The organism is Paenibacillus xylanilyticus, assembly GCF_047246825.1.
In the GTDB taxonomy this organism is placed as follows: Bacteria; Bacillota; Bacilli; order Paenibacillales; family Paenibacillaceae; genus Paenibacillus; species Paenibacillus xylanilyticus_B.
Genome location: NZ_JBFOLB010000001.1, coordinates 2,832,249 through 2,889,919 on the forward strand (window position 1 = coordinate 2,832,249; position 57,671 = coordinate 2,889,919).

The 57,671-nt window shown below is 49.9% G+C and carries 50 protein-coding genes (2 of these 50 cut by a window edge); 18 read left to right on the plus strand and 32 right to left on the minus strand.

Annotated features, from left to right (window positions below):
• From AB3N00_RS12705 to AB3N00_RS12730, 6 genes are all read right to left on the minus strand, one after another.
• Window positions 1-1,276: the 5' portion of an ABC transporter substrate-binding protein gene (locus AB3N00_RS12705; protein ID WP_413034832.1), read on the minus strand. 368 nt of this gene lie to the left of the window's left edge; the window shows 1,276 of its 1,644 coding nt (coding positions 1-1,276); it begins with the start codon at window positions 1,274-1,276; its stop codon lies beyond the left edge, outside the window.
• 291 nt (window positions 1,277-1,567) lie between these two features.
• On the minus strand, window positions 1,568-2,047 hold the full coding sequence (nikR, locus tag AB3N00_RS12710) for a nickel-responsive transcriptional regulator NikR (RefSeq protein WP_413034833.1): 480 nt from the start codon (window positions 2,045-2,047) through the stop codon (window positions 1,568-1,570).
• A gap of 123 nt (window positions 2,048-2,170) precedes the next feature.
• Window positions 2,171-3,076 (minus strand): hypothetical protein, encoded by a 906-nt coding sequence (locus tag AB3N00_RS12715; RefSeq protein WP_413034834.1) that lies wholly within the window; start codon window positions 3,074-3,076, stop codon window positions 2,171-2,173.
• Window positions 3,077-3,374: 298 nt separating this feature from the next.
• Complete coding sequence (locus AB3N00_RS12720; RefSeq protein WP_413034835.1) at window positions 3,375-5,399, minus strand: hypothetical protein; 2,025 nt, start codon at window positions 5,397-5,399, stop codon at window positions 3,375-3,377.
• Window positions 5,374-6,276 carry an ABC transporter ATP-binding protein gene (locus AB3N00_RS12725; RefSeq protein WP_413034836.1) on the minus strand — a complete coding sequence of 301 codons (903 nt, stop codon included), beginning with the start codon at window positions 6,274-6,276 and terminating at the stop codon, window positions 5,374-5,376. The genes AB3N00_RS12720 and AB3N00_RS12725 overlap by 26 nt, the downstream gene beginning before the upstream one ends.
• A complete protein-coding gene (locus AB3N00_RS12730; protein WP_175398052.1) occupies window positions 6,269-6,658 on the minus strand; it encodes a GntR family transcriptional regulator in 390 nt (129 codons plus the stop codon). Before AB3N00_RS12730 ends, AB3N00_RS12725 begins: the two co-directional genes overlap by 8 nt.
• Window positions 6,659-7,009: 351 nt before the next feature.
• Between AB3N00_RS12730 and AB3N00_RS12735 the strand changes: the two genes are divergently transcribed.
• Window positions 7,010-7,846 carry a futalosine hydrolase gene (locus AB3N00_RS12735; protein ID WP_413034837.1) on the plus strand — a complete coding sequence of 279 codons (837 nt, stop codon included), beginning with the start codon at window positions 7,010-7,012 and terminating at the stop codon, window positions 7,844-7,846.
• Entirely contained in the window at window positions 7,843-8,676 is an 834-nt protein-coding gene (locus AB3N00_RS12740) for a 1,4-dihydroxy-6-naphthoate synthase (RefSeq protein WP_413034838.1), read from the plus strand. Before AB3N00_RS12735 ends, AB3N00_RS12740 begins: the two co-directional genes overlap by 4 nt.
• A 566-nt stretch (window positions 8,677-9,242) precedes the next feature.
• Here the strand turns inward: AB3N00_RS12740 and AB3N00_RS12745 are convergent.
• Window positions 9,243-9,863: a pyroglutamyl-peptidase I gene (locus tag AB3N00_RS12745; RefSeq protein ID WP_413034839.1), complete on the minus strand. Its 621-nt coding sequence runs from the start codon at window positions 9,861-9,863 to the stop codon at window positions 9,243-9,245.
• Window positions 9,864-9,955: 92 nt separating this feature from the next.
• Window positions 9,956-10,960, minus strand: a complete 1,005-nt coding sequence (locus AB3N00_RS12750) for a Gfo/Idh/MocA family protein (RefSeq protein WP_413034840.1) — start codon at window positions 10,958-10,960, stop codon at window positions 9,956-9,958.
• Window positions 10,961-11,230: 270 nt separating this feature from the next.
• Here AB3N00_RS12750 and AB3N00_RS12755 point away from each other — a divergent pair, with 270 nt between their 5' ends.
• The 6 genes from AB3N00_RS12755 (at window position 11,231) to AB3N00_RS12780 (ending at window position 17,676) form a co-directional block, all read left to right on the plus strand.
• Entirely contained in the window at window positions 11,231-11,998 is a 768-nt protein-coding gene (locus AB3N00_RS12755; RefSeq protein ID WP_413034841.1) for an ATP-binding cassette domain-containing protein, read from the plus strand.
• Window positions 11,980-12,729, plus strand: a complete 750-nt coding sequence (locus AB3N00_RS12760; protein ID WP_175398047.1) for an ABC transporter permease — start codon at window positions 11,980-11,982, stop codon at window positions 12,727-12,729. The genes AB3N00_RS12755 and AB3N00_RS12760 overlap by 19 nt, the downstream gene beginning before the upstream one ends.
• A gap of 36 nt (window positions 12,730-12,765) precedes the next feature.
• Entirely contained in the window at window positions 12,766-14,451 is a 1,686-nt protein-coding gene (locus AB3N00_RS12765) for a helix-turn-helix domain-containing protein (protein ID WP_413034842.1), read from the plus strand.
• 192 nt (window positions 14,452-14,643) lie between these two features.
• The gene (locus AB3N00_RS12770) at window positions 14,644-15,627 is read left to right on the plus strand and encodes a FecCD family ABC transporter permease (RefSeq protein WP_413035270.1); all 984 of its coding nucleotides are present in this window, start codon (window positions 14,644-14,646) and stop codon (window positions 15,625-15,627) included.
• Window positions 15,628-15,629: 2 nt separating this feature from the next.
• A complete protein-coding gene (locus AB3N00_RS12775) occupies window positions 15,630-16,646 on the plus strand; it encodes a FecCD family ABC transporter permease (protein ID WP_413034843.1) in 1,017 nt (338 codons plus the stop codon).
• A 76-nt stretch (window positions 16,647-16,722) separates the two neighbouring features.
• Window positions 16,723-17,676, plus strand: a complete 954-nt coding sequence (locus tag AB3N00_RS12780) for an iron-hydroxamate ABC transporter substrate-binding protein (RefSeq protein WP_413034844.1) — start codon at window positions 16,723-16,725, stop codon at window positions 17,674-17,676.
• A gap of 142 nt (window positions 17,677-17,818) precedes the next feature.
• Here the strand turns inward: AB3N00_RS12780 and AB3N00_RS12785 are convergent, their stop codons facing one another.
• The 4 genes from AB3N00_RS12785 to AB3N00_RS12800 are packed head-to-tail and all read right to left on the minus strand — an operon-like array spanning window position 17,819 to window position 20,625.
• A complete protein-coding gene (locus AB3N00_RS12785) occupies window positions 17,819-18,241 on the minus strand; it encodes a macro domain-containing protein (protein WP_413034845.1) in 423 nt (140 codons plus the stop codon).
• 31 nt (window positions 18,242-18,272) lie between these two features.
• On the minus strand, window positions 18,273-19,181 hold the full coding sequence (locus AB3N00_RS12790) for a TIGR02452 family protein (protein WP_413034846.1): 909 nt from the start codon (window positions 19,179-19,181) through the stop codon (window positions 18,273-18,275).
• A gap of 1 nt (window position 19,182) precedes the next feature.
• Window positions 19,183-19,659, minus strand: a complete 477-nt coding sequence (locus AB3N00_RS12795; protein ID WP_413034847.1) for an NADAR family protein — start codon at window positions 19,657-19,659, stop codon at window positions 19,183-19,185.
• Window positions 19,660-19,695: 36 nt separating this feature from the next.
• The gene (locus AB3N00_RS12800; protein WP_413034848.1) at window positions 19,696-20,625 is read right to left on the minus strand and encodes an NUDIX hydrolase; all 930 of its coding nucleotides are present in this window, start codon (window positions 20,623-20,625) and stop codon (window positions 19,696-19,698) included.
• Window positions 20,626-20,817: 192 nt separating this feature from the next.
• Between AB3N00_RS12800 and AB3N00_RS12805 the strand changes: the two genes are divergently transcribed.
• The 4 genes from AB3N00_RS12805 to AB3N00_RS12820 all read left to right on the plus strand — a co-directional run bounded on the left by AB3N00_RS12805 (window position 20,818) and on the right by AB3N00_RS12820 (window position 26,286).
• Window positions 20,818-21,969: a DUF418 domain-containing protein gene (locus AB3N00_RS12805; protein WP_413034849.1), complete on the plus strand. Its 1,152-nt coding sequence runs from the start codon at window positions 20,818-20,820 to the stop codon at window positions 21,967-21,969.
• Between the two features lie 230 nt (window positions 21,970-22,199).
• Window positions 22,200-22,634, plus strand: a complete 435-nt coding sequence (locus AB3N00_RS12810) for a MarR family winged helix-turn-helix transcriptional regulator (RefSeq protein ID WP_413034850.1) — start codon at window positions 22,200-22,202, stop codon at window positions 22,632-22,634.
• Between the two features lie 60 nt (window positions 22,635-22,694).
• Window positions 22,695-24,476, plus strand: coding sequence for an ABC transporter ATP-binding protein (locus AB3N00_RS12815; RefSeq protein ID WP_413034851.1), 1,782 nt, complete (start codon window positions 22,695-22,697; stop codon window positions 24,474-24,476).
• The gene (locus AB3N00_RS12820) at window positions 24,460-26,286 is read left to right on the plus strand and encodes an ABC transporter ATP-binding protein (protein ID WP_413034852.1); all 1,827 of its coding nucleotides are present in this window, start codon (window positions 24,460-24,462) and stop codon (window positions 26,284-26,286) included. Before AB3N00_RS12815 ends, AB3N00_RS12820 begins: the two co-directional genes overlap by 17 nt.
• 91 nt (window positions 26,287-26,377) lie before the next feature.
• Here the strand turns inward: AB3N00_RS12820 and AB3N00_RS12825 are convergent, their stop codons facing one another.
• A complete protein-coding gene (locus tag AB3N00_RS12825) occupies window positions 26,378-27,955 on the minus strand; it encodes an ATP-binding protein (protein ID WP_413034853.1) in 1,578 nt (525 codons plus the stop codon).
• 250 nt (window positions 27,956-28,205) lie between these two features.
• Here AB3N00_RS12825 and AB3N00_RS12830 point away from each other — a divergent pair, with 250 nt between their 5' ends.
• The gene (locus tag AB3N00_RS12830) at window positions 28,206-28,541 is read left to right on the plus strand and encodes a hypothetical protein (protein WP_413034854.1); all 336 of its coding nucleotides are present in this window, start codon (window positions 28,206-28,208) and stop codon (window positions 28,539-28,541) included.
• Window positions 28,542-28,608: 67 nt separating this feature from the next.
• Here AB3N00_RS12830 and mglC read toward each other — a convergent pair whose 3' ends face one another.
• From mglC to AB3N00_RS12860, 6 genes are all read right to left on the minus strand, one after another.
• Window positions 28,609-29,628, minus strand: a complete 1,020-nt coding sequence (gene mglC, locus AB3N00_RS12835; RefSeq protein ID WP_413034855.1) for a galactose/methyl galactoside ABC transporter permease MglC — start codon at window positions 29,626-29,628, stop codon at window positions 28,609-28,611.
• Between the two features lie 14 nt (window positions 29,629-29,642).
• Window positions 29,643-31,148 (minus strand): sugar ABC transporter ATP-binding protein, encoded by a 1,506-nt coding sequence (locus AB3N00_RS12840; protein ID WP_413034856.1) that lies wholly within the window; start codon window positions 31,146-31,148, stop codon window positions 29,643-29,645.
• 72 nt (window positions 31,149-31,220) lie between these two features.
• Window positions 31,221-32,282 (minus strand): galactose ABC transporter substrate-binding protein, encoded by a 1,062-nt coding sequence (locus AB3N00_RS12845; RefSeq protein WP_413034857.1) that lies wholly within the window; start codon window positions 32,280-32,282, stop codon window positions 31,221-31,223.
• Window positions 32,283-32,415: 133 nt separating this feature from the next.
• Window positions 32,416-33,582 (minus strand): substrate-binding domain-containing protein, encoded by a 1,167-nt coding sequence (locus AB3N00_RS12850; protein ID WP_413034858.1) that lies wholly within the window; start codon window positions 33,580-33,582, stop codon window positions 32,416-32,418.
• Entirely contained in the window at window positions 33,563-35,386 is a 1,824-nt protein-coding gene (locus AB3N00_RS12855; protein WP_413034859.1) for a cache domain-containing sensor histidine kinase, read from the minus strand. The genes AB3N00_RS12850 and AB3N00_RS12855 overlap by 20 nt, the downstream gene beginning before the upstream one ends.
• Entirely contained in the window at window positions 35,383-37,107 is a 1,725-nt protein-coding gene (locus tag AB3N00_RS12860; RefSeq protein WP_413034860.1) for a response regulator transcription factor, read from the minus strand. The genes AB3N00_RS12855 and AB3N00_RS12860 overlap by 4 nt, the downstream gene beginning before the upstream one ends.
• 440 nt (window positions 37,108-37,547) lie before the next feature.
• Between AB3N00_RS12860 and AB3N00_RS12865 the strand changes: the two genes are divergently transcribed.
• The gene (locus AB3N00_RS12865) at window positions 37,548-37,862 is read left to right on the plus strand and encodes a hypothetical protein (protein WP_413034861.1); all 315 of its coding nucleotides are present in this window, start codon (window positions 37,548-37,550) and stop codon (window positions 37,860-37,862) included.
• An 83-nt stretch (window positions 37,863-37,945) separates the two neighbouring features.
• Here AB3N00_RS12865 and AB3N00_RS12870 read toward each other — a convergent pair whose 3' ends face one another.
• On the minus strand, window positions 37,946-38,869 hold the full coding sequence (locus tag AB3N00_RS12870) for a tyrosine-type recombinase/integrase (protein ID WP_413034862.1): 924 nt from the start codon (window positions 38,867-38,869) through the stop codon (window positions 37,946-37,948).
• A 169-nt stretch (window positions 38,870-39,038) separates the two neighbouring features.
• On the opposite strand from AB3N00_RS12870, the gene AB3N00_RS12875 reads away from it, so the two are divergent.
• Both AB3N00_RS12875 and AB3N00_RS12880 read left to right on the plus strand, forming a co-directional pair.
• Window positions 39,039-39,239, plus strand: a complete 201-nt coding sequence (locus AB3N00_RS12875) for a cold-shock protein (protein ID WP_175398023.1) — start codon at window positions 39,039-39,041, stop codon at window positions 39,237-39,239.
• A 107-nt stretch (window positions 39,240-39,346) separates the two neighbouring features.
• A complete protein-coding gene (locus tag AB3N00_RS12880; RefSeq protein ID WP_175398022.1) occupies window positions 39,347-39,619 on the plus strand; it encodes an HU family DNA-binding protein in 273 nt (90 codons plus the stop codon).
• Window positions 39,620-39,891: 272 nt separating this feature from the next.
• On the opposite strand, the gene AB3N00_RS12885 is transcribed toward AB3N00_RS12880, so the two are convergent.
• From AB3N00_RS12885 to AB3N00_RS12935, 11 genes are all read right to left on the minus strand, one after another.
• A complete protein-coding gene (locus AB3N00_RS12885; protein ID WP_413034863.1) occupies window positions 39,892-40,692 on the minus strand; it encodes an ABC transporter ATP-binding protein in 801 nt (266 codons plus the stop codon).
• A gap of 25 nt (window positions 40,693-40,717) precedes the next feature.
• Window positions 40,718-41,731 (minus strand): ABC transporter ATP-binding protein, encoded by a 1,014-nt coding sequence (locus AB3N00_RS12890; RefSeq protein ID WP_413034864.1) that lies wholly within the window; start codon window positions 41,729-41,731, stop codon window positions 40,718-40,720.
• Window positions 41,732-41,735: 4 nt separating this feature from the next.
• The gene (locus tag AB3N00_RS12895) at window positions 41,736-42,572 is read right to left on the minus strand and encodes an ABC transporter permease (protein ID WP_175398019.1); all 837 of its coding nucleotides are present in this window, start codon (window positions 42,570-42,572) and stop codon (window positions 41,736-41,738) included.
• Window position 42,573: 1 nt separating this feature from the next.
• Window positions 42,574-43,584 carry an ABC transporter permease gene (locus AB3N00_RS12900; RefSeq protein ID WP_413034865.1) on the minus strand — a complete coding sequence of 337 codons (1,011 nt, stop codon included), beginning with the start codon at window positions 43,582-43,584 and terminating at the stop codon, window positions 42,574-42,576.
• A 71-nt stretch (window positions 43,585-43,655) separates the two neighbouring features.
• Window positions 43,656-45,467: an ABC transporter substrate-binding protein gene (locus AB3N00_RS12905; protein ID WP_413034866.1), complete on the minus strand. Its 1,812-nt coding sequence runs from the start codon at window positions 45,465-45,467 to the stop codon at window positions 43,656-43,658.
• Window positions 45,468-45,682: 215 nt separating this feature from the next.
• Window positions 45,683-46,327, minus strand: coding sequence for a Vat family streptogramin A O-acetyltransferase (locus AB3N00_RS12910; protein WP_413034867.1), 645 nt, complete (start codon window positions 46,325-46,327; stop codon window positions 45,683-45,685).
• Between the two features lie 35 nt (window positions 46,328-46,362).
• A complete protein-coding gene (locus AB3N00_RS12915; protein ID WP_413034868.1) occupies window positions 46,363-48,051 on the minus strand; it encodes a methyl-accepting chemotaxis protein in 1,689 nt (562 codons plus the stop codon).
• Window positions 48,052-48,370: 319 nt separating this feature from the next.
• Window positions 48,371-49,987 carry a glycoside hydrolase family 43 protein gene (locus tag AB3N00_RS12920; protein WP_413034869.1) on the minus strand — a complete coding sequence of 539 codons (1,617 nt, stop codon included), beginning with the start codon at window positions 49,985-49,987 and terminating at the stop codon, window positions 48,371-48,373.
• Between the two features lie 49 nt (window positions 49,988-50,036).
• Window positions 50,037-52,013 (minus strand): YjhG/YagF family D-xylonate dehydratase, encoded by a 1,977-nt coding sequence (locus AB3N00_RS12925; RefSeq protein WP_413034870.1) that lies wholly within the window; start codon window positions 52,011-52,013, stop codon window positions 50,037-50,039.
• Window positions 52,014-52,030: 17 nt separating this feature from the next.
• A complete protein-coding gene (gene gucD, locus AB3N00_RS12930; RefSeq protein ID WP_413034871.1) occupies window positions 52,031-53,497 on the minus strand; it encodes an alpha-ketoglutaric semialdehyde dehydrogenase GucD in 1,467 nt (488 codons plus the stop codon).
• Window positions 53,498-53,518: 21 nt separating this feature from the next.
• On the minus strand, window positions 53,519-54,394 hold the full coding sequence (locus AB3N00_RS12935; RefSeq protein WP_413034872.1) for a fumarylacetoacetate hydrolase family protein: 876 nt from the start codon (window positions 54,392-54,394) through the stop codon (window positions 53,519-53,521).
• A gap of 370 nt (window positions 54,395-54,764) precedes the next feature.
• Between AB3N00_RS12935 and AB3N00_RS12940 the strand changes: the two genes are divergently transcribed.
• A complete protein-coding gene (locus tag AB3N00_RS12940) occupies window positions 54,765-55,679 on the plus strand; it encodes a helix-turn-helix domain-containing protein (RefSeq protein ID WP_413034873.1) in 915 nt (304 codons plus the stop codon).
• 83 nt (window positions 55,680-55,762) lie between these two features.
• Here the strand turns inward: AB3N00_RS12940 and AB3N00_RS12945 are convergent, their stop codons facing one another.
• Window positions 55,763-57,184, minus strand: a complete 1,422-nt coding sequence (locus tag AB3N00_RS12945; RefSeq protein ID WP_413034874.1) for a family 43 glycosylhydrolase — start codon at window positions 57,182-57,184, stop codon at window positions 55,763-55,765.
• A 179-nt stretch (window positions 57,185-57,363) separates the two neighbouring features.
• On the opposite strand from AB3N00_RS12945, the gene AB3N00_RS12950 reads away from it, so the two are divergent.
• Window positions 57,364-57,671 carry the 5' end (the start) of a helix-turn-helix transcriptional regulator gene (locus AB3N00_RS12950; protein WP_413034875.1) on the plus strand. Its footprint extends 499 nt past the window's final position, so the window shows 308 of its 807 coding nt (coding positions 1-308); its start codon is at window positions 57,364-57,366; its stop codon lies beyond the right edge, outside the window.

The following is a 57,671-nucleotide window of genomic DNA, read 5'->3' on the forward strand; positions in this document are numbered from 1 at the left end:
CGGCATTGGCGTAAGCCTGCTTTTTCGTTTCTTCACGGCTCTTTCCTTCCACATTGATTTTGATTCCAGCCTGAGCAGCCATATCTGCTGCAGCAAGCGCTACAGACTGTCTGGTCAGGTCTCCTGCAAAGTAGAGCAGATTGAACTCGGCTTCTACACCGTTTTTCTCCACTACCCCATCACCGTCTGGATCTGTCCAGCCGCCATCCGCCAGAATCCGCTTCGCTTCTTGAACATCCCCATCTGCGAATACAGCATCCGGATTGCCCCAAGGCAGATCATCACTTACGGAATAAGCCGGACGACCATACCCCTCAAGCACCCCTTCGACCAATGCATTGCGGTCAATAGCCACATTCACCGCCTGGCGGATGGCAAGATCGGACGTCACATCATTCCCTGCCGGAAAGCCGTCTGCAGAAGTCCCGCCCGCAGGCTGCATGGGAAACATGATGCCCCGGTTATCCACGGTTTTGACCGATTCCAGTGTCATGCCGTCCACCTGCTGCTTGCTGAATGTGGCCGGAATGGCGGCAATATCCACGGATCCGGCTTGTGCCGCTGCGAAGGCTGCATCTTCATCCAGGTAGAGGAATGTCAGTTTGCGGAATGCAGACTTTTGGCCGTAGTATTCCTCGTTGGCCTCCACAATGGCCTGCTGCCCCTTATCCCATTGAACCAGCTTGTATGGACCGGATCCGACAGGATGCTCGGCATAATCGGAGCCATATGCGTGTTCAGGTACAATCCCGAGTGTAGTCAAAACACTGATAAACGTGGACTGCGGCGTCTTCAATGTGAATACAACCGTTGTTGGATCAGGAGCCTGTACACCTGCCATATTGGTGAGATCAATCACCGATCCACTGCTGGCCGCCGTTTCAAACGTAAATTTTACATCCTCTGCAGTCAGCGGTTCCCCATCGGAGAACTTTACGTCATCCCGCAGCATAACAGTCCATGTGAGGCCATCTTCACTGACGGTATACTCTGTTGCCAGATCATTGACCAAACGCAGCTTGGCATCCCTTTTCAGTAAAGTACTCTGGAAGAGCGGTGAACCATACTGCCCCCAGCCTGTTGTTGGATCGAATCCGCCTTCAGGCTCCGTACCAACCGCAAGCACCAGCTCGTCACTTGAATGTGAAGCTGCTGTTTGCCCACTCTCCTTGACCGAAGATGCACCTTGTGCACATCCTGCCAGTCCAACCGCACATACAAGCAAAAGACTCAGCCCTGCTTGGCTTGAACGTTTTCTCCATGAAAATTGGCCCATCTACCCTTTTCCCCCTTTGGATATGCAGCAATTCTCCAGACTGGAAGCTGTTCAGTCCGTAATCGTGTTACTATTTTTAGCAATTGTAGCACAATTACAATTCACCGTGTTAACTAAGTTAACTTCAAATTCCATATATTTTCATTTCGGATAAAATTACGATGGATTTATGGCGTTTACTCTGTCATCTCAAACAACGAGGTCAGAAACATTGACAACACAAACAGACTGTTGGTTCTCAACCAACAGTCTGTTTTAAATGTATGGCAATACATGATGAAGAGCTGGATCTCATTCATGATGATGATGGCTGTGATTGTGATCGTGGCTGTTACTGCTCGCGAGTTTGTTGAGTTCATCCACATATGTCACGGACAATTCGGCATAGAGTACCCCTTTTTGCACCTGGATCTGTTGGTGCAGATGACGCAAGCGCCCCAGATTGCCCCTTACTGCGATAACCTCAAGACACTGATCGTGGTTCAGATGTACATGCATATTGGAGATAATGTCATGATGTGCCTGGTGCTGCAATTCCATCAGACGAATCGGCAGATCGCTGATATGGTGGTCATAAACCATGACAATGGTACCCGCCACATCCTGCTCGGATTGCAGACGAGAAGGCTCCAACAGCGTTTTGCGAACCAAATCACGAAAAGCCTCGGACCGGTTTTTGTAACCCCGCTCTTCAATATACTCATCAAACTGTTCAATCAGCGGGGTAGGAAATGCCACGCCGAATCGGGTCAAATCTTCCTTGTCTGCCATTCACAGCCTCCTGCATGTCGTTTATATCCGAGTGTATCATAGTCCCGGTTCATCTTCGACTGTACTCATGCAAAAAGTGGAATGGACTCATATATGTTTGTGAGGCACCGATCTGGACTTCATCTATTGCGGTCTCTTTGCGAGCTCCTTTTTCACTTTCAGGTAGGTATCGGCAACTTTTTGCTCCAGTGCATGAATATTTTGTTTGGAGCCGGCCCACTTCTCGGCAGCAGATGAGAGCTGATTCAATGAACTCAATACACGTGAGGGCTGGCCTTGTTTGATGTTCTGTTTGAACAGCTTCAATGCGTTCGCGTATCTCTCTTTGGATAGGCTTGCCTGTTTTTTGCCTGTTTGAATCTGTTTCTTGAACGGGTCAGCCGCCGCAAGCATGCTGCGCAGACGCTTATCCTCGGTACTTTTTCGTTTCCGGGCATCGGCAAGCTGCTGTTTCTTGATGCGAATATCTGCCTTCGCCAGCTGTACAGCCGGTTTTAATGTCTCCGTCTGCGCACGGAGCGCGGCCGTCCATTCCTTGTTTTTGGCGGCTCTTGCTGCAGCGAGCTGCTTGTTGACTGTGGTGTACAACGTAAACATTGGCTCATATCGGGTTTGGGTACGCTTTAACGTATCGGCCAGTGCAGCCAGTTTCGCCTCATCTGCTTTACGTATTTCCTGACGAAGCCTGGATAACTCAGCCGTATTCGCTGCATGAAGTGCCTTTGTTTTCTGTTCCCAGCTCTGCTCCTGCATCGTCCAATTCCCCACTTTCTGGTACGCCTGTTGCAGAGAAGCTTTCGTTTGAGTATCCGCTTTTTTCAGTAGGGCTTCCCACGACTTTTGCGCGGTTACACCAAGATCCGGTCCTGCCGCCTCGGCAGCTGGTGTGAACACATGGATTGATGCCATGCTAAGGACCAGGAGCAGCGAGACACAAAGGCGAGTGATAAACCACCTCGCAGTTCTCCTCCCAACATGACCGTGATTCGTGGCTTGGTCCATGCTGAACCGATCTTCCACCGTGTTCATTGTACATTCCTCCTCGTTTACCCAAAATGTAATGCAACTTCTTCGTTCTCCAGTTGATCCAAGGTGAAGCGGCCGGAACAAACACAAAAAAGCACCCGCAAAGTCAGACGATTGCCTGATTTTACGGGTGCTTCCCTTATTAACCGTTCCCTATATGATTCGCAGTTTTATCTTGTTTTAGCGCGAATCTCAACCTTTTCTAATATATTCCAACACACTCATTTCGTCAAGTCAGCCTCCAGGCTGGACATCATGTAACATCATGCAGCGGGAGAACCCTTCCCGCTTACATTGCAATCTACTGATCGGCCAAAATGGCCTTCATGTCTTCGGTCAAATCCTCTTCCTTCAGCATCATATAAATGTTCTCACCGCGGATGGCATTCAGCTTGATCTGATAAACGGTTGCTTTTTCTGTCCGCTCTCCTGATCGCTGACGTTCAAGCAGGTCGCTGATGATTTTTTTATTTTTAGTCGCAACCTGCTTGCTGCCACTTAAGTTTCCGTCAATATATTCCGGCTCAGCATATACCCACTGAGGATTACCCGGACTGTCTATTTCCTGTTTAACGATCTGGGCAGAAGCAATTTCGTCCGCGGTAATAAGCAGCTGATCGTATAATTTGTTTTCTTTTAACCATGCGATCACCCGATCATAGCTGGGTTTAATTTCAAAACTCCACATCTCTTTCGGTTGATACGGATCATGTGAAGCCGATTCCTGGTTCATTTCCGCGTATGCAAACGACTGCCACGGGGAACGCTGCTCCTCATAGGTCTGGTCCAGAATATCCTGCTTCAGCAGCTCCTTGAACTCACGGACCTGGTCAGGACTGCCAATGTATACTTTGCGATACGAACTGATGGTTGAACGGATACCAATACTGAGCAAATCCTCATCCAGTTTATACGTATCATAGGCCACCCTTTTATAATCCGGAGACTGTTTCAAAGCCATCAGTTCCTGTCTGAATTCAGCTTCGGGAATTTGGTATCTGCGCTTCATGACCTTGCCGTTATTCAATTTGTAGTTAATGTAAACATACTCATCATAATTATCATCCGGATAAACGGGGTCTGGCAAAGACAGATCGGAAGTGATTATTTTTTGATGAAGGGCAAGGACAGCTTCCATAAATTCAGGGTCATCCGAGTAAAATGGTTGATCATCCACCTTCTGATTCACACCGTTAACGTAAGTGTAATGATCCCCGCCAAGTTTAATGCTTTTGACATCATTCATCTCTGGCACTCTGGCAGCATATCCGTTCCAATCGGCAACAGGCACGTACAAAATCAACCCGGACAAGAGGCCATATAGAACCAGCTTGGGCAGTAATCTGCCGTTCCAGATCAGCCACGTTTTACGAATGATCATCTCGGCCACAATGTACCCGACAATACCACCGAGAACATATCCGAAGATGGTCCACCCGGTTGATCCTGGCGGTGCAATCATCGTGAAGTAGGCTCCGCCAATCAGTACCAGCGTAAACATCAAACCAAAGCGAAATATTGGTTTTACAAGGGTAAACGTAATGGCCTGGGTAGCGGATTCCACTTTGCGCTTGGCATATAAGACATAAGACAATGGGATGAATACAAGGGCCAAAGCTGCGTAGATTACGAGTTCCCTACCAATCACCGGATAACTGTTGATTGAAGCCATACGCAGAACAAGGGATATTTTCTCCGCGTAGCTGTTCATATCACCGTATGGATATCCAAGCAGATAATGCTGCAGGTGCAGCGTAAAGATAAACCAGAACACGACAGGCAGCAACAGGATTGCATATACCGTTAGTCCCTGCAGTACGGATTGGCCAATGCACATGCCCACAGCCACCGTCAGCATGAACATAAACAGCGAATAAATGCTCATGCTGAGACCCCACATCCAGATCTCACTGCCGCCAAAGATAAAAGCGAGTCCATCCTGAGCAGCCCATATCCAGCCGGTAATCGCCGTGGTAAGCCAGATCGGAATCAGGAACATTGCGAAGCCGGTCAACAGATTCACCGTTAACAGATGTTTGCGCTGCAGCGGCAAACCGTGGAACAAATCCGACGGCGCTCCGGATTGCATATAACGGAATAGAAAAATGCCCATCGCCACTGGGAAGGTGATTGCAAACAAAATGTGCGTTTCCCCATTGGACTGAAACAAGCTGGTAATAGTCTGCGGCACATCCCTGTGCTCCGTCGCAATATGGAGCGGCAGCGAAAACAGCAGCGTGATCAGGTACAGGATGCCGAGCCACCCGTGCTGCCTGAAATTTTGGAACAGGATGCCCCGGTTACAGAATAATCGGTTGAATGTCATACCCTGCATCCTCCATTTCATAAATAAATATTTCTTCCAGCGTCAGCGGCAGCACGTCCATCAGGTAAGGATTGAGGGAGCGAAACCGTTCCGTCACATCCTCACGGTTACCTTTGACAATGTACAGCGATACACTTCCCCGCATCTCTTCATGTAAAATGTTCAATTGTTCATCCACTGCCTTCGCATCGTCAGGATGGCGGAAAGCAACCTGAATTTTATGCGTATCGGCCTTCAGATCATCGAGATCCTTCTCTACAATAATGCGGCCTTTGTGCATAATGGCGACGTGATCACACAGGTCTTCGATTTCACGCAGATTATGCGACGAAATAATAATGGTCACCTGGCGCTCGGCGGCTTCCTGGAACAGCAGATTTTTGATCTGCTGCCGCATCACCGGATCAAGGCCGTCAATCGGCTCATCCATGAGCAGCACTTCCGGCATGCAGCTCAGCCCGAGCCACACAGCTGCCTGCCTGCGCATGCCTTTGGACATGCGATGCAGTTTGCGTTTTACGTCCAGTTTGAACACTGTCGCCAGCTGCGCGAACCGTTCCTCATTCCAGCGCGGATATACCGAACGATAAAAGGCAGCCATCTGGGTAATGGAAGATTGCGGGAAAAAGTAGGGCGAATCTGCCATGAAGATGGTACGACCCTTAAGGTCCATATTTTCGTAAATTTCAGCCCCATCGATGCGAACTGTTCCGCTGTCCTGGCAATAGATGCCTGCTATGATCTTGAGCAGCGATGTTTTGCCTGCCCCGTTGGAACCGAGCAAACCGTAGATTGATCCCTTATGTATGTGCATCGTTACGCCATCAACCGCTTTTTCATGTTCAAACGCTTTAATGACCTGATTCAGCTCAATCATTCGGCTCCCCCTTTTCTATACGGGCCATCGCTTCCTGGAACAAAAGCGTCAGATCCGCCTTGGTTAAACCGGAATACGAAGCTTCTGCAATCAGCTTCACCAGTGCCGCTCTAATCTCATCTCTCATGGCTGCATTCGGATGTTCCACAGACGATGATACGAAGCTCCCTTTTCCCTGCAAAGAGTAGATATAACCTTCACGTTCAAGCTCCCGATATGCCTTCTGAATCGTATTCGGGTTGACGGTCAGCTGTGCTGACAGTGTGCGCACGGAAGGAAGCTGCTCATCAGGTTGGAGAACACCGTACACGATCATTTCCTTGATTTTGTCCACTAGCTGTTCGTAGATCGCCTTACGGCTGCGTACATCTAATTCGAACATCCCGCACCTCCTCTCCAAAAAAATATGATGTAATACCCCGTAAGCTAAATAATGACTGACTGTATCTGAAGTGTTTGCTTCTAACACTAAGGTGTATTAACTGTACTATTATTATTAATACAGTTAGATTCGATTGTCAACGGTTAACTTTGACTTCTCGTTTGATCCGCGATAACTTTATATATATGAAGTGACATATACGACATGAAAGCAAGGCAGCCACGCCGGAAATGTCGGAAGATCATGCTCAAGTAAATCAGTGCAAAGGTTGTTCCGCACTTTCCCATTCCGTTATGATGGAGATGACCAAATACAGCGTTGAATCTAACACCTTATAAAGGGAGAACTCCGATGAATGAGCACAATCAAGCAGTAAACCATACAGGGCCAACGGGCCCAGCACCGGAAAAAGCGGCTCCACGTGTATTAATCGTGACCGCTGTGGATGCGGAAAAAGAAGCCGTACTTCGCGGTCTGGGTGACCACGCCGCGGGCATGTTTGACGTGATCGCCGGCGGGGTGGGCCCGTCAGCGGTTGCAGCAAGCACGGCAGCCACGCTGGCATTGGCCGCAGCGGCTGGCGTGCAGGCACTGGCGCAGGGTGCCACCGCGCCAGACGGACCGGATGCGGCACAGTCATCTGCCGCATCCCTTAGGCCGGGGCCCCTTGCCGGGACCGGGCTGACCCCAGCGTACTCGCTGGTGGTCAGTGCCGGCATCGGCGGCGGGTTCCCCGGCCGGGCGGACGTCGGCTCCCTCGTGGTGGCCGACGCCATGGTTGCCGCCGATCTGGGCTCGCAGACGCCAGACGGCTTCCTGAGCGTGGACGAGCTCGGATTCGGCTCGTCCCGTGTGGCGGCGGACGCGGAGCTTGCCGCCCGCCTGCGCCATGAGCTGCAGCGGGCTGGGCACGCTGTCAGCGGAGGTACGGCGGTCACCGTGTCCACGGCGACCGGAACGGCCGAGACGGCCGCGGAGCTGCTGCGCCGCGTGCCGGATGCCACCGCCGAAGGCATGGAAGGCTTCGGCGTGGCAACAGCGGCCAAGCAGTTCGGCGTGCCTGCGCTCGAACTGCGGGCCATATCGAACGCGGTCGGTCCACGCGACCGCGATGCCTGGCGCATCAAGGATGCGCTGGATGCGCTCCAGGCAGCAAGTTCCATTTTACGGGAGGTACTTACATCATGAAAATTGCATTTTCCCCTTGTCCTAACGATACGTTCATCTTTCACGCCTGGGTACACGGTCTGATTCCGGGTGCCCCTGAACTGGACGTCCGTTATGCGGATATTGACATTACCAACGGCCTGGCTGCCAATCCTGGCGGTCCAGATGTACTGAAAATTTCATATGCAGCGCTGCCTTATGTGCTGTCCGAATATGCTCTGCTGCCTTCCGGCGGTGCACTGGGAAGAGGCTGCGGTCCACTGGTTCTTACCGCTGACGGCACGACCGATCCTGCTTATCTGTCGGGGCGCCGGGTTGCCGTGCCAAGTGAACGTTCAACCGCTTATCTGCTGTTCCGTCTGTGGGCAGCTCAGAATGTCCCTGGTGGCGTAGGCGAAATCGTTGTTATGCCGTTCGACCAGATCATGCCTGCTGTCCGTGACGGCAAAATCGATGCCGGCCTTGTCATTCATGAAGCTCGATTCACATACCAGAACTACGGCCTGAAGCTGATGACCGACCTGGGCAGCTGGTGGGAAAGTGACACAGGTCTGCCGATCCCGCTTGGAGCAATCATTGCACGCCGCAATCTGGACGCTCATGCACTCGCTGGATGGGCACGTGCATCTGTAGAATACGCCTGGGCACATCCCGATGAATCCAGAGAGTACGTCATGGCGCATGCACAGGAAATGGACCCTGATGTGGCAGCTCAGCATATCGATCTGTATGTGAACGAGTTCAGTGCCCATCTGGGCGATGACGGATACGGTGCGATTACAGCACTGCTTGGACGAGCCATGAAAGAAGGCCTTGTTCCCGAATTCGACTTGAATCTGCTGCGGATCTGAGCCAACAACAGCAGTAATATTGGACGATTATAGTCGGTATGAAACGTGTTTGTATTTCGCTGAACCTGCCACATGCTTAGGCCGCTAACGAACCGGTCGCATCTTATTTGGAGCATTCGTTCGAAAAAGTCACACTAATGAACATCAGACACGTTATTCCACCAAAAACCTGTGATCAGGCGAATGGAACGAAGAAATAACATCTCTACGATTCGTTAGAATGCCGTTTCAGCAGAATCTCACCCCATAACACGTGCGAAGTTCGTTAAACCATAGTCTTCTATGGGCAATCTCCCGTTGGCTGCACGACTGTCACGGGCTAATTATCCAAAAGGGGCTGTACCATAGTCATTTACATGACTTTATGGGACAGCCCCTTTCATCTGTTTCGGTAGAGACACGAAAGATATATATAATTAATAATAAAACCAGAAAACGTTTTAGGTACCGCCATAATCAGATAGAAACACTCTCCAACTGACGTTCCATCCAACTCCACTTACTTACTTACTTACTTACTTATTTACTTACTTACTTACTTACTTACTTACAGACCAATCCTTAATTCATGCTTCTGCCACCACTGTACGAATCATAACCCGCAAGGCATCAAGCATTACACCTATCGGCAAGGAAGGCACCGAGGGTTGCAGCAACGACATCTCGGTTGAGGCCGGGAAGTGTACAAATCCCGCTCGGATCGGCAGCTGTTCCAGTCGAATCCGATCCAGCACACGATACATCGTATTGTTGCAGATATACGTTCCTGCTGTATTGGATACCGCTGCCGGAATGCCCGCTGCAATCATCTCATTCACCATCGCGCGAATGGGCAAGGTCGAGAACAGACCGTCCGGGCTGCCTTCGGTTATGGGCTCGTCTACAGGGCGCTGTCCCTGGTTATCCGCGTAGGATCCAGGCGGAATGTCTTTTACATTCACCGCAATGCGTTCAGGGGTAACCGCTGTCCGGCCTTTTGCCAGACCGCAGGCAATCACCACATCCGGGCGATATGCCTCCATCTCTGCAATCAGCAGATCCGCACATTCATCGAAATGTACCGGCAGCAGTACAGTTTTCAGCTCGGCACCTTCCACCCCTTCCTGGGCGAGAGCTGCCATCAGTTCTCCCGTAGGATTCACGGCATCCCCGCCAAAAGGTTCAAACCCCGAAATCAGAATTTTCATCCTTGTCCACTCCCATCCATCTGTTGCATATCTCCCATCGTTTCTCCCGTACAATTGCTGGCTTAAAGCAGTCCTGGGTTTGTTTTTTTCATTTATTCAAATTTATAACGCAAACCCCACTGACCACGAATGGTGTCCATCAGCTTCATAATCTCAAGGGACTCGTCCAGCGGTATAATCGAACTTTCCGTTTTCCCCTCCAAAATGCAGCGCCCGGCTTCTTCAGCTTCAAATGCATAACCGATGCATGTCCGGTCATCCGTAAATGTCTCAGCCTCGTCCTGACCGTTTACATGCAGATACGCTTCTTTCCCAGCGAGGAAAAGCGGCAAACGAATATACCCCTCTGTACCATAAACGACTGCTTCGTTACTCAAATTAAGCCGAACTGCCCCGTTCAATGACGCCGAACGCCCTTCCGAGTAGGACAGCAGTACAGAGAATTGTTCATCCACACCGGTCTCTCCGATGTTCGCTGTGCTCCACACATGCTGCGGCTGCTCCCCAAAGATCATGGAGGCGAATGAAACGGGATATACACCTGCATCCAGCAGAGCACCCCCGCCCAGATCCGGGTTAAGCAGCCTTCCTTCAGGCTCCCAGCCTATACGGAAACCAAAGTCTGCTTTGACAAGTCGCACTTCGCCAATTCGACCTTCCGCAATCCATTTCCGCGCCTGAACGATCGGAGGCAAGAAACGGGTCCACATGCCCTCCATCAGGAAAAGTTTGTGGCAACGTGCCGTTTCCACCAATTGCTCCAGTTGACGGCCATTCATCGTGAACGGCTTCTCGCACAGCACTGCTTTTCCCGCTTCCAGACAAGCCATTACGTTTTCCTTATGGAAAGGATGGGGTGTAGCGACGTAGATAATATCCACTTCCGGGTCCTGCAGCAATTCTTCATATGATCCGTATCCGCTTGCAAAACCATATTCAGCTGCGAATTTCTCCGCGCTTTCCTGCGTCCGTGAGCCGACCGCTGCCTTCACGGCATTTCCGGCATGTTCCAGATCTCTGGCAAACTGGGATGCGATCCATCCCGTGCCCATAATGCCCCACTTGACTTTGTCCTGTCCTCCAGTAACTCCCGTCATATTAAAGCCTCCCTAGTACCAAATTGGTAAAACCGACTTACTCCGCATTTTGCATAATTTGATGCAAATCGCTCATTGGATTTATGCAAAATGCTCTATTACTGCATTGCCAAATCTGACTCTCCTCTATATTACCAAAAAGAACCTCTGGCGTCAGACGATGGTTTCACCTTCTGCTTCTGCATGCCTGCTAAGCCCCGCTTTCATTTCAATTCTCCAGCATTTTTGCTAAGATTATCAGCAGATCACGGATGAAAGGACGGTCCCGCTGTGTCTAATCTGGTAACCATTCAGCATCTCACCAAATATATGGGTACAACCGAACGACGACTATTGTTTGAAAAAGTGAATGCCACCATCGCCGAAGGAGAGCGAATTGCCATACTGGGTGCATCCGGTCAAGGCAAAAGCACGCTCCTCCGCATCCTGTCCTTGCTGGATGTACCCGATGAAGGAGATATCCTGTGGAAAAGAACTTCTTACCTTGATTCGGACCCGAGAGCCTGGCGCATGCGCATGTCCTATGTCGCGCAGCAACCCGTCATGCTTGCAGGCAGTGTTGAAGATAATTTGAAAACCGTCCATCTCTTGCACCGGACACCCTATGATCAGAAACTGGCTCTTCTTCTGCTTGCCGGAATGGGTCTGGAAGGACTGGATATACATAAGCGGGCCAGTGATTTGTCAGGCGGAGAGAAGCAGCGCATATCGCTGATCCGTTCCATGATGCTTCGTCCCAAGGTACTGCTCCTGGATGAAGTCACGGCTTCTCTGGACCGGACCAATGCCCGGCTTGTGGAACAGCAATTGACGGAATGGAGCAAGCAGGAAGGCATTTCGCTGGTCTGGGTCACCCATGATCAGGAACAGGCGCGCTCGTTTAGCACAACGACATGGTTCATGGGCAATCAGACCCTGCTGGAACGGGAGTCCACATCCCTCTTTTTTGCCCACCCGAATACGGAATTGGCCCGGCAATTTATTCTGCACCCTGCCCCTGAGGCAGATAAGGAGAACCCATGTCCATCCTCGCACTGAGTTTCACCATCATATTTATTATGCTGACCATGCTGGTTTCCGTTTGGCAGAAGCTTGGTCTGGAAAGAGATATTGCTATAGGTACGATTCGTTCCGCAGTACAGCTTCTGCTGGTGGGTTATGTCCTTCAGTTTATTTTCAACTCGGATCATCCTGCTCTGATTATTGTTATTGTAGCTTTTATGATTACTGTGGCATCGATCAACGCGGGCAAGCGCGGCAAGGGACTTCGCCGAATCTCTCTCTATATTGCAGCTGCCATTACGGTGACCGAGCTATTGATGATGGGGCTGCTGTTAGGTCTTCACATCGTGGAGCCGACCCCGCAATACATCATTCCTTTGAGCGGCATGACGATCGGAAATGCGATGGTTGTCTCGGGGCTGTTTTTGAATCAGATGAAACGTGAGGTCGAGGCTTCCAAAGGCGAAATTGAGACACTGTTAGCCCTAGGCGCTACGCCAAGGCGTGCATTTCAGGATGTATTAAAACGCTCTGTAAAATCAAGCATGATTCCGACCATTGACGGTATGAAAACCGTTGGGCTTGTGCAGCTTCCAGGCATGATGACCGGCATGATTATCGCAGGAGCCGACCCGGTCGAAGCTGTCCGTTATCAGATTTTGATTGTGTTTGCCTTCACCAGCTCAGCTGCCATTACCAGCATCATCTTGAGCTTACTGACATATCGGCAGTGGTTTACTTCGGATATGCGGTTACGCTCAATGTAGAAGGAATTAACCTGACCAAGAAAGGGGGCACTCGGGGTGATAAGCCATTCAAACGCTGTTGATTCTTCGGATCATGGCCAGGAAGTGAGCCAACGTCAGGGTTTGGAGCTTTTTCTGGAAGATACCCTGCTCGAACTTCACCAAGCAGACCTGATTAGGTTCGACGATAAGGAATGGTATTGGAGCAAACCCGACATTGCCCACCATACCTTCATCTATATGCACAAATTTACGGGTAAACTGATGATGAACGGGACCGAGCACCCGGTCAACCGCAAATCTGCCTTCCTCTGCACGCCTGGCACTGCCCTGGAATTATCCAGTGACGCAGGAAACGAGACCGAGCTGTATATCATCAGTTATGATCTGTTCCGTGCTGCAGAGAAAACTGACGAGCGGCGCATCTATGAACGCGAACTGAACTTCCCGGTAACAGGCTGGATACAAGGCCCTTATTACGGCATACAACGTATTGCAGCGCAGTTGACTGCTGAAACCGGACAGCCTGCTCATAAAAAGAAACTGCTGATGACCGAGCTGCTGACCATGCTCTGGCCTCAGGAAGTGCAGACGGGTACTGAAGGACAAGGGGATGCGAACCAGTGGCTCCAACTCACGATGCAATATATGCGTGACAACTATATGCATGAGATCAAACTGGAGAAACTGGCTGAACTGGCAGGCATGCATCCATCGTATTATTCACAGCTCTTCAAGAGTCGGATGCACAAAAATCCGATTGAATATTTAACCCATTTGCGCATGAATCGGGCCAAGGAGCTGCTGATGGCCTCGGACATGCGCATTCGTGACATTGCCCGAAGTGTCGGTTACCGGGACGAGTTCTATTTCAGCCGCCGTTTTCGAAATCATGCCGGATACGCACCGACAACCTATGCGAAACAGGTACACCGCAACATTGTTTCTCTCTCGTATCCTTACACCGATCACCTGATGACACTTGGCATTACACCTTGCGCAGCTCAGATTCAGGGGCATCTGCCCCATATTCCCAAATCGCTTACTCTGCCATTTCATGCCTATGAGCCTTGGGAGCAAGGTCGTCAGGCCTTCCTGGATGTGAATCCCGACCTCATTTTGACCAAGGACAATGCAGCGGCAAAAGCCATGGAACATATCGGAGATGTCGCTCCGATTATCACCATTCCCTGGAATCAGACCGATATGTTCGGTCATCTTCATACGATTGCATCTATCGTGGACCGCACCCAGGCAGCGAATGACTGGCTGGAACGGCACGAACGCAAGGCTGAGCGTGCACGCAAGAAGATCAGGGAGACGGTGGGACACGCCACTGTTGCGGTCTGTACATTAACTGCGAAGGGACCGCGTATGTACAGCACCCGCAACTTCGGCCATGTGTTCTACCGCAGCCTGGCGTTGAATCCCCCTGAACGTATTCAATCCGAGCTCGCTGGCAAACCTCCCGGCGTAGGATTCAACTGGATGTCCATAACTCCCGGAGAATGGGATGGACTCGAGGCCGATATCCTGCTGCTCGCTGTTACTTCGATGAAGGAACGTGAGTTGCTGCTGCAGCAGATCGCTGCTGATCCACGCTGGAATCGGTACCCTGCCGTACGGAACGGACGCGTTCATATTATAGATTGGAATTCCTGGGTCGTATACGCTCCCTATTCCATCAACATCCAACTGGATGAAGCCGTAACGCTGTTGACGAATAACGTACCCTTTTTGTAATCTAAAAAATGTCCATCTCCCAAATCTTAATTTATGCCATGTACGGGCCTGAATTAAGATTTTATAATGAACTCTAATTGATAATGATAATCAATAACAGCAGAAATGATCTTGCTGGCAACAAAAGGAGTGACCCCCATTCAACATCCGGGACTGCCGCGTCGTCCGTCCAATTCTCGAAAATCCCCGGTAATGGTTGGCCTAATGTTTTTGTCAGCCATCGCCATTCTGCTGATTAGCCTGTTTGTCGCCATTTCGCTGGGTGCCAAATCGTTAACACTCGAAACGGTATGGTCTGCCATATTTCAGTATAACCCGGCTCTGACACCTCACCAGATCATTCATGAGCTCCGTCTTCCCCGGGTTATTGCTGCTGCTATCGTTGGCGCTGCCTTTGCTGTTGCTGGTGCCTTAATGCAGGGAATTACCCGTAATCCGCTGGCAGATACGGGGGTGCTGGGCATTAACGCCGGCGCCACATTCATGGTTGCATTGAGCTTTGCCCTATGGCCAGGACTGCCTTATGCCTGGCTAATGGGGCTTTCATTTGCTGGTGCGGTGCTGAGCACCCTGTTTATTTTCCTGCTTGGATCAGCCACGCCTGGGGGCCTGACATCCATGCGGCTGACTGTTGCAGGTGCTGTCGTTGCAGCCATGCTAAGCTCGCTCAGCACGGGTGTCGCCATTTATTTTGACCTGAGTCAGGATCTCGCTTTCTGGTATGCGGGCGGCTTTGGCGGCATTGAATGGCGGCATCTGAGACTTATTGTTCCTGTGCTTCTGGTTACGTTGCTGCTGACCATGCCTCTCGCCCGGCGCATATCACTCATGTCGCTTGGGGAGGAAGTTGCGCTTAATCTGGGGATTCGTATTCGCATGACCAGACTGCTCGCGCTGACAGCTGTCGTCATACTGGCTGGCGTGTCCGTATCCGCCGTTGGCTCCATCGGCTTTGTCGGGCTAGTCATTCCGCATATTTCCCGCAAGCTGGTCGGCGTCAATTACAGTCTGATCATTCCCATGTCCTCCCTGCTCGGAGCCATCCTTCTGGTATTGGCCGACCTGGGCTCACGCATTGTGAATCCACCGGAGGAACTGGCGGTAGGCATCATGGTTGCCTTTGTCGGCGTACCGTTCTTCCTCTATCTGGCCCGCAAGGAAAGGAGGGCATTGTAACGATGAGATCCAATGTGCCCTCACGAGGGAAACGATCCATTGTCGTCAGTGTTACGCTGCTCTGTATCGCATGTGCAGTGATCGTGGTCAGCCTGAATACAGGGACGATCCGCCTCTCTCCCTTGGCTGTGCTGCAAACCCTGCTTGGCAATGGTAGTCCCGAAAATCAGATTGTATTGTTCGATTACCGCCTGCCCCGCATTCTGATTACGGTACTCGCCGGAGCAGGACTGGGCATCTCGGGAGCCGCCCTGCAAGGTATCACGCGCAATCCGCTTGCCGATCCCGGCATTCTTGGTCTTCATGCTGGAGCAGCCCTGGGGCTCATAGTTTTCGTAAGTCTGTCCTATTCGATCGACGGCTCGGTTGCCCTGCTGATCCCATTGTTTTCTTTTGCAGGAGGTGTCATCTCGGCACTGATCATTATGGTGCTGGCCTATGACCGACATAACGGGGTATCTCCCATCAAGCTCATTCTTGTCGGTATCGCTGTCGCCGCCGGATTTCATGCGTTAACGTTGTATCTGTCCCTGCGCCTGGATGAAGACACCTATTCCTTCGCTGCCCGCTGGCTGGCCGGCAGTGTGTGGGGACGGGACTGGATTCATGTGCAGGCACTGCTGCCTTGGATTGTACTCTGTGTCCCCTACATCTGGAGCCGTTCCAAAACGCTGGACGCTTTTGGTCTCGGAGACGCGGCCGCAACCGGCATTGGCACACCTGTCAGATCCCAACGCATATGGCTTCTTTTATGTACTGTGGCGCTGTCCGCCGTGAGTGTATCCATGGCTGGCGGCATCGGCTTCATCGGGCTGGCAGCACCACATCTCGCCCGCAGACTCGTCGGTCCCATGCATCGCCACCTGATTCCGGCGGCCGGACTGATCGGCATGGTGATCCTGGTCGCAGCGGATACGATTGGCCGAACGATTTTTCAACCGAACGCCATCCCCGCAGGAATTGTGGTGGCTGCCATCGGTGCGCCCTACTTTTTATATCTGCTGGTGAGAACCAAATGATTGATACGCTGATCTACCTTTTTAAACCTATTACTAACTAGCATCCAAGTGATGTTCAAGGAGAATGTGAATATTCATGGTAAAGAAAAATCTACTGCTCACCCTGAGCCTGTGTCTGATATTTGTGCTTGCTGCTTGCGGAACTGCCAGCCCTTCAGGCTCTTCATCTGCTGGCAGCACTTCAACCGATAATGCTGCCGAACAAGAGGGTAATAGCCCGGATTCCGGAGAACAGCGCATCGCGTCCATGTCCATTCATTTGACCAACGACCTGCTGGCGCTCGGCATCACACCTGTAGGTTCCGTTATTGGCGGCGAAGCCAAAGGGTTCCTGTCCCATGTCGCAGATCAACTGCAAGACACAACTCCACTCGGTCCGGTGAAGGATCCCGACATGGAAGCACTGCTTGCCCTGAAGCCTGATGTCATTTATCTGGATGAAGAATTCTCCGGTGATGACATTGCCAAGTTTGAGAAAATTGCTCCTGTGCATGTATTTAATCTGGATGACGGCACATGGCGTGACCATCTGAAAGCCATCGGCAAACTGGTGAACCGTGAGAAGGAAGCGGAACAGTACATTCAGGATTATGCAACCGAAACTGATGAAGTAAAATCGCTGATTCATGACGAGATCGGTGACGGTACCGTGATGGCCATCCGTGTAACGGCCAAAGAATTGCGCGTGTTCAGTACGCGCCGTCCAATGGGTCCGATTTTGTATGATGATCTCGGGCTGACCCCGGCCAAAGGCATCACCGACATTGATTCCTCGAAGCCTTACCAGGTCATTTCCCGTGAAGTACTGCCTGACTTCGATGCAGATGCCATCTTCGTGGTGGTGAACTCAGATGAGGAAGCGGAAAACATGTTCAAAGAACTGCAAAACAATCCGATCTGGCAAGGTCTGAAAGCCGTTAAGTCAGGTCACATCTATACGATCGGTGCACAACCTTGGCTGGACTATTCCGCGATCGGCAACAAAATGGCGCTGGATGAAGCCAAAGAGATGTTTACCCAAAGTAAATAAGGAACATGTCACGATAAAATGACAAAAAACCTCGCTTACGAAACTGGAGAGAATTACAGTCACTAACACTGCCTGTTCTCCTCCGTTCGAAGCAGAGGTTTTTTTCTGTATATGTCAAATAAGCTAATGCTGCTGTCATTGCTCATATGGTACAAACAACAATCTCAACATCCGTATCAGCAAACGTATCCTGAATAATACCGCTCACTTTATCCCACTTCAATCTGTCGAGCCCGCAGCCAATTTGTGGCATCGCCAGCTTGCCGATTCCTTGTTCTACGCATATGTCGCGCATGGATTTCACAGCTTGAGTAAATGATGCATAGGTCGGTTTGTTTGAAAACTTCGCCTTGGTCACGAGATTCAGTGTACGTCCTACCGGGTAACACTGGCCGATCTCCAGCGGCTCCTGTTTTGCCTGTTCCTGCAGAACCTCCAATCCGAATCTTTGCCGGAACTGTACTGCGATCCCTGCACCCATTCGCGCATCCGCTGAAATGCAGTGAGCAAGCGTATAGGCTTCATCCAACGCAAACAAATCCTGTTGTATCTCTCGGAATTGCATCCAAATCCTCTCCTTTCCGAAAAAAGTTTAATCACTCGCCAGCCAAATGCAGACGATCTTGAAATGCCTTGAATGTTTTCTGTCCAGTTGACCGATCGAATACGGCAAATACGATTCGCTCAAATGAATGCCTGAAGTTTTCCTGTACCAAAACATCATGAAAATACTTTGCTACATCAACCGGATCATTCCGGAACACTCCGCAACCATAAGCACCAAGGACAATGACGCGGTGTCCGTTTATCACAGCCACGTCCAAAATAGATCGAATTCGTTGTTTCATGACCGCTTCGATCTGCTGCTCATTTGCTTCCTCCCGTTCTCTCACGACGCCAGCATTAACCGCTGGGGCCGTAATGAATGAAGATACATAGACCTTATCCAACAGCCGGTCCTCATCATCCCGAATGACCGGAACATCCGGTGAATAGATCATGTAATCCGAGTACAGACAAGTACGCAGCTTGCGATTGTGGTCATACATTTCATTCATTTGTACGATACATGGGTATAACCCTGTAGACCGGGCCAAACTCTCCTCCTGTGCCTGACTTCCTCCCAGGAAACCTCCGCCAGGATTTTTCGCTGAGGCAAAGTTAAGACAAACGACATCCGTTCTCCCCTCGTCCACTACGAGACGTGAAGCTGCAGCAAGTGTGGTCTCGCCCGTGACTTCGATCTGAACAGCTGCTGCCTCAGACAATGGCCGCAATTGACGCACCTGCTCCCGAAGTGCAGGAAGCGCGTTGGGACGGTATAGAACCGAACCCTGGATTGCTTTTTTCAGATCTGCATCGATCCGTACCCTGCGATCATATCCGTTGATATATTGTCCTTCTTCCAAAATAGCCAGTGTCTCCTGAGCGATACGTGCCCGGCCTGAACGCTGGTTATTGCTTTTCAGTTGATTCGTACTTTTTCGTTGATTCTTTTCATTCATCCTAATCACTTCCTATATTTTCTCTCAGACGGGTCAAAATTTCGCCCAGCCAGTTCGTTCCCCGCCATGTTCTTCGGTTTCGAATGCGTGGATCTTCCTCTGCCAGCCCAACACCCCAGATTCGATCATCCGGGCTTGCTTCGACAAGGGTCGTCCCGCGAGTGGCCAGCAATGCGGCGAGCAGGTTTTCATTTTGTGTGAATTTGGCTTCATTGCCCTCATAAACAATGCGTTTGCACTCGGCTTCCCATATCTTCTGGTCAAACCCGGCGACCTGTCTGCCAAGCTTTTTTTGTACCGAAGCGGAGCTGGCCTTCAAAATCTTGTCCGCAATGATCTGGTCACCAAACAGCAGCGCTTTCTGATGCATCATGCACTGTTCCGCGCTGGTATACTGGGTTCCGTTCACCGTAAAATCAGCCGGATGCCACTGGGAAAAGGGTGACGCGGTGCGCCAGAAAAACGTAAACTTCTCCATGATTTCATGTTCTCTCCTCTCCTTTTCATAAAACCATTATGTTGTCAGACGATCCGGGTTCAGCTTGTATAAACGGGAAGGACGGTGTCCTGCATGTCCTGTGAACTCTCCGGTCTCTATCACCCAATCGGCAATTTTGCGCCGGAAAGCGGCAGCCAGCAGCTTTTTGCCACTGATAATCTCATATACTTTCTGCAGTGCCGTTAACGTAAATGTCTCCGGCATCAGATTAAATGCAATATCCGTATACTCCACTTTGGATCGCAACCGTTCCAGTGCATAATGAATCATTTTGGCGTGGTCAAACGCTATGCCCTCAACCTCTGTTACTGTCATGCTGCTGCTTCGCACACTGCCCTCTACCGCTTCCTTCACCTCAATCACAGCCGATAGCTCCTCTGTTCCATTGGACAACATCAACTGTACTCTGCGTTCTGTCGTACGACCTTGTTCATGGAGATGACGTTTCTCTTCCACCAATCGCTGATCTACCCTGAACCACCCAGCTTCACTTGCATCATCCCCAGCTTCCAGTTCAAGCTCACTGCTATCCACAAGTGCCATATAGGAGCAGCTGATAACTCTTGTACGAGGATCACGATGCACATCCCCCCACGTGTACAACTGTTCCAGATAGATGTTATCCAGCCCGGTCTCTGTAACCAGTTCACGGCGTGCCGCATCTTCAAGGGATTCCTGCATCGATACGAATCCGCCTGGTAATGCCCACTTGCCCAGATCGGGATGTCCACCCCGGCGAATCATCAGCAGCTGCAGTGCCGGTTCGGCAAGCTTGCGGTAATTGGACTGAGCTTCACTCCGTATGGTGAATACAAGCATATCCACCGTTACGGATGGACGCTCATAATCCCCGGCATCATATGTCTCCAGAAACTGTTGCTCACTTATACTTACGTGATCCTGATGCTCCGATGGACGACCACCAGAATGACCTTCGTTTGCCATATATACGACTCCGTTCTGTTATTAACATTTTGTTATTAACAATTAGACAATAAGACATTAACACAGCTTTTTTCCTCCGTCAATATTTCCCATGCTTTAAGTACAAACCATTCTTTCAGTTGTTTATTTTAATACAATTGTGTTATATTGTTTTTAATTCAGTCGTGTTATAAAAGGAGGATGTACGCCGTAATGAAAAGAATCGTGTTACTGGATGTTCTCAGGGGGTTTGCTATTATCGGTACACTGGGTACAAATATTTGGCTTTTTGCCTATCTTGGCAACTTGAACAAAATGTTTGGAGATCCGCTTCAGCCATGGTGGGCATCAGGAGATCGCATATTGCAAACGCTGATGCTTCTGCTGGTAAACGGAAAGTTTCTCGGCCTGCTTACACTTCTCTTCGGAGCTGGCATGGAATTAAAGAGACAAAAAGCACTGCGCAAAGGATACACCTGGCCTGGCATTTACATATGGACATGTGTGCTGCTGTTCATCGATGGTTTGCTGCATTACACGTTGGTGATGGAATATGACGTGTTGATGAGTTATTCGATAACAGGCATCATGGTGTCTTTCATCATCCACCGTTCCCGTCGTTTCATTTTGATCATCATGGGGATCATGGGCAGTATACACTTCATTGGAGTGGGCGGAATTACAGCATTGCTGGCACTTTCGGAGTCCGGTTCTCCCTTTAATGGCATGGGGATAATTACGCAGCTATATGCAGCGGGAACGTGGTGGGAGCAAGTCCTGTTCCGGCTCAGCAACTTCGTTTTCTTTCGAACGGAATCCATCGCGATTATCCCTCTTAATATATTTCTGTTCTTGTTTGGTGCCCTGCTCATGCGTGCGGGCGTATTTTCAGACCACCCTTCCGGACAACGTAAACGCAGTAAATTAATGAACATCGGACTTGCCGCAGGCATTCCGCTGAACCTGCTCCTGCTGATCCCCGGAGGAATGATGGACCTGTTTGTTCGTTACATCAGTGCGCCCGTCCTTACGCTGGGCTATCTTGGTCTGATTGCTTACTTGTTGGAAAAAAATACATTTCCCCGCCTCTTCGAGCGTTTTGGAGAAATCGGCAAGATGGCGCTGAGCTGTTACATTTTGCAGAACATTCTGGCTTCCGTGCTCTTCTATGGTTGGGGTCTGGGATTAGGCGGTCATCCGTCCTCGCTTCTGGTCCTGTGTATGTGGGCCGGCATCTGTATCCTGATGATGTTATTCTCACATGTATGGCTTCGCAGATTTTCGCTGGGTCCGGTCGAGTGGCTTTGGCGCAAGCTCTCGATCTCCCCAGCAGCCAAACATCCGTCACGATCTGAACCAATGTAATATCGAGCTATCCCCCTTCTATCCATTTGTAAAATGTTTTCCCATCCAAACAGGGCTGCGGATCCTATCCGGGGCTCTGTCTTACTGTTTGCAAATACAATCCTCCCTTGGATTTAGGGGGCGTTCTCAAACCCAGTTAAGTGCACGTTTTTGATATCACAAATCTCTTGACGATATGTCAGATAAAACCTATGCTTTAGTTAGTCGACTAATTAAAAGGATGGGAGCTTATGAATTCAGCCCGAAATGAACGGCTACTGGGGCAGTTATCCGAACTCGTGAAGCTGCAGCGTTATAAAGTTCATGAGAAGCTTGTTAACCACCCCGAGCTGTACCCCGGACAACCGCCACTGCTGTTCCAGCTTGACCGGGAAGATGGTCAAACCCAGAAAAGTCTGGCCGAGCAGCTTCGCCGCGCCCCTGCAACCGTTACAGTCATGCTCAAACGTATGGAAACTGCTGGATATGTAAGGCGTGAAGCCGATCCGAATGATCTGCGTAGTCTGCGTGTTTATTTGACCGATCAGGGACGAGCAGCGCTCGAGGATTTGAGAGAAGCGTTCCAAGCACTCGAACGCCAGGCTCAGGAAGGTTTTACACCAGAAGAGACACAACTGATGTCAGCGCTTGCACAGCGCATGATTCAAAATCTCCGTGAATCGTGAGTCATGTGTGGTTTTTTTACAGCATGATTCTAAGTAATACGGAATGAGGTGATTTTCCTATTGTGGACGTTAAAACGATTTTTGACCCCTTATAAGACAGCGGCCATACTCGCTCCACTACTCATGGTACTTGAGGTCGCCATGGACCTGCTTCAGCCGAAGCTGATGTCCAGCATCGTGGACGATGGTGTACTTGCGGGAGACCTGTCCCACATTGTGCGCACGGGACTGTTCATGCTTTTGTTTGCCCTGATCGGCTGGGTTGGTGGTGCAGGCTGTACGCTCTTTTCCAGCAAAGCATCTGTTGGATATGGCACCGATCTGCGTCAGGAACTGTTCGATCATATTCAAACCTTTTCCTTTCGTAATCTGGATACGTTCCAGGAAGGGTCGCTGATCACGCGGCTAACGAGTGATATTACCCAGATGCAGACTTTTGTGCAGATGCTTCTGCGAATGTTCATCCGTTCACCCATGCTGATTATCGGCAGTATTATTATGGCCTTTACGATCAGTATCAAGCTGGCACTGATTCTATTGATGACCGTGCCCGTTCTCTTTGTTATTTTGTATATCCTCATATCTGCTTCCTACCCGCTATTTGCCAGCGTGCAGAACAAGCTGGATAAAGTGAATGCCGTTCTCCAGGAAAATCTCGCTGGTATGCGTGTCGTCAAGGCTTTTGCCCGTGCCAGTATGGAGAAAAAGCGTTTCAACCAATCCAATGAGGATTATACGGGAACAGCCGTAAAAGCCTGGCGCATCGTTACACTGAATGCACCTGTCCTTAGCTTGATGCTGAATGCGACGATTGTGGCCGTATTGTGGTTTGGAGGCTTTCAGGTTGTAGGAGGCGATATTGCAGCCGGGGATCTGATTGCTTTTATTAACTACGTAACGGTGGTGCTCTCATCCCTTACCTCCATCGGCATGATGATGATGAGTTACTCCCGGGCCAAGGTGTCTGCCGCACGGATCAACGAAGTCCTGCATACGGAGCCTGATATTCAATCCGGCAAGGAGATACTTCATGAAAAAGTGCAGCTGAATCAGGTAGATTCGATCCACCCCAATCCGGCCTCCATGCCCGCCAACATAACAGGTGAGGTGGAATTCCGGGATGTCTATTTCCGTTACGATGGTGAAGATGCTCTCACGGGAATTACGCTTACAGCCCGTGCCGGGGAAAAAGTGGCGTTACTTGGTTCCACAGGTTCAGGCAAAACATCACTCGTACAGTTGATTCCCCGCCTGTACGATGCCTCGCTGGGTGAAGTGCTTGTAAACGGAGTTAATGTGCGGAACTGGGATCTTCAGCTGCTTCGCAGCCGGGTGTCCATCGTATTGCAGGAATCCATTCTGTTCAGTGGCAGCATCCGGGATAATATTGGTTTCGGCAGACCAAATGCCACCGATGCCGAGATTCGTGCAGCCGCACAGGCAGCGGCAGCGGATGAATTTATCATGAACCTGAAAGATGGTTATGACACGGAGCTGGGACAACGGGGAGTCAATCTATCCGGTGGGCAGAAACAGCGTATTTCCATTGCCCGTGCCCTGCTCATGCGACCGGAGGTTCTTATTTTGGATGACAGTACGAGTGCAGTCGATCTGCGGACCGAAGCAAGCATACAGAAAGCGTTACATTCCCTGATGAAAGACAGCACGACCTTTTTGATTGCACAACGCATTTCCTCGGTGAAGGATGCAGACTGCATATACGTGCTTGATGAGGGGAAAATCGTGGCAAGTGGTACCCATGACGAACTCATGGCCAATTCCACCCACTATCAGTCCATTTATTATTCACAACAACGGAAGGAGGATGTTCAATTTGGCTAAACCTGCATCTTCCTCCATACAGCCACCTGTCGTTCCTCCCATCGGAAGACCGCCAGGCAGGGGAACCGTTCCCAAAGTAAGAGCCAAAAATGCCAAGCATGCCATCCTCCGAGTCTGGTCGTACATGGGACGACATCGCAAAGGGGTTATCGTGGCTCTGGTGCTTACTGCTCTGGGAACACTGCTTAATCTGGCTGGACCTTACCTTCTTGGGCGTGCCGTCAATGAGCATATCGTTCCAAAAGTGACAGATGGTCTTCTGAAAGACTGTCTTCTGTTGCTGACTGTATACGTGCTGAGCTCGCTTATGATGTGGGGGCAGTCCTACGTCATGATCGGTGTTTCCCAATTGACGGTGAAGGATCTGCGTCAGGCTTTGTTCTCCAGGTTGCAGCAGCTGCCTATCAGCTTTTTTGACAAAAATCAAAGCGGAGATCTGATGAGCCGGGCCACCAATGATGTCGATAACGTGTCCACCACCCTAAACCAGAGTGTCACGCAATTGATGTCCAGTGCCATCCTGCTCGTCGGTTCACTGTCGATCATGTTTGCACTGGATCTCCGGCTGACGCTGCTCAGTCTGGTGACGGTGCCGTTGATCACGATCGCCACCAAGCTGATTGCTTCCAGGACCCGCAAACATTTCTCTGCCCAGCAGAAATTGCTCGGTGAATTGAATGGTTTTGCGCAGGAAACGATTGCCGGACAAAAGGTGGTTGCCGCTTATAATCGTCAAGAGCAGGCACACAAGCATTTTGTAAACCTGAACGAAAAACTCCGTACATCCAGTACGCAGGCACAAACTGTATCCGGATTGGTCGGGCCTACAATGAACGTTATGAACAACATCGGATTTGCCATCCTGGCAGCAGTTGGTGGATGGATGGCCTACCACGATCTGACGTCAATTGGACTGATTGTGAGCTTTCTCGCTTACTCCCGCCAGATTGAGCGGCCGATCAATGATCTGGCGAACCAGTACAACCTGATCCAGGCAGCCATTGCTGGTGCTGAGCGTGTGTTTCAGATTATTGATACACCGAGTGAATATGACGAGAAACAGCAGAAACAATTGAACCACATTCAGGGCAAAGTTGTTTTTGAAAATGTGTCTTTTGGATACAATTCCGAAAGAGAGATCTTAAAAAATGTCAGCTTCACCGCTCAGCCTGGCGAGATGATTGCTCTCGTCGGACCGACAGGTGCAGGCAAAACAACCATTATCAACTTACTCCCCCGCTTCTATGAAATTACAGGCGGAAGAATTACCATTGATGGCTCTGACATCTCGGAACTGGAAAAGGACCACCTTCGGCGCGGGCTGGGCATCGTGCTGCAGGATGCCTACCTGTTCTCTGGCACCATCCGTGACAATATTGCCTATGGCAAGCCGGAAGCCACAGATGAGCAGATTAGGCAGGCAGCCGAGCTGGCCAATGCCCATTCATTCATTCGCAAGTTATCCCAAGGTTACGATACCCCCATTATTGCGGGCGGAAGCAACCTTAGCCAAGGGCAGCGGCAACTGTTGACGATTGCAAGGGCCATCCTGGCGGATCCGGCCATTCTTATTTTGGATGAAGCAACCAGCAACATTGATACCCGTACGGAAATGCAAATTCAGGAGGCGATGCGTACATTAATGAAAGACCGGACCAGCTTCGTGATCGCCCATAGACTGAGCACAATCCGGGAGGCAGATCAGATCCTGGTCATCGATTCAGGTCAGATTGCCGAGCGAGGTAATCATGAGGATCTCATGCAGCAAAAAGGATTCTATTATCAGCTCCAACAAGGACAGCAAAACTGATTCACCGCCTACCCTTCAAGACAAAACGCCGCACGAGGTTCCGTTCATCGGACCTTTGCGGCGTTTTCTTTTGGACTTGAGCGTAACCTCTCTATTCCACAATCATCACAGGCAGCTCCAGAGTAAACGTGGACCCAACCCCTACTTCACTTCGCACCGTAATTTCCCCATTATGATCATGGGCAATCTTCTGGCAGAGTGCCAGCCCAAGTCCTGTCCCTTCTTCCTTGGTTGTATAGAATGGATTAAATATCTCGGCAAGGGCCGGCTCCGGTATACCGCTTCCCGTATCTCTAATGGATGTATAAGCTTTGTCTCCCTCATGAAAAAGAACAATATGTACCTCTCCCGGATCATCCATCGCTTCAAAGGCATTGCGTATCAGGTTAATCAGCACCTGTACAATTTTGTCCCGGTCCATATGCACCATAACTCCTTGCCCGGTCATCTCAAGCGAAATCCGATGACCCCGTGATGCTGCATCCGATTCGGTTAATGAAAAGACGCGTTCAAGGCAGTGACCCAGCTTCTCCGGTTTCATTAGATGTGCCTGCGGCTTCGAGAATTGCAAAAACTCGGCCGTCAGGTCCGTTACCCGGATAACCTCACCCATAATCACTTCGTACCACGGCGCAATGTTGTAAGCTTGTCCACGTGACAACTGCAAGAATCCACGAATCGCCGTGAGCGGATTACGGATTTCATGCGCCATGCCGGCTGCAAGTTCTCCAACAGCCCTGAGCCTTTCCGAACGGTAGACCTCTTCTTCATTCTTCATCCACTTGCTGCGCTGTGCCTGAAATAGTCGCTCCTCTGCAATCGTTATTAACTGCTGGAGGGTCTCTGCTGTCTCCGGATAGACCGAAATGCTATACGTAACCTGTAATCCTTTCAGATCGGTGGTTTGCATCGTACTCATTCGTTCCTCGATACCCGCAACCTCGGGCAAAATGATTGAAAATCGATCTCCCGCATAGCGGGATACCCCATACGCATCCGCGAAATGTCTGGAGATGCTGTCCCCTGTCCCCGTTATAATCGTGCTCCAATTATCTTCCACTTCCTTGTTGAATCCGTTGAAATTCTGAATATTCAGAAGGATTAAGAAAAAGGAACGCTCCTTGTCAGCCGTCTCTTGCAGTGCATTCATATATCCTTCGTAGTTGAGCATGCCAGTAAGTGGATCGTGCAGGGTGAGGAAATGATTTTTTTCGCGCAATCTGCGTTTCTCGGCTTCGCTATTAATCAGTGTATGGTACAGAAAAATAATCACAAAAGCTGTGAGTACATCAAACAGGGAAACCAGCAGTGTGTAAGCATCTATGGTGACATAGGAAAGGCGAATCGAAGTATATTCCAGCACGAGCAGGAGAGAAATGGGTAGAGTTTGAACTACTCGCTGTTTATCCTGAATCATCGTCATGATGAGCAGGTAATACAGCATGTTACACCAATTCAGTTCACTGAAATAATGGAACAGCCCGAGAAAAACCCAGTGGATTTTCTGCAATACAGGATATCGTCTTTCCCCATAAATGCTTGCAACAAACAGGGCTCCCGCAATGATCATCAATGTGAGGCTGGAAGTGCGGCCCAGAAAATAGGAGGACAGGATTACAAGCAGGCAACCCAGCGGGAATATAACCCTTTTCATCGTGTACGTTAGCAAACAGCCTCGCCCCCTTTGACAATCTACTCACATCTAACATTTTATTTACATGTATTATAGCCATAATGAGTAGCTAATGTTGTCGATTAATGGAATCTCTCCAAATTGGAACGGAAGGTCCTGTGGAATAAATACCCATATACATTCTGTATCGAACAATATTTCAGAACACACTTCATATTTTTTTGGTATGCTATACTACAATAATGGATTTATTTTCAATAAAATCCGGAATGTGAAGGAGATTTTCATGATACAACAAAGAAAACCAATTGGTTTGGGCACATTTTCTCTGCTTATAGTGGCTTTGGGATTTGCATTTAATTATGCGTGGGGACCTCAGGATTTTCGTTTCAGTTACTATCTCTTTCATCAGATGAACTGGCCAATCTATAGCAAAGGTGATGAAGGATTTGTTATTCCAACAGTAATAACTGCAATCTTCTGGATCCCTGCCATATTCATTGCAAGAAATCACAATGTACACTATGGAACCAAAACGGCTTCAATCCTGGCTGGAATTATGCTGCTGTTCTGTTTCATCGGCCCTTTGGTTACTGTGATAGAGTGGATTATCCATTCATAAAGACAAGACAAAGCCAGCACTCTGATATCCAGAGCGCTGGCTTCTTCTTTCTTTCTAATCAACTTAACTATTTCTTCGCCATGTATTTGCGGATATCGAATGCAACAGCCGCAACAATAATTAATCCTTTGATAATCAGCTGCCAATATGGGCTTACGCCGATAAAGGTGAGGCCGTAGTTGATCACCCCGAAGATGAGAACACCTGCCATAACACCAGGAACCGTACCAATACCACCGGCAGTAGAAACCCCGCCCACGACACATGCCGCGATTGCATCCAGCTCATACATGTTGCCGTAGTTGTTCGTCGCACCACCTGTGCGTGCTGCCTCCAGCACACCACCCAGCCCATACAATGCTCCCGCAATGGCATACAGGGCGATCAGATTGCGAGCCACATGGATCCCTGACACATGCGCTGCCTGAATGTTACCGCCGATGGCGTACATATTTTTGCCAAGACGGGTTTTGTTGAAAACGACCCAACAGATTAACGCAACAGCAAGTGCGATCAGTACAATATAAGGAATGGAATAACCACCGCCCAGATCAATGTATCCCGAACCGATAACCGTAAAGTCTGGTCTGAGTCCTCCAATCGGCTGTGACTGATTCGGCTCTGTATCAAAATAAATCGAGTTCAAACCATACACGGCCACCATCGTACCGAGTGTCGCGATAAAAGGAGGCACGTGCAATTTGGCTACAATAATTCCGTTCACCAGCCCTACGACCAGACCGGCTACAATTCCGATAATAATAGGCAATCCTACCCACAATTGTGGCAGATCGGGGAAGAACCGATTCGCGTACTCATCAATCTGCAGCATCGATGCGGATACCACTGCCGTCAGACCAACCACCCGTCCAGCAGACAGATCGACTCCGCCGGTAACAAGGATGAAGGCCGCCCCAAGTGCGATGATGGCCCGAGTGGAGGATTGCTGTAGAATATCCCGAAGCGTAGAGAATGCAAGGAAGTTTGGATCGGCAATGGCAATACCAATGACGAGCAAAATCAGTACGATAAAGATGGCGCGCTGCGTTACATATTGCTTCACCTGATTGATTACTTGTGTGTTCATCTGTTCCCTCCTGTCTAAGCCATCCGCTGCTGAGCGGCCAGCCTCATAATTTCCTGCTCTGTTGCCTCGGCTCCCTCTACAATACCGGTCAGCCTTCCTTCGCTCATGACCATGATCCGATCCGACATGCCCAGCAGTTCAGGCATCTCCGAGCTGATCATAATTATGCTTTTGCCCTGACGGGCCAGTTCAGTGATAATCGTATAAATTTCAAACTTGGCTCCCACATCAATGCCCCGTGTCGGTTCATCGAGCAGCAAAATTTCCGGCTCGGTCAGTAACCACCGCGCCAAAAGCACTTTCTGCTGATTACCCCCAGAGAGGTTGCGAATCAGCGTGTTAACCGAAGGCGTTTTGGTTCTAAACTTCTGGGTTTGCTCCCGTGCCTCTTCGCGTCCCTTTTTCTCATCCAGCAGTCCCACTCGGTTTCGATACCGTCCCAGACTCGCAATAATCGTATTTTCATAGACCGACAACACCGGGAAAATTCCCGTAACCCTCCGTTCCTCGGTCAGCAAAGCCATGTTATGACGTTTCGCTGCGGCCGGTGAGTTAATCTTCACTTTGCGTCCGTGAATGGAGATCGTACCCGAAGCAAGTCCGCGGAGTCCAAACAGGGATTCAATCAGTTCCGTCCGCTGCGCTCCAACGAGTCCGCCAATGCCAAGCACTTCGCCTTTTCGGAGCTCAAACGTTATATCCTTGAACGACTGAGGCTGGTTCGAAGTCAGGCCTTCTGCCTTCAAAATCACTTCTCCAGGGACGTTGGTCCGTTCCGGAAAACGTTCGTCCAGATCACGTCCAACCATCCGGGTGATGATCAGATCCGTGGTCAGCTCAGCCGCATCCCAGGTACCGACGACGAAGCCGTCACGCATGATGGTCACTTCGTCCGAAATCGTAAGAATTTCCTCCATTTTGTGCGAGATGTAAATGATCGACACGCCGCGGCTCCGAAGCTCATTAATAATGGCAAAGAGCTGTTCCACTTCCTTGCCTGTCAGGGACGAAGTCGGTTCATCCATGACAATGACTTTGGAATGAAAAGAGACTGCTTTGGCAATTTCCATGGATTGAATTTTGGATACGGATAATGTTCCTGCCTGCGCTTTCGGATCAATATCCAGATTCAGATCCTTAAACAAGGCCAGAGTATCGGCATACATCTTCTTCTCGTCGACCAGTAACCCTCTCATCGGAAAACGCCCCAGCCATATATTCTCCATCACAGGACGGTGGGGAACCGGATTCAGCTCCTGATGAATCATGGATATTCCATGCCCCAGCGCCGCTTTGGAATTCGGGATGTCTGCCTCTTTTCCTTCGATTCGGATCGCCCCTTCGTCCGGTCGATACATGCCGAACAGACATTTCATAAGTGTGGATTTGCCTGCCCCATTCTCCCCCATCAGGGCATGGACCGTTCCTGGTTTTACCTTCAGCGTAACTTGACTAAGTGCCTGCACACCCGGAAATGCTTTGGATATGCCATCCATCTCCAGCAGGTAAGGTGATTCCATGTTGGTTCCTCCCTTCCATATGCCCAGAAAAAAGGACGCCACCTGTAAGACGGACGTCCCTCTCTGCTGCTGTTACTGGGCGTCGGCAATGTTGTCTTTCGTAATTTTCTTGTAGGCGATCCAGACATATTTGCCATCCGTAATGTCATACCCCGTATTTTCCTTCGTAGGTGTCTCACCCTTAGCAAGCACGGATGCCAAAGCGACTGTCGCAGCGCCCTGGTTCTTGGCGTCATTCAATACGGTCCCCAACATCGTGCCGTCCTGGAGGGCCTGAATGGCAGGAGCCGTTGCATCCACACCTACAACAGGCATTGCTTTACCGTCCTTGAAGTACCCTGCTGCCTTCAATGCCTCAATGGCACCCAGTGCCATGTCATCGTTGTTGGCAAGCACGGCTTCGATCTTGTCGCCATGGGAAGCGAGAAATGCCTGCATTTTCTCCTGGCCTTTGACCCGGTCCCACATCGCTGTATCTTCCGCCAATGCCTCTACTTCAATACCGGCATCCTGGATCGCCTGTACGGAATATTTGGTCCGCAGCTCCGCATCCTGATGGCCCGGCTCCCCTTTCAGCATGACGTATTGCAGTTTGCCATCCCCGTTCTTGTCTGCTTCCGGATGGGCTTTCCAGTAATCCACAATCAGCTGGCCTGAGATCGTCCCCGATTCTTCTGCCTTGGCGCCAACGTAGTACACCTTATCCCATTTGTTCATGTCTTCGGCTACCGGCTCACGGTTCAGGAACACGACAGGGATGCTTGCGGCCTTGGCCTTATCAATGATGACGCCTGCTGCCGTCCGGTCCACCGGATTTACGGCCATGGCACTGTATTTTTTGGATACAAAGAGATCCACTTTCTCATTCTGGGTCGGCTGTGCGTTCTGGCTATCCACGATATCAAGTGTGGCTTTGCCTTCTGCCGCTGCCGTCATGGCATTCCGTACGCCCGTCATGAACGTATCATCGAATTTGTAGATCGCGACACCAATCTTCGGCGTTTCCGTACCTCCTGCTGCCTGCTCTCCTGTGTCCGTTCCAGTACTTCCGCCCGCACTGTCCCCGCCGCTGCTGCAACCAACCGCAGCAACCATAAATGCGGTAAGCAGCAGTGTCATCCACGTTTTCTTCATATCCTAATGACCTCCCCCAAGTTCATTCGGCTTCACCGATGTCTTTATTATGAAAGGGTTTACACGATTTTCGAATACAATATCTTCATCTTTTTTATCGAAATCTTCCTCTGTTGATATATGTCTTCCGTCGTCATTGTACAAAAGGAAACAGCAGCTTCTGATTGTCCATCCAGAACATATTATCGGTGCTTACCAGCTTCGTCTCCAAAGTTACTCTCGCCTGAACCTGTTGATCATTCAGCCGTGCCACCGCCTGATTCAATCCAAGGTAACCTGCGCTGAAGCCATTTTGCACAATAAGGTGCTGGAACACCCCTTCCTGCAGCTGCTCCAGCTGCTGCTGCTCACTGCCAAATCCAACAATCTTGACCTGGTGTTCCAGCTTGCGGCGATGCAGTTCATCGGCTGCTCCCAGAGAGGCCGGTTCCTGAAGGGCAATGAAGCCGTCCACCTGCTGCTGATCCAGCAGCTGCTTCGCTGCCTGCCAGCACACATCCCGGGTAAAGCATACGGATTTGGGTTCGACCTGAATCTCAGGATACTGTTCCAGTGCTTCTAAGACTCCCTGCTCCCGGTGGGTCAGCCCTGGATTCACCGGATCCGGCCCCAGCAAAGCTACGCTGCCTCGCCCTTCCAGAAGTTCGGCCATCGCCTCACCGGCCTGTCGCCCTGCCTCCACATTATCCATGGAAATGACGCTTGTAATGCCTTTTACAGGAAACTCATCGTTGAGAACAATGACCGGAACACTGATTCCTGTGGCATTCGCTGTCTGTGCCTTCTGAATGATGTCGCTTAGTGTCTTCTCACTTAGCGGGTCAACCAGCAGAGCGGAAGCCCCCTGTTCCAGTGCCTGTGTGACCGCCCGAATCTGAGCCTGTTCGCGCGAACTGTACGTGGAGATGTCTTGCCCGGAAAATTCCTGCAGCTCCTTCGCTGGGTGGATCATCGAATCAGGATTGGCTGGTGCATAGGTTGGTGCCTCAGACGGAAAAGCCTCCACGGTCATCAGTTCAGCCCCATTTTCCTTGGCCGCTGCTTCTGCTCCGAGCCTTATGGCTTCGGCAAGTTCACCTGTTCCTGCAGGTGTAATCAGAGCGACACGAGATGGTGGCTGGACCGAATCCGCATTGGATATACCACAGGCTGTGCCAAGGAACAGACAGCAGCTTACTGCAACGATCCCCATGAAGCTGCGTACACCGAGGATGGACGGACTGAACTCATTGAATTGATCTGTACTGAACATCCTGCCAATGAACGCCTTGTTATCCTTGTTATCCTTGTTCTTCATCATGAATTTTGCCTTCCTCCCGTTCGCATTGAATCGGAATCCGAATCCAGACTGTCGTTCCTTCCTCCAGCTCGCTCTCGAACTCAAGACCGCAGTCTTTCCCATAGTAGAGCCGAATTCGGTCATGCACATTGCGCACGGCTACACCTGAGCCCGCACCACTCTTGACGATGGGACTGCCATCCAGTAGTCCCGACACCTGTTCTGCTGTCATGCCGACACCATTGTCCATGATGCGAAACACCAGCATCTCCTTTTCCCGATATACACGGATCTCAATACAGCCTTCCTCTGTGTGATACTCGATACCGTGCACGATGGCATTCTCGATCAGCGGCTGAAGTACCAGCTTCAGTGTCAGGCAATCCAATATATCCTCATCAGCATCGATGCTGAACCTGAATTTGCGCTTGAACCGCATCTGCTGAATCGTCAGGTAATGGTGAGCGTGTTCCAGCTCTTCGCGGACGGTAATTATGGTCTTGCCTTTGCTGAGGCTAATGCGGAACAAACGGGAGAGCGAGGTGATCATGGTAATCACTTCGTCATTACGGCTCATGCCCACCATCCGCACGACAGAATTCAATGTGTTATAGAGAAAATGAGGATTAATCTGGGCCTGCAGCGCTTCCAGTTCGAGACGCCGTTTCTGTTCCTGTTCATGAATGATCTCATTCATCAGGGTACGAATTTTGTTCACCATCAGGTTGAAACGACGGGATAACCGCTCCACTTCAAGCGGTCCTTGGATGGTCAATTCCACGTTGAAATCCCCTCGTTCCACAGCCTTCATCTTCCGTTCCATGCGCCGGATCGGGCGTGTCAAACTGGAAGAGAGCAGCATGGATACGAGAATGACGAGCACCAGAACAACCAGCAGCACCCGGATGAGATAGCCATTGACCTCCTGCCGGGTCGTCATGATTTCATCCAGGTAGGCCACACCAACGATTTTCCATCCGATATTGGCAACAGACTTCACAGTATTCAGCCGTTTCTGTCCATCTGCTTCATCTTCGTAACTGCCTGTGGCGACCAACGCTTGTTCGATATTTTCACTTTTGAGTCCCATGTACATCAGCTGCTGCTGCGGATGATAAACAATATTGCCTGCACTCTCATCAATGATGTAGACATATCCCCGCTGCCCCAGGCTGACCCGCCTGCTCAGTTCATCCATCTGTTTGAAGTTGATATCCACCAGCAGAATCACCTGCCGATCCTGACCGTTTTGCCGCACCGTAATCCCTTTACTCATTGATACGACCCATTTGTAGGGCCCGGCATACATATTCTGGATGTGAGGCAGTGAAAAACTAAGATGGTCCGGCACTCTGAGCGCAGATTGAAACCACCCTTGCTGTGTCACATGGGCGCTTGGTTTTAAATCTGCCGTAGGTCTGTTCTTGAGCAACTCTCCCTTGGAATCAAGCAGGGTAATCGAGATAATGTCCTCCCGGCTGCTGAGCAGTGTATCAAGCTGTTTGTCCACCTGCTCCCCTTCCCATGTCCCGTCCCGCAGCATGTGCTCCTCAATAGCCCGGTACAGATGCGACATGCTCCGGACATAGTCCTCCAGGTTGTAACTGACCTGGTCCACAATCTGTCTCGTTGTCAGCTCGGCGCTGCGTTCGGCAGCCTGGGTGAACTTGTCGTGCAGTAGTAGTGCCATCACGGTGAGCACCAGTACGATGAAGATGGAAAAGGACCACGTGATAATCGATCGGATACTGCTGACCTTTGAAGACCGAAGACGGGAACGCAGTCTAAGCCATAATTGTCCCATCCGCCCGGCAAACGCTCTCATCGTTCTGCACCTTCACTGGTTGTCAGCGCGGACTGCTTGCGATATTCTTTAGGCGAAATGCCAATATGTTTCTTGAAGCAAAAGCTGAAATAATTCGGTTCGGCGAAGCCTACCCGTTCCGCGATCTCAAACGACTTCAGCTCCGTGGAGCGAAGCAGTTCCTTGGCCGCCTCCATACGGATCTGCATCAGATACTGCAGGAACGTAAGCTGCACTTCTTTTTTGAAAATACCGCAAAAATACCCTGAACTGATATGCAGATGACCGCATACCTTCTGTATGGACAGATCAGGATCGGCGTAATGTTCCTTCGTAAACAGCAGTGCCTGCTCCACAATATCCTTGTACACGTGCTGGCGTCCGCTGGCAATCCGATGTTGTACGAGCATACAGACATCCCGCACCTTGCTCTGTGCCTCGAATAATCCAGGTAAACGGAACAAATCCGCATATAACTGAAATCCCGCACCGAAGATATCTTCCATGTCCTCTCCCGATGCCTGCGCCGCCTTCCAAACCGTTGTTAAAACTTCAATCAGATATAGCTGGATGTCACCTCGTCCATGCTCTACCGTAATTTCCCGGAAAATGATCCCCAGGGCGTCTTCGAGCTCTACCTGGGTTCCTGCCTTGAGACAGCGGGTCAGCGCCTGCTGCTTCAACTCGTCGAAACGCAGTTTGCCTGCAGTCTGCCGCTCCACATCCGCAATATAGATGAGTGAATCGGTTCCCGGCACAAGTCGGTAGTCGAGCGCCAGCAGTGCATCTTCATAAGCATGTTTCACATCCGTGAGTGTATCCACCATTGCCCCTGACCCCACTGTGGCCGGGATGCGCAAGTAATGATTAATGCTCCGGATGACATTTTCGAGTGCCTGCTGCTGTCTTTTCTCCCCCTCCGGATGACCCCATCGGTCAACAAAAAGCAGAACAATGGCCTCCTGGTGCATAAAAGCATGTCCTGCCCCATGTTCCGTCCACACCTCTGATGCAATGTTAAGTGCAGCGAACTGCTTCAGCTCCGCATCCTCGGATTGACGCAATGATCCTCCGGATTCATGTTTATCCGTTTCCACCGATCGTTTGCCTCCACCGGTTAATTCCGATTTAAACGTTCCCTCATGGCCGTCATTCTTTTTCCCGTCTCCCTCCATATGCAGCGTCAAAACAGAAACCCCGTACCGCTCACCCTGCAGATCCAGCCCGCATTGTTTCGCTTGACCATGAATGTACGCAGGCGGTTTCTGCCGATGCAGCAGGGTAGCCATCAAATCGGCCTGCACCAGCGGCAGGCTTGTATAGTAATGATCCCGCAGCTGCTGGACATCTTTGCGTTCTGCCACTTCAGATGCCATTTGCGCCCGAAGACGTGTCAGCAGTTCCGTCAGATGTCCGGCCGAGAACGGCTTCAGCAAATATTCGTCCACACTCAGTGAGACGGCCTGCCTGGCGTAATCAAATTCATCATAGCCTGTCAAAATGACAACCTTCACGAGTGGATTGCGTTCCCGCAATCTTCGTGCCAGCTCGAGTCCATCCATAAACGGCATGCTGATATCGGTCACCACAATATCCGGCTCAACCCTTTCGGCCATCTCCAACGCTTCACGGCCATTCTCTGCAAGGCCGACAATTCGCAGATCCAGTGCTTCCCAATCCACCTCTACGACCAGCCCTTCGCGTACATCCTCTTCATCATCCACCAGCAATACCCGGTACACTTGCGAATTCCTCCCTTATTATTTAAGTGGGCTGCGTGCCCAAGCCATATGTCAGCATGTTGCTTCATTCGATTCTACTCGTTCCTCCAAGGTTGCCATCATACTATACAATATTATTTCATTTATGTAACCGCTTACTTTAAAAGATTCCAAACTCCTATTCTGATTACTTACATCTTATATTTATGGTAAATTATAGTCATCTATTCTGTGAAAAAATGCGAGAAGGGAGTGTCATTCCATTGAACAGATTACACGCTGGGTTGGTAACAACAGGAATTGGTGCAATATTGCTCTGTAGTGGGGCAATCACGGAAACTATACGCTCCGAACGACTCCAGTCGTCTACGGAATCATCAAGGTGGGAAGATCATTCTGAGGAATTGAGAAATAAATTAACACGCTCGTGGAGCGGGGGATTAAAAGCAATTCATAGAGTGATGGGTAGTGATGATGATAAGGAAAACCTAAGTGAATGGAAGCTATTTTATAGTTTGGAGCATGCTAAACATCAGATTCCCCGCAAAGAGCGCTCCTCCTTTATTGATCTCTATTACAGCGATACCCGCAGAACTTTACTTGAAAATGGAGATACCCTGCCTGCCCTGCTCCTCAATCCTGACCACTCAAAAGCAATTCAGTTCTGGGAAAAGCATGATGGCACCTATGCGATCATTACAATGGAGAAACAACTGGATGAAGATGGCAAGCGCAAATGGCTTGAAAGTGGTACTCAGATCGTCAACAAGCCCTGATCCGCTTAAAGAGTTCAGGGCTGTGTTGACTTAAGTCCAGTATTAACAGAATCATTGCGAATATGATAGACCGTTCCCGCCCTTCAATCCACTTCAGATGGTGAGCTATCTTTTTCTTGCTCTGAGAGATTAACATTCAATCCTTTTACATAAATCATCGTTGTGTCCGGATTGGTGTGCCCCATAATTTCCGCCAAACGGTGCAGTGGAGTTCGCTCTGCCATGGCATAGCCAAACCGATGACGCAGATCATGTGAACTTAGTCCCTCCAGTCCGGCTGCAGTCATCACCCTCTTAATCAAATGGCGCAGTGCCCGCTCAGTCAAACGATCACTGGTCTTCTCCGAAGGAAACAAATAAGGGGTATCCGGATTCAGAACTGCCATATATGTCTTCAACAACGCCATGCACGTCCTATTCAACGGAACTTTTCGTTGTCCGTTTCGTTTATCTGCTCGTACGATGAGCTGCCCGCTTCGTTTTCCCAGTTCAATATCGGCTGGCTCAAGGTTGCATATCTCCATCGTCCGCAGCCCCGTATGAAACATCAGAGTCAGGATCGTCCGATCACGCAGGGAGTTACCATCGTCAACCGCAGAGAGGAAGGCTTGTTCTTCCATGGCTGTCATTCTGCGAGGGCTCACCTTGTCTTCCGGAATGAATTTCAGAGGTTTGGAAGGATCACTGCTGATCCTGGATTCCGCTGCAGCCCATTTGAAGAAACGCTTCAGTGTGATCAGTCGGCGATTAATGGTAGATGGCTTCAACTGCAGCACGTTCTGTGAATGATTCCGGTAGCTCGTTAACGTGGATGTATCCACGTCTTCGATTCGCATGAGATGTTCTTCTGCAGCTGCGCTTCCTTTGTACCATTCGATAAAATGTTTCAGATCACTCGCATATTCCCTTAATGTTTTGGGCGTTAACTCTCCGTTATACGTAAGCATATGTATGAACTCCTGAACAACCAATTCCCCTTGTGCCGGAACCCCAGATGCCTTGCTCATTTAAAAAACCTCCAAATCTTGACTTATATTAGCGGACATGGTATTATCATATTAATCGATACATTAGCGGACATCAAGTCTGTGGTTTGAATATACCTGATCAGTGTTAATTTCTCATTAGCCCTTTTCAAAATGGTCGTTAAAAAACTTATTTTTTTGGAGGAATCACATGCAAACAGGTACAGTGAAATGGTTTAACGCGGATAAAGGCTTCGGCTTTATCGAAATTCAAGAAGGAAATGACGTTTTCGTTCATTTCAGCGCAATTCAAGGCGACGGTTTCAAAACTTTGGATGAAGGACAACGCGTTCAATTCGAAGTAACTCAAGGTAACCGTGGACCACAAGCTGAAAACGTTACGGTCATCTAATTATATTTAAGCTGCCTTTACAGGCAGCTTTTTGTTTTTATTTCGTTTCTGACCTACCGGATCGCAGACCGACCGAATACCAAATCAAACAAAGCGAGGGATTACACATGGATAAGGAACAATTGATTGCCGAAGTAGCCAAATCTGGCGGTTTCTCCAAGAAGAACGCTGAAAAGGCCGTAACCGTCGTACTCGATTCAATTTTAGAGGCTTTAAAAGAAGGCAAAGAAGTTCAGCTTGTCGGATTCGGAAAATTCGAGGTACGTGATCGTGAAGCGCGCATGGGCAGAAGTCGGAGAACGGGCAAAGAAATCCAGCTTCCTGCAGGGAAAGTTCCCGTATTTACAGCAGGATTAACCATGAAAGAGGCTCTCAATTAAGGCAGCAAACCATGTATTGGAAAGAAGGTTTTCATTCAAACAAACAACAATATATATAATGTAAATGTCGTATTTTCTACCGTTGATGATATTCTTAACTATTATTCCGGCAAGCAGACGAACCAGGATAACGCGAAAGATCACACCCATTCAACAGCCCCATCAGCAGAGTCTGAGCAGACCCTACCACTACCCACTCGCTAAACGAACCCTTTCATATTGGACTACAAAAGCCCTGTTCCGCTGTCATCCGGTCCAGGGCTTGATTTATGTTAATCCAGCACCCAGGGGGAATGAATCTTGGGTACATCGTTAATCAACTGCCTTGTATACGGATGCTCCGCATGGTGAATGATTTCCTCCGCTTTTCCTGCCTCCACCATCCGCCCATGTTCCATAATACAGATCGTGTCGCTCACATAATAAGCCAGACCCACATCATGGGTGATAAACACAATGGTCATTCGATTCTCATCACGCAGCTTGAGCAGCATATCCAGAATCGTGGAACGTGAACAGGCATCCACCATGGAGGTTGGTTCATCTGCAATCAGCACTTTCGGATGCAGCATGAAGATCCGGGCAATCATCAGCCGCTGCATCTGCCCACCCGACAGCTCAAACGGATATTTGTTGTACAATTCCTCAAACTTCAGGTTTACGAAGGAACAGGCTTCTTTCATTTTGGCGTATTCCTCATCATCACTAAGCTTCAATCCTTGAAGTTTGATACAATCCACGAGCAGCTTCTCTACCCGGTGAAAGACATTGAACGACGAAAATGGATCCTGGAAAATGGCCTGAATATCCTTCCAATAGGCTTTACGTTCACGATATCGCCTCAGCTGTCTCGGCTTTCCATTGTATTCGATGGCCCCGCTCGTTTCCTTGAGCAGTCCCATCATCATCTTCGCAAGCGTGGTCTTGCCACTGCCGCTCTCGCCAACAATCGATATAATCTCGCCTTCGTGAAAATCAAAGCTGACATCGTCAACGGCCGCCTTTTTACGGTTGCCTGTACCGTATACCTTTGTCAGATGACGGCCGCTGATCAGCACTTTGCCCATTGCCATGCGGGTTCACTCCTTTCGGGAGTCATTAATCAAGCTGCTCCTCTTCCCTGATCTGCTCCAGGATTTCCGGTGTCAGCAGGCAGCGATAGATCCGTTCATCCACTTGGATATTCTCAATCTTGCCCTGACGACATTCGTCCGTAACCAGCGTGCAGCGTTCTGCAAACCGGCAGCCTTCGGGCACATGCTTCAGATTCGGCGGGGCTCCCGGAATGGCAGCAAGTTTATGCTCCTTCATCCCCTCTTCCGGCACAATAATCGACCCCATCAGCTTACGTGTATAAGGATGCAGCGGATTGAAAATCATCTGCTCTGCCGTTCCCCGCTCGACAATTTCCCCGGCATACATGACCATAATTTCATCCGTGACATGATACAGAAGCGGCAGTTCATGCGTGATAAATATCAGCGACTTAATGACTTCCCGTTTCAGCAAATCCTTCAAAAGGCGGATGACCGCCTTCTGTGAAGTCACGTCCAGGGCGGATGTCGGTTCATCCGCAATGAGCACTTTGGGATTCAAAATGGTGGAGATCGCGATCACCGTTCGCTGCTTCATGCCACCGGATAACTCATTCGGATACATATCCAGCACGTCCGGGGACAGATTCAGCGATTGGAAGCGCTCGGCTGCCATCTTCCGTACCTCCGGACGCTTCATCTCCGGACGATGTTCCTTCATGATATCTTCGATGAATCGGATAATGCGCAGCGTGGGATTCAGCGCATTCATGGCGGCCTGCGGAATATAGGCAATTTCCTTCCCCAGAATACGGGAGCGAAGCTGCTCCTTGTTTAGCTGCATAATATCCGTGCCATTGATTCGGATCGAACCACTGCCATAATGGAGCGGCGGGAAATAAAAACCCATCAGACTGAGCGCAAGTGTTGATTTGCCGCAGCCGGACTCCCCCGCAATGCCCAGCGTCTGCCCTTCTTTCAGTCCAAACTCGACCCCGTCGACCGCAAAAACGTTCTCTTTGAGCCGGGTACGATAATAGGTTTTGAGGCCGCTGACCTGAAGTATAGGTTGGTTCATGGTCTTAGCTCCTTATTTTCGGATTAAAGATTTCGTCCATGCCTGTATTCATCAGATAGAGCGAGAACGTAATGACAGCGATGGCAAACGCCGCGGGGATAAATGCCCACCAGGCTCCTGCCACCGGGGCTTCAAATACCAGTGCCCAGTTCATCAGAATGCCGAGTGATATCGTATTATACGGACCGAGCCCCAGCATCGAAATCGAGGCTTCGGACAAAATGCCCGAGGCTGTCTGGAGTACAAAGGCCATGACTACATAAGACGCGATATACGGCAGAATCTCATGGATAATGATGCGCGGTGTGCTATGTCCCGAAATCTTTGCAATATGCACATGATCCCGGCTGCGCAAGGATGTCGTCTGGGCGCGTACCGCCCTGGCTGTCCATGGCCAGCTCGTAATTCCGATAATGATGGCTGTCACGAGGGAGCTCCGGGAATCGATACTGACCGAGATGAGAATCAGAATGATGAATGAGGGAATCACGATGAAAATATTTGTGACCGCAGTCAGAAAATTATCCAGCATGCCCCCGATATACCCGGAGACCAAGCCCATGACCAGCCCAATCACTGTCGCAAAAACACCCGCAATCAATCCCACCCGTATGGAGGTCTGAATGCCATACATTAATTCCAAAAAGATATCGCGCCCGAAATTGTCCGATCCCAGCAGCAACCCATCCCCTGGAGGCTGAAATGCCATTGCAATCATCTCCAGCGGGTCACTGCGATTAATGAGCGGATAGATGGTAACAAGCAGCAGCATGCCGACAAAAGTCACCGCACCAATCATAAACTTGGGCGACTTCAGCAAAATAGAGATCGAATGCTTCATGTCATTGTTCCTCCATTTGAGCAGCCTTGATGCGTGGGTCAATAAAGCCATAAATGACATCGATCGTGAAATTGGCCAGCAGTACGGCGATGGCAATTAACAGTGTACATCCCGAGATGAGCGGATAATCCAGCTGACGTATGGCCGTGAACAGCCATGTCCCAATGCCTGGATAACTGAATACAATTTCACAGATCAGCGATCCACCAACCATCGTGCCTATGGAGAGTGCGAGTCCTGTAATTTGCGGCAGCATGGCGTTGCGGAACACATAGCGCGCAATGCGCCCATCGCGGATGCCAAGCAGTTTACTGTACAGCACATAATCCGAATTCAGCTCATAAATGGACATCTCCCGCATACCAATGGCCTGACCTCCGATGGTCACCAGCACAATGGACAGGAACGGCAAGGTGTGGTGGCGTACAACTGACATGATGAAGTCGAAACTCAACTGCGGCACCATCTGGAAGTCATATCCCCCGGACAGCGGGAACCATTTCAGTGTTAAAGCAAAGACATACAGCATAATAATAGCCAGAGTGAAAAAAGGAATGGAATTGATAAACAGGGCCACCGGGAACAGTACTTTATCAAAAACACCCTTCCGGTATGCTGCAATCGCACCGAGTAAATTACCCACCAGCCAGCCGACCAGGATGGCCGGAAGTTGAAGCCCCACCGTCCAAGGGACGGCGGAGGCCAGAATGTCCGTCACAGGCTTCGGATATAGTCCGAAGGATGTACCGAGATTGCCTGTGAACAGGTTTTTCAGATAAATCCCGAACTGATTCCATAGCGGCTGATCGATACCAAACTCAACCGTAAAGGTCTCATACACCCGCTTGATGGAATCCGAGTCGGTCATGCCTGCGGTCATTTTGGAAGCGATCATGCTCACCGGGTTGCCTTCAATTAATCTTGGCAGAATAAAATTCAATCCAATGGCAATGATCAGGGTCAGGCCATACCAAAACACTTTTTTCGCTACATATCTGGCGTAGGCATTCATTGGATCCAGCACCCCCCGAATTTTACGGATAAGGTCATATTGGTGCTCAGGTGAGCACGTTCTGTTATCGCTTAATTATGAATTTGGTAAAGGGCCTTAATGCCTGCGCCATCCATGGAGATTTGCGGTGGAATGTTGGTGCCGTCCCCTTCGGTCGGGAATCCTTTCCAAACGGATTCATTCACGGTATCAAACACCCAAGGTCTGTACATCAGTGGAATGGACGGGATATCTTTCAACCAGATCGTATTGAGCTCGGTGTACAATGCTTTTAGTTTTGCTTCATCCGACACGGAAGGAATCTCTTCAATGATTGCGTCTGCACGGTCATTCTGATAACGACCCCAGTTCCAGAACGCCATCTCTCCGAGTGGAGCGACTCCTTTGGAGTACATGATGGTCATGGCGCGGTTCCACGGCTGGCTCGGACTCACTCCGCCCGCAGGTGTGTTCATGATGATATCGAATTTGCCGGTTTGCAGATCATTCGTCCAGACCGGGGATTCCGGGAATTTTGTTCGAATCTCAATGCCAATCGCCTTGGCACTCTGTGCGACGATCTCCAGGGCAGCATTCCAGTCTGACCAACCGTACGGACATTCGATTTCAAAAGGCCCAAGGCGCGTTCCGTTCAGGACACGAATACCGTCTTTGCCTTTGGTGGCCCCAATCTGGTCAAGCAGCGCGTTCGCTCCTTCAATATCCGTCGTCCATTGCAGCGACTTGATCGCATTCTGGTCAATGTATTTGGACTCGGCATCCGAGTTCAGCGTCAGGGAAGGCTGCATCGGTGCAGAGTATCCGCTCATCGCCAGTTCGGAAATTTTGTCATAGTTGATGCTCATCGCAATGGCCCGGCGAACGTCTGCGTTATCCAGTCCCGCCTTGGACAGATTGAAGAAAATGCTTGGCATGGAACCTGGCAGATAATATGGTGCATCCTTCAGGTAGGTTTTGATCGGAGCCCCGCCTTCCCACATTTTCCACACCTGCGGAATAAACTGTTGGGAGACGTCCACTTGCCCGCTCTTGAACGCCAGATCACCTGCGGCATTATCCTTGTAGATCACATGAGTGATGTACTTCGGTGCAGGCAGTTTGCCGAACAGTTTCTGTCCCCAGTAGTTGTCGTCGCGGATAATTGTGATTTTCTGATCATTGTAGAAATGCAGTTTATAAGCGCCGGTGCCCACCGGATTGTCGTTAATTTCTTTACGGATCGCGGTCAGATCGTTATTATTCTTCTTCTCGATCTCTTCCCAGATATGCTTCGGCAGCATGGGAATCAGTTCAATACTGTCCAGCACCGTTAGTTTATTGGGATTTTCAGGGTTCAGCTTAATTTCAACGGCTTGCGGTCCGTCCGCTTTTACTTCCTGGATGTAGGTCCAAAAACTGCTCCAGTTGATGTCATATTTTTTGCCCAGCTCATAGGTGTACACAACATCGTCTGCCGTAAAAGCCGTCCCATCACTCCACTTGGCATCCGCGTTCAGCTCAATTCGCAGCGTGGTGTCATCCGTCCATTCATACGTCTTGCCGAGCAGCGGCTCAAGCGCGCCATCCAACTGGTTCACCATAAACAGTGTCTCATACACCAATTCCCTGGAGTTTCCGTAATTCACAGGGAAGGCGGGATTACCGCTGAGCAGATTGAAGTTGGTCGGCGGCCCCCACTGCAGTCCATTAACGTACAGCGTCTCATTACGCGGGGTCTCCTTATTGGTTTGGGGTGCTGGTTCATTTTGAGTGGTTGTAGCAGGTGGATCTACCGTTCCTTGCGGTTCACTTACCGACGGTGGCTGAACACTTTGGCATCCGGCAAATAAAGCAGCCGACAATAACAGGGCGATGAGCGGTTTTGCAGCACTCTTGACTCGCATCCTGAACCCCTCCGTGAATTCATATTGGTATTTGGAAGCGCTTACTTAACGATATTCTATGAGGTATATCACACGAAACATTCCATCTCTTTCCTCAATGTTGAGACATTATTTCTTGCAGCTAGGCCACAGGGTATAGGCGTATGGTGTCCAAATAAAAACAGCCGGCTCCGTTAGGAACCAGCTGTTGCCTCGTTTTCTTGTGGAAACCCATCCTATCTGCTACTCAAAAGTTCTTTCAATGTCTGCAGGTCATATGTGGAAACTAATTGTTCCAAATGGGTATCCAGCCACTCTTCATCCTGATCCCACCATTTCAGTTCCAGCAGCAGTTCAATCGTTTCGTCGTCAAAGCGCTTTTTGATCGGCTTGGCCGGATTGCCACCAACAATGACATAAGGCTCGATGTTCCGGGTTACCGTCGAATTGGACGCAACGATGGCACCGTCTCCGACCGTGATGCCCGGCATGATCGTTACATTTTGCCCAAGCCATACGTCGTTACCCAGTACGGTATCGCCCTTAAATGGCAGCTGATCCAGAGTAGGCGTCACTCTCTCCCATCCTCCACCGAAAATATTGAAAGGATAGGTCGTCATGCCCTCCATCCGGTGGTTTGCACCATTCATAATGAAGGTCACACCTTCTGCAATCGCACAAAACTTGCCGATCACCAGGCGATCCCCAAGAAAATCATAATGATGCAGAATTCGGTCATAGAAATGTTCAGGCGGATTACTATTGTCGCTATAGTAGGTATAGTCACCGATGTCCACGTTGGGGCGGGGCGGCAAATTTTGAATATAACAGACGGTATGAATATTCTCGTTGGGGAAAAGTTTTGTTTTATCGGGAGCCATACTTATCCCTCCTTTTTCCACCATTGTAACAGATATTAGATCTTAAACGGACTTAGCGAGGTTTGTAGCTCTGTCGAAACATCAGACAACACAGCCGCAGAGGCCTTGATCTGTTCCACTGACTTCAGCTGTTCATGAACCGATCCGGCAGCTTGCTGTGAATTGGCACTGGCTGTCTCGGCATGACGTGCAATTTCATGTACGGAAGCAACAATCTGCTCCACGCCTGCAGACATCTCTTCACTCGTCGCAGCCATGTCCTCAATCTCCGTAGCGATCTGCAGGTTCGTGTCCCGGATCAGGCTGAAGTTTCGTTCTGTCTCGCGAGTCAAGCGCAGTCCTTCCTGCACTTCCTCCTTCACTCTGGACATGGCCGATAGCGAGTGCAGCATGTCCTGTTCCATGGCTTTTACCAGTTCCTCAATGCGACTCGAAGAATCTCCGGCCTGTTCAGCCAGTTTGCGAACCTCGGTAGACACTACGGCGAACCCTCTGCCATGCTCCCCTGCTCTCGCTGCTTCGATCGATGCATTCAGAGCGAGCAGGTTCGTTTGGTTCGCAATCTCATGAATGGTGGTAACCATCTGGCTAATCTGGGCTGACTTCCCTTCCAGCATGCGAATGACTTCATCGGTTGTGGTAACAGAGGATTCGATCGTCGACATTTGCTGAACGGTCAGCTGCACCGCTTCACCTCCGGTTTCTGCCTGTCTGCGTGAATACAGGGCAGATTCAGAGATGCTGGAGGCCCTGTCTGCCATCCGCTGTACTCCGATCGCTACCTCCTCCATGGCTTGCAAATTTTCTCCGGTACTGATCGTTTGGCTCTCTGCCCCTCTGGCGACCTGTTCCACTGACGAGGCAATCTGTTCTGATTCCCGTGCCGTCTGTTTTGCAATGGTCAAGAGAAGTTCAGTTGAATGCTCAGCCTTTTCCGCAGCCTGAAGACCACCCTGAATAATGGCCTGCAAGCTGCTTCTCATCTCGTTGTATCCAGCGCCAAGCATGCCAATCTCATCCTTGACGTTATCCACAATCGGCTGAGTAAAGTCACCTGTGCCCGCACGTTTAATCGCCATGGACACACGTTCAATTCTTAATCTCACCCGGCGGACATACAGGATAACCGCTATAATGGCCACCGCCATCGCCAGCAGGACTACAATCATAAAGGTTTTGAAAAATGAGGAGATAATGACATCAATCAGCGATTGGGATGCCCCTACATAGAGAATCCCGATGATTTCCCCGGATGCATCCTTGATGGGTTGATAAGCCGTTTGAACATTCTGGCCAACCACAACGGCTTCACCGTAAAATTTCTCCCCCTGCCGTAAAACGGTCTGAGCGACCTGTTCCGATACTTTTGTTCCGACAGCACGTTCTCCATCCATCATCACGTTGGTTGCCACGCGCTCTTCGCCGCGGAAAATGGTGACCGTATCTCCTGAAGCCTCACCAATCTCATCCACCAGATCGAAGTTGCCTTCCATCGATGTGTCTCCTTTGTAGAGCTGCCCATCCCTGAGGGCCCAGTCGCCGGGGTGTTTGTATGTAATGATTCGATTCGCCATCTCCAAATCCCGCTTCGCCTTTTCCGTTGCAAATGTCGTAATTCCCTGTCTCATTTCCAGAATTACGCTTACGGCTACAGCTGAGGAAAACAAGATAAAGATGCTGATAACGATCAAACTGATTTTGGTACCGATGCTCATGCTTCGCATGTGTTGAGCCACCCATTTCCCTATGTAATTGAGTTGATACCGAAGCGAATTTCGATTCATTTCGAATATCACCTATAGTGTTATCGGTAGGCATAATCACATTATTTATAAGTTTTCAGTGATATTTATCACAATTTTTCATTGAAAAAACCAAAACATTTCCGTGTTTTCCGTAATCGTGTGAGAATGTCCTTCTGTCTGGAAATTTCGATGCCCTAAACAGGTGAGACAGATATGTCTGAATTCATATAAGAGTGAAAGCAACAACAAGGCGGCTCCCCGCATAGGGAGGCCGCCTCTATATTTGTTTGGGTTCCAATTATGAGGGGAGCATATCCGTATCGGTGTAGACCGTTTGGCTGTTCCCTTCTTTATATACAAAGTAATCAAAATCAGCATGTTTCCGGGTCCCACCAAGATCCTGCACACAAAGACCAATATAGGTTCCCGTAAACCGGATATACTCCGGAGATTCATCTGACAGATGTGTGATATCAAACCACCCGCCTGCCCGATGCCAGGTTTGATCATCATATAGCGCATAGAAAAAGCAGGCACGCTCGTGATTCACTACAACCCTGAACCGGATCCGGTTCACTGATTCTAACGGGATATCCTCCAACAGTTCGTCATATATCCCGTACTTGGATTGAATAATTCCCAAGCACAGTCCCTTCTCTTCATGATAAGTTACCCGTAAATAGAGATAGTCTTTGGTATCATAGTACAGAATCAGTCCTGCCATTTGCTGTGGATGGTCCGGCGCAAATTCCAGACAAGTCTCGGCTTCACACTCAAAAGCCTGCAGTCTCCGGGCGACCATGCTCTGCCTGTGCGTCGAGCTCATCGACTCCATTCCGCGCAAGCGCAAGTAACCGGGGCGCTCCGTTAGACTCAACCAACTCGGATCCGGTGGTATACGTAGTGTATTCCAATCGTTCTGGAGCTCGGGTTGATCAAAGTGGTCCATTTCCGCTGCTGGTTCAAATGGATGTGCCTTCATTTTCGGTGCAGGCACCTGAACCTCGGGATACCGGTCACCAGTCGCAAGCCGCAGCCAGCCGTCCTCGTTCCAGGTAATCTGCTGAAGAGCAGTCTCACGTCCAAGTGTGCAAAATTTTTGCTGGACGGGCCGGCCAACCAGATGTGCCATGTACCACTCCCCGGTGTGCGTTTCGACGAGACTGCCGTGACCGGCCTTTTGCAGATCCAAATCGGGCCTTCCGTATGACGTGAGGATCGGATTGGAAGGATCGACCTCATAAGGGCCTTGCAGCGTACGGGAACGTGCTGCCGTAACCGCATGCTCATAACCGGTTCCCCCTTCAGCCGTTATTAAATAATAATAATCATTATGCTTATACAGATGTGGTGCTTCCGTCAGTCCTAATTCTGTTCCCTTAAATATGTTAACAGCAGGTCCAACCAACTTTTGTTCACGGACGGAATATTCCTGGAGAACGATGCCTGAAAACCGGTTTTTACCCTTACGGTGATCCCAAATCATATTGACCAGCCACTTCCGTCCGTCTTCATCATGAAATAAGGATGGATCAAAGCCACTGCTGTTCAGATACACCGGCTCGGACCAAGGGCCTTCGATATCGGTGGCTGTCACAAGGTAATTGTGGGTATCTTTAAAAGCGCCTACCCGGCTTTTGACATCAGTGTAGATGAGGTAGAACACGCCATTATCGTAACTTAGGCAGGGGGCCCATACGCCTCCAGAGTTAATGTTTCCTTCCATGTTCACCTGTGAGATACGGGTTAGCGGAGAAGATATCGGTCGCCAATGAACCAGATCCCGGGAATGGTGAATCCGTACACCCGGAAACCATTCGAAGGTGGAAGTGGCGATATAATAATCTTCCCCCGCCCTGCATATGGACGGATCGGGATGAAAACCTCGAAGAATGGGGTTGGTGATCATATTCATTTAAGAAACCTCCGGTATGAGAGTGATGTTATGACATAAAAGGTTGCTTTCAGTACCAGCCCAGCGCTTTTTTGCCAGCTTCCAGGGCGGTTATGATCCGGTCTACATCGTATACATTTCCTCTCCACGTCCCACCGCTGACGGATTGCAGCGCAGCCCACAGTCTGGTATCATCCGGCAGCGCTTCATCAGGCCGCATATCCGGATGAAAGGTCCTTTGTGCCAGGATGAGAGCTCCTTCTTCCGGCGAAACCTCCGTCTCCCCTTCTCCAACAAAGTTAACGCTGCCCTCCAGCGTGCCCCGATCCACGATGATGTCAATCAAATCCCCGTTCCGGAGCTTGCCGATTGGCCCGCCTGCCAGTGCTTCGGGGCCAACATGGCCAATACACGCTCCGGTGGACACACCGGAGAATCGGGCATCGGTGATGAGCGATACATATTTTCCAAAAGGCAAATGCTTGAGGGCAGACGTAAGCTGATACGTTTCCTCCATCCCAGTTCCTGAGGGTCCACGCCCGAGCAGTACTACAACGTCGCCAGCCAGAACACCGCCCGTCTTAATCGCATGGATCGCCTCACGTTCGGTTGTAAACACCTTGGCCCGGCCGCGATGACGATACACGCCTTGCTCATCCAGGACAGTAGGGTCAATCGATGTAGATTTGATGACAGAGCCTTCGGGAGCGATATTCCCGGTTGGAAATGTCACGGTCGAAGAAATCCCAAGACGCTGCGAGTGTTCGACGCTCATGATGACGCTGTCCGGATCAATGCCGTCCTTCTCTTTCAATTGCTTGCGCATGAGATGACGGCGTTCCGACGACTCCCACCAATCAAGCACCTGGCCCAATGACGTACCTGTCACTGTAGGTACAGACTCATCAAGCAGGCCAAGCTGTCTGAGGTGAAGCATGACCTCGGGGACACCTCCGGCCTGAAAAACCCGAATGGTCGGGTGGAAGATCGGTCCGTTCGGCAGGGCACTAACCAGTCTCGGAACATTCTTGTTGACCTGTATCCAGTCCTGTACTGTGGGCACGGTTAAACCCGCTGCATGGGCAATAGCCGGTATGTGAAGAAGCAGATTGGTAGATCCGCCGAAAGCGGCATGAACGGTCATGGCATTGCGAACCGACGCTTCTGTAACAATATCCGCCATCCTCATCCCCTGGGACTCCATGTTTATCAGTGCACGTGCGGATTGACGTGCCATTTCGAACCAGATAGGCTGCCCGGAAGGGGCAAGCGCGGCATGCGGTACCGTCATGCCCATTGCCTCTGCTACAACCTGGGCTGTTGCCGCAGTACCCAGAAACTGACAGCCTCCTCCCGGTGTTGCACAAGCACGGCATCCTAACTCCGACGCCATTTCCAAAGAGAGTTCTCCGCTGACGTACCGTGCGCCGATGGTCTGAATTTTCCCAGCGTCCTCTCCATCGACAGGCGGAAGTGTGACACCACCGGGTACGATCACGCCTGGCAGCTGCGGCATGCCCGCAAGCGCGAGCATCATCGCTGGCAGACCTTTGTCACACGTTGCAACGCCGATCACGCCTTTACGTGTTGGCAGCGAGCGAATCAGTCTGCGAAACACCAGAGCGGCATCGTTCCGGTACGGGAGCGAGTCGAACATGCCGGTTGTTCCCTGTGATCTACCGTCACAAGGGTCGCTGACATATCCGGCAAACGGAATTCCTCCGCGGCTCGATATTTCTTCTGCGGCAGCTTTCATCAGCAAGCCGACCTCCCAGTGGCCTGTATGATAGCCGAGTGCTGCGGGACTGCCGTCCTCATTGCGGATACCGCCCTGCGTACTTAAGATCAGAAACTGTTTTCCGTTCAATTCTCCAGGCTTCCAGCCCATTCCAACATTCTGGGACATGCCGAACAAGTCGCCGCTTGGAGCATTTCGCAGTAAATCATCGGTTAAAGGCAGACGTCCTGCTGCCCCTGGAGCATGTGCCATGATATCAAAGCAGTCGGACTCTTTCTCCCCCATAATCGACATAATCTGTTCGTACATGAGTACCCTCCCACCGTTTATGACTTCACAAAGACCGTTTTGATCGCTGTGAAAAATTCGATGGCCGCTTGCCCCTGTTCCCTGGAATGCGAGCTTGACATCTTCATTCCACCGAACGGAGCCTGCAATTCTACGCCGGCCGTTTCCGCATTGATTCTGACCAATCCTGCATCCATATCACGAATGAAAGACAGCATAGCTCCGACATTCTGTGTATAGATAGAAGCACTCAAGCCGTAATCGCTATCGTTAGCCGCTGCAATCGCTTCTTCTAGGGAATCTACCGCCATCAAGGCAAGCACAGGGCCGAAGATTTCTTCCCGGGCTATGGACATATGTGATTCGACACCTTCAAATACGGTCGGCTGGACATAAAATCCCTCTTCAAGCCCTGGACCGTCCGCCCTTTTTCCGCCAGCCAGCAGAACGGCTCCTTCATCCTGTCCTTTTTGAATATAGCTCAGCACGGTCTTGAGCTGTCCTTCATTCGCACATGGACCCATCCAGCTGCCTGAAGACATGCCGTCACCCAGCCGGATTTCCTGGATTTTCGAGAGGAGCTTTTCTTTAAAGGCATCATATACTTTTCGTTCGATAATGACCTTGCTGGTGGCTGTGCATTTTTGACCAGTCGATTTCAAGCCACCGCTGATGGTGGCCTCAACAGCCAAATCCAAGTCAGCGTCTGCCGCGATGATAATCGGATTTTTTCCGCCCATTTCAAGTTGATACTTGGCCCCTCGTCCCAGCGCTGCGGCGCCGACCCGCTTTCCAACTTCATTGGAACCTGTGAATGTAATTCCGCTCACATCCGGATGCTCAGCAAGTGCAGAGCCGATCACCGATCCTCTGCCGCACACGAGATTAAGAACGCCTGCCGGAATACCGGCCTCCTCAAAGCATTCCATTATTTTAGCCGCAGTGACCGCGGTTTCCTGTGCGGGCTTTAATACAACCGTATTACCGTAAATCAGTGCCGGAGCCGTTTTCCAAATAGGAATTGCTACTGGGAAGTTCCACGGAGCAATAACGCCCACGACGCCAAGTGGTACACGGGTTGTGAACATCAGGGCTTCGCTGTCCGTCGAAGGAATGACATCGCCGGTTTTCCGCATTCCTTCACCAGCGTAGTACCTTAAGATCGCGACTCCGCGCATCGTCTCTCCTTTGGCTTCAGGCAGTGTTTTGCCCATTTCCCTTGTCATCGCCTCCGCAACCTCATCGGCCCGGCGTTCCAGTACGTTTGCTGCCTGAAATAGATAGTTGCCGCGTTCCGCACCGGTTAACCTCCGCCAATCCCTCGCTGCTGCCTTCGCCGCTGCGACAGCCCGGTTCAGATCCTCTACGCCGGAGTCTGGTACATACCCGACGATCTCATTGCGATTCGCCGGATTTATGCTGGGTTCGGTTTCTCCGGACACTGCCTGCACCCATTCTCCGTTAATAAAATTCCTGTATGTCTGCTCTACCTGAAATGCGGTCATAGCATTCATCCTCCTTATATACTAGTTTGATATGACTGGATTGATGAGTGTCCCGATATCGCTAATGGATATTTCAATGCGGTCCCCGGGTTCAAGCGTAAAATCATTGGGTGGCACGATGCTTGTGCCTGTCAAAAGTACCGTGCCGTCAAACAAATCGTTATCCCTTGCCAAAAAGGAGACCAGCTCATCCAGCTTCCGGTTTAATTCACTCGTACTTGCTTCACTCTTAACAACCATTAATCCTTCGCGATAGATCTGGCAGACGATGCTGAATTCATAGGGATTCTGCACGGTTTCCGCTAGTCGAATAGCCGGACCTATGGAGCAGGAATTGCGCCATATTTTTGCTTGCGGCAGATACAGCGGGTTTTCCCCTTCGATATCACGGCAGCTCATGTCATTGCCGACGATATATCCCACAATGCTGCCATCAGCGGCAATCACCAATCCAAGCTCAGGCTCCGGGATCTGCCAATTGGAATCGCTGCGAAGCGTGACAGCCTCATTCGGTCCGACGGTCCGGGCTGCTGTGGATTTAAAAAAGATCTCCGGTCGCTCCGCATCATAGACTTTATCGTAAAAGGTCTCCGCATCCAGCTTTCCATCCGTAGCTTCATAGTTTCGCGCTTCCCGGCTCCGCTGATAAGTAACACCCGCCGCCCATACTTCCGGGGCTTCCACTGGTGTGATCAGATGCAATGTAGTCCAATCGTCGGTCAGTTCGTTTAACGGTTTAAAAGCGCTTTCAACCAGTTGAACTGGAGAAATCCCCTGCTCCCTCGCTTGATAGATCAACGTCATAAAATCGGCTTGTGGCAAACGATAGGCTTTTTCATCATCCGTAACTGCTGCCAGCCACTTCTGTTGTCCATCCAGAAATCGAATAATTCTCATTCAAGCTTGCCCCCATTCTCCCCATCGGGTTGATAACACTACAATAGCACCAGCCATGGTTCATGGCGATGTTCTAATCACTCCGACGACTTACCCTTTTCACGCATTATTTTTCTGTTAAGATGAATCTATATCAGTTGAACTAAAGATGATTTACACGGACACTCCGATGACAGAATAACCTTCCAATCACTGTTATCCCCAGATTTTTTTGATTCCCTCTTCACAAGGGGAAAATCCGGTGATAAAGGCGACCGCTTCGCTTTTTCAGGTTTTTTCTGTCCTCTCCGTTTCTGTGTAAATAGTTAGTTCAATTGATATAGACGAAACGGTAAGATGTTGGAATACAGAGCATTAAGAGGAGGTTGCTGTGACCAAAATTTCAGAAGCCATGTATTTAGGCCGTTTGCCCGATGTTCGCATGTCTTTTCAATTATTGGGGCTGCATGCAAGAAAAGTAGATTCCAGCTGGACGTATCCGTCCCATGAGCATTCCATGTATGAAATCCACTGGATGTTGGACGGTCAAATGAACATGGTGGTCAACGGACAGTTGTACAGTCAGTCTGTTGGAGACCTTCTGTTCATCCGCCCCGGTATGACCCATTCCTGCACCGGTGCCGGACCGCAGGGCTTCACTTACTTTTCGGTTCATTTCAGCGTACACGATACCTCCTTTTGCAGAGAACTCAATCGCTGCAAGGATATTTATTATCCGGCAGATTCGAATTTAGCTCTCGGACTGTCCTCTTCACTGTGTACACTGTATGATCTGGCCACAGAGCACTTATCCATCCCGCTGTCTTCCTCCAAACAGATGAAGGTTCATGCTGCCGTATTCGAATTGCTCGGCTCCCTGGTCGGCCAGTTATCTCAGAACGCATCCGTTACCTTATCCAGAAAAGAAGCCATCGCCCGTCAAATTGCCGAGCACATTGAGGATTCCGTAAGATATATCCATCTTCATGGTGAGATTCGGGATAGCGAACGAACCTGGATCCAGGACATTGCCAAGTCGCTAAACATTAGCCCGTCGCAGGTCAATCGGATCTTTCGGCAGGTATATGGCACAGCACCACGCAAGTTTTTATCAGAAACCCTTCTGAACGAAGCCCAGCGGCTTTTAAAGCAAACAGACCTAAACATTGACCATATTGCGATGATGCTGGGGTATAAGACCAATGCGCATTTCAGCCGGCAGTTCAAGCGGTGGACCGGTATCGCACCAAGCGAATTTCGCAGCCATTCCCAGCAAGCCGGCGCAGCCGATCATCCAATTGATTGAAGTATCCTGTTCAAATGAAATAGGCAGCTGCTGGATTACCAGCAGCTGCTCTGTCTTTACGCATGTCGAATCTGTTCAGCCGTTTATTCTAATGTAAATGAAGCCAGGCTCGCGCCTCCTGCTCCCCTGTAAGTAAAATACAAAGCCTGTCTGCCATCCGGAACGGTAATCTCAGCCTTGTATTTTTTCCAATCATTTGTAAAATGTACCGGGATCATTCCCAGCACTGGACCGTCCCATGCGGTTTTAACCTCGAAGACTCCATTACAATATCCGCGCACCTTGACCGTGACCTGACGGATTCCGTTACAATCGAAATATTTAAAACCTGCTGTGGCTGATTCCACCATATTGGCAATATATCCGGTCTCTTCATCGCCGTCTCTTCCATCCTGGGTAATCTTCGGAAAGCGGCTGTCCAGCCACGCTCCCTCTCCGAAACCTCCTGTATACATTTGATCATCTTTCGTAAAAAGATTGCATGCAAGGTATGCCGGGTACTCCCCTTTTCCTTCAAGAGGCTCCCCATTCAGGCCGCAGGAAGTCATTTCCGCCTGAGGAATGGTTCCGTCCTCGTGAAAAGAGATCCGTTCGATGCAGCCCTGACGGTTGAATGCATCCCCGTTTGTATGGCGGTGATAAAAAATATACCAATCCCCGTTCATTTCGATCATGCTGCCATGGTTGTTGCCGCCATAATACATCGGCTTGTCAGCTGGTTTATAGGAGTCAATATGTAGATCACAGTTGCTTACGATAACGCCCTGATATTCAAACCCTTTGTTTGGAAATTTACTGGTAGCATAACATAATTCATGCATGGCGATAGAGGAATAAATGAAATAGTAGATGTCTCCTCTCTTCCGGATTGAAGGTGCCTCAAAAAATTCATGTCCCTCAAATCCGCTGCCCTCGCTGTATGGTTGACTCGGTGCTACGAATACGGGCTCATCCACAATCGTCAGCATGTTCGGACCAAGCACTGTCACCATCGCGCCATGTCTCGATTGGTCTCCGGGCGCACAGAAGCCGGTATACAGATACGTTTGCTGTCCTTCCGTCAACACACCGGGATCGAATTGTGGCTCGTCCCCGTCTCTTTCTCCCAGTCGAATGCCGTCGGCATATTCTACGTAACCGTAAAATTCATATTTGCCGGCAGGTGTATCGCATACAGCCACAGAAACAACCGGCACTTTATCCAGCACATAATAAAGATAATAACGTCCGTCAGGACCTACCGTAACGTCTGGTGCATAAAGGCACATACTGCCATCCGGATTTAGCGGATCATCTGTTTTCCGATAGATCACACCTTCATTTCGCCAATTTCCCAGATCGTCCACTGGCGCGGACCAGCATACATAGTCGTTTAAACAAAAGACATGTCCGTTAAACCGGTCATGCGACCCGTATACATAAACTCTCCCGTCGAATACATAAGGTTCACTATCAGGGACGTACTCCCAGGATGGAAGGTATGGATTTAACCCCTGTTTCTTCATTCAAGCTACACTCCTCGTAAAAAGTAATTATGCAATTTATTAATTGAAAATAAATCCCGTATAATAGAAAACAACTAAAACGCTTACCTACTTTTCTAGTCTATTAATCATAATTAAAGATAAAATGAACTATATTACATGGTCCGTTTGACAAACCCAGATGGTAAAGGTGAAGAACAATGACAAACATTTTTTACGTTGAGTATGACGCAGCACATAACAGCAATTTTGTTTTTGATATTCCCGAAGGGCATCCTTGCTGGCTTTTGGTTATCACACAGACTCCCGCTCAGTTCTGGGTAGATGGTAAACTGAAGGATTACCCACCCCATTGTGCCGTTCTTTTTGAGCCGCATCAAAAAGTTTATTATCGGGCCTCTGCAGAGCAATATATTAATGACTGGATTCGTTTTGAAAGCGATGAACCTTACGTGACCGAAACCTCGCTTCCATTTGGCAAACCTTTTCCTTTGGATGACCCTGAATA

Excerpts from the sequence above, each read along its gene's own strand:
- AB3N00_RS12800 (WP_413034848.1), bottom strand. The coding sequence starts at position 20,625 with ATGGCAAACGAAGGTCATTCTGGTGGTCGTCCATCGGAGCATCAGGAT.
- AB3N00_RS12935 (WP_413034872.1), bottom strand. The coding sequence starts at position 54,394 with ATGAGAATTATTCGATTTCTGGATGGACAACAGAAGTGGCTGGCAGCA.
- AB3N00_RS12885 (WP_413034863.1), bottom strand. The coding sequence starts at position 40,692 with ATGGCAATGGGCAAAGTGCTGATCAGCGGCCGTCATCTGACAAAGGTA.
- AB3N00_RS12725 (WP_413034836.1), bottom strand. The coding sequence starts at position 6,276 with ATGATTGAGCTGAATCAGGTCATTAAAGCGTTTGAACATGAAAAAGCG.
- AB3N00_RS12735 (WP_413034837.1), top strand. The coding sequence starts at position 7,010 with ATGAATGAGCACAATCAAGCAGTAAACCATACAGGGCCAACGGGCCCA.
- AB3N00_RS12785 (WP_413034845.1), bottom strand. The coding sequence starts at position 18,241 with ATGCAATTCCGAGAGATACAACAGGATTTGTTTGCGTTGGATGAAGCC.
- AB3N00_RS12850 (WP_413034858.1), bottom strand. The coding sequence starts at position 33,582 with ATGATGAAGAACAAGGATAACAAGGATAACAAGGCGTTCATTGGCAGG.
- AB3N00_RS12870 (WP_413034862.1), bottom strand. The coding sequence starts at position 38,869 with ATGAGCAAGGCATCTGGGGTTCCGGCACAAGGGGAATTGGTTGTTCAG.
- AB3N00_RS12945 (WP_413034874.1), bottom strand. The coding sequence starts at position 57,184 with ATGAAGAAACAGGGGTTAAATCCATACCTTCCATCCTGGGAGTACGTC.
- AB3N00_RS12910 (WP_413034867.1), bottom strand. The coding sequence starts at position 46,327 with ATGGCTCCCGATAAAACAAAACTTTTCCCCAACGAGAATATTCATACC.
- AB3N00_RS12920 (WP_413034869.1), bottom strand. The coding sequence starts at position 49,987 with ATGAATATGATCACCAACCCCATTCTTCGAGGTTTTCATCCCGATCCG.
- AB3N00_RS12770 (WP_413035270.1), top strand. The coding sequence starts at position 14,644 with ATGGTTGGCCTAATGTTTTTGTCAGCCATCGCCATTCTGCTGATTAGC.
- nikR (WP_413034833.1), bottom strand. The coding sequence starts at position 2,047 with ATGGCAGACAAGGAAGATTTGACCCGATTCGGCGTGGCATTTCCTACC.
- AB3N00_RS12880 (WP_175398022.1), top strand. The coding sequence starts at position 39,347 with ATGGATAAGGAACAATTGATTGCCGAAGTAGCCAAATCTGGCGGTTTC.
- AB3N00_RS12780 (WP_413034844.1), top strand. The coding sequence starts at position 16,723 with ATGGTAAAGAAAAATCTACTGCTCACCCTGAGCCTGTGTCTGATATTT.
- AB3N00_RS12890 (WP_413034864.1), bottom strand. The coding sequence starts at position 41,731 with ATGAACCAACCTATACTTCAGGTCAGCGGCCTCAAAACCTATTATCGT.
- AB3N00_RS12900 (WP_413034865.1), bottom strand. The coding sequence starts at position 43,584 with ATGAATGCCTACGCCAGATATGTAGCGAAAAAAGTGTTTTGGTATGGC.
- AB3N00_RS12855 (WP_413034859.1), bottom strand. The coding sequence starts at position 35,386 with ATGAGAGCGTTTGCCGGGCGGATGGGACAATTATGGCTTAGACTGCGT.
- AB3N00_RS12810 (WP_413034850.1), top strand. The coding sequence starts at position 22,200 with ATGAATTCAGCCCGAAATGAACGGCTACTGGGGCAGTTATCCGAACTC.
- AB3N00_RS12865 (WP_413034861.1), top strand. The coding sequence starts at position 37,548 with ATGGGTAGTGATGATGATAAGGAAAACCTAAGTGAATGGAAGCTATTT.
- AB3N00_RS12715 (WP_413034834.1), bottom strand. The coding sequence starts at position 3,076 with ATGAACACGGTGGAAGATCGGTTCAGCATGGACCAAGCCACGAATCAC.
- AB3N00_RS12745 (WP_413034839.1), bottom strand. The coding sequence starts at position 9,863 with ATGAAAATTCTGATTTCGGGGTTTGAACCTTTTGGCGGGGATGCCGTG.
- AB3N00_RS12790 (WP_413034846.1), bottom strand. The coding sequence starts at position 19,181 with ATGAATGAAAAGAATCAACGAAAAAGTACGAATCAACTGAAAAGCAAT.
- gucD (WP_413034871.1), bottom strand. The coding sequence starts at position 53,497 with ATGACCGCATTTCAGGTAGAGCAGACATACAGGAATTTTATTAACGGA.
- AB3N00_RS12750 (WP_413034840.1), bottom strand. The coding sequence starts at position 10,960 with ATGACGGGAGTTACTGGAGGACAGGACAAAGTCAAGTGGGGCATTATG.
- AB3N00_RS12720 (WP_413034835.1), bottom strand. The coding sequence starts at position 5,399 with ATGACATTCAACCGATTATTCTGTAACCGGGGCATCCTGTTCCAAAAT.
- AB3N00_RS12875 (WP_175398023.1), top strand. The coding sequence starts at position 39,039 with ATGCAAACAGGTACAGTGAAATGGTTTAACGCGGATAAAGGCTTCGGC.
- AB3N00_RS12740 (WP_413034838.1), top strand. The coding sequence starts at position 7,843 with ATGAAAATTGCATTTTCCCCTTGTCCTAACGATACGTTCATCTTTCAC.
- AB3N00_RS12915 (WP_413034868.1), bottom strand. The coding sequence starts at position 48,051 with ATGCGAAGCATGAGCATCGGTACCAAAATCAGTTTGATCGTTATCAGC.
- AB3N00_RS12830 (WP_413034854.1), top strand. The coding sequence starts at position 28,206 with ATGATACAACAAAGAAAACCAATTGGTTTGGGCACATTTTCTCTGCTT.
- AB3N00_RS12895 (WP_175398019.1), bottom strand. The coding sequence starts at position 42,572 with ATGAAGCATTCGATCTCTATTTTGCTGAAGTCGCCCAAGTTTATGATT.
- AB3N00_RS12805 (WP_413034849.1), top strand. The coding sequence starts at position 20,818 with ATGAAAAGAATCGTGTTACTGGATGTTCTCAGGGGGTTTGCTATTATC.
- AB3N00_RS12845 (WP_413034857.1), bottom strand. The coding sequence starts at position 32,282 with ATGAAGAAAACGTGGATGACACTGCTGCTTACCGCATTTATGGTTGCT.
- AB3N00_RS12840 (WP_413034856.1), bottom strand. The coding sequence starts at position 31,148 with ATGGAATCACCTTACCTGCTGGAGATGGATGGCATATCCAAAGCATTT.
- AB3N00_RS12775 (WP_413034843.1), top strand. The coding sequence starts at position 15,630 with ATGAGATCCAATGTGCCCTCACGAGGGAAACGATCCATTGTCGTCAGT.
- AB3N00_RS12795 (WP_413034847.1), bottom strand. The coding sequence starts at position 19,659 with ATGGAGAAGTTTACGTTTTTCTGGCGCACCGCGTCACCCTTTTCCCAG.
- AB3N00_RS12760 (WP_175398047.1), top strand. The coding sequence starts at position 11,980 with ATGTCCATCCTCGCACTGAGTTTCACCATCATATTTATTATGCTGACC.
- AB3N00_RS12925 (WP_413034870.1), bottom strand. The coding sequence starts at position 52,013 with ATGTACGAACAGATTATGTCGATTATGGGGGAGAAAGAGTCCGACTGC.
- mglC (WP_413034855.1), bottom strand. The coding sequence starts at position 29,628 with ATGAACACACAAGTAATCAATCAGGTGAAGCAATATGTAACGCAGCGC.
- AB3N00_RS12820 (WP_413034852.1), top strand. The coding sequence starts at position 24,460 with ATGTTCAATTTGGCTAAACCTGCATCTTCCTCCATACAGCCACCTGTC.
- AB3N00_RS12905 (WP_413034866.1), bottom strand. The coding sequence starts at position 45,467 with ATGCGAGTCAAGAGTGCTGCAAAACCGCTCATCGCCCTGTTATTGTCG.
- AB3N00_RS12730 (WP_175398052.1), bottom strand. The coding sequence starts at position 6,658 with ATGTTCGAATTAGATGTACGCAGCCGTAAGGCGATCTACGAACAGCTA.